The following is a 43,685-nucleotide window of genomic DNA, read 5'->3' on the forward strand; positions in this document are numbered from 1 at the left end:
CGGGAAGCCCCCTCATCTGCCCTTCGGGCATCTTCTCCCCGATGGGGAGAAGATGGAGGCCGCCGCAGCGCCGCAACATCCATCACTATCAATACCAGCCCTGGCTTTTCGCCGTCTTCTCTACCAGGTCAGCATAGTCCTTGCCGATCTCGTTCAAGCTCTTGACCAAAGCCGAGTCCTTGCCGCCGAGGCGGGAAACATAGTCCTCGCCGGCTTTCGACTTGTCCCAGTCATTGCCGACGAAACGGGCGCTGGCCTTGCCGGTGTCGACAATCTCGGGTTTCGGATCGCCGAAGGCAGCAGCAGTGCGCGTCAGCCCGTCGAGAAACGCTCCATCGTCCAGGCCGCTATAGGGCTTGCCGCTGGAATCGGTGACGTTGAGGAAGATCTGCTCGTCGCCGAAGGCGGTATAGCCACCGCCCAGTCCCTTCTGCGCGGCATCGGCCTGTTCGAAGAATTTTTGCGCGACGGCAGCGTCGAGACGGTCTTTCGGAAAGCGCACGACCACGAACCCGGTCTGGCCGGCCTTGTCGTCGAGACGCGAGACAAGCACGCTCCACTGATGGAAGATATAGCCGAACGAGGCAGCAAGACGGTCCGCCGCGGCATCGTCGATCTCGCCCTGGCTTTGCAGTGACGCATTGGTCTTCAACAGATAGCCGCCGGGCGTCACCTCCGAGGTCAACACTTTCGGATCGATCCCATTTGCCGTCACGATCCTGGGAACGATCTCCTGTAACACCTGCGAAGAGAAGGCCGCGCGGTCGTCATAGCTCGCCTTGGTAAGGCCGGGTAGTGCGAAGCCGACCGACGGCGTCGCCTCGTAGGACAGAAGCACACGCTCGCTGCCAAAGGCCGTGCTGCCGATCGCCAACGGCAGAAGGGCGGCAAGGAAGGCCGAGCGCGCCCTGGTGAAAAACGGACGGGGTTTCCCGGTGGGATTTGTATGGCTCATGGCAGTGGTTTCCTTTCGGATTCGACGTTGATTTTTCGGGTTTCGACGTGATCCGGACTTTGCCGGACGGGCGATCGCCCGCGCCGGGTCTGGCGGCTGAGGGAATCAGGCGTGCGCCAGTTCCGAGGCGGCGACCAGTTTGCGAGTGAACGGATCCTGCGGGTTGGCAAACACCTCTTCCACCGGGCCGCGCTCGACGACGCGGCCATCGCGCATGACAAGCACCTCGTCGCTGATATGGCGGATGACGCCCAGATCGTGCGAGATGAACAGGTAGGAAATGCCGAGTTCGTCCTGCAGGTCGGTCAGCAGATCGAGCACCTGCGCCTGCACCGAGACGTCCAGCGCCGAGACCGGCTCGTCGCAGRTGACGATCTTCGGACTGGACGCCAGCGCCCGGGCGATTGCCACACGCTGGCGCTGGCCGCCGGACAATTTCAGCGGCCAGCGCCCGACCGTCTCGGGAGGGAGACGAACTTTTGCCAGGAGATCGACGATGCGCCTCGGATGATCCTTGCGATCGACGCCCGCGGCATCCAGCGCATCGGAGAGGATATGGCCGACATTCCAGCGCGGATCGAAGGACGACAACGGATCCTGGTAGATGACGCCGATCTCGCGCCGCCGGGCGCGGCGCGCGGCTTCGGTGACGCGATTTTTGCTGTCGCTCGACGTTACCCATGGCCGGCCGGCGAAATCGACCTGGCCATCGTCGGGGCTGACTAGGCCGAGCGCAATGCGGGCGACGGTGGTCTTGCCCGAGCCGGATTCGCCGACAATGCCAAGCGTGCGGCCGCGTGCAACGGCGAAGCTGACCGTATCGACGGCGAGCCGCGCCGTGCCGGCGGGACCGGCATAGGTCTTGCGGATATGGCGCACATCGAGCACCGTCTCGTCGTTCCAGCCCGGCCGCGGACGTGCCGCCGGCCGCTCGCCGGAGAGCCGCGTGCCGCGCGGATGCCGGCCGGGCACGGCGTTCAACAGCGACCGCGTATAGGGGTGCCGCGGATTGCCGAGCACGTCTTCGACAGGCCCCTGCTCAACGACGTCGCCGTGGTTCATCACCACGACTTCATCGGCGAGTTTCGACACGATATTGAGGTCGTGGCTGATGATCAGCAGGCCGTCGCCGCGCGCCTTGATCGAGGCGAGCAGCGCGATGATCTGCGCCTGCACGGTGGAATCGAGCGCCGTCGTCGGCTCGTCGGCGATGACGATCGCCGGATCGAGCGCCAGTGCGGTGGCGATCAGCGCCCGCTGGCGCAGGCCGCCGGAGAGTTCGTCGGGCCGCTGCAGCGCCCGGATTTCCGGTTCCGGCACGCCGACGGACTGCAAGAGTTCTATGATCCGCACCTTGCGGCTGTTGCGGTCGCCCCAGCCATGCGCCGTCAGCGCCTCGTTGATCTCGGCGCCGACCGGGCGCAGCGGATCGAGCGACACCAGCGCGTCCTGCAGCACGAAACCGATGTCGCGACCGCGGATGTTCCGCCATTGCCGCTCCGTCAGCCGCGTCAGGTCGAGATCGCCGTAGGAGAGCCGGCCGGCGGTGATGCCGGCGCCATCGCCCGCAAGGCCGACGAGGGTTCGGGCGGTGACGCTCTTGCCCGAACCGGATTCGCCCACCAAAGCCACGGCGCGGCCGGGCGCGACGCGGAAGGAGATATTGCGCACCACCGTGCGGCGTGCTTCGCCCGTGCCGAGCGCGACCGAGAGGTTTTCGACGATCAGCGGCGCCTTGGTCATCGGCCACACCCTTCCAGCAATTGTTGCAGATAGCGGCCGAACACCGTGGTCGACAGCGTCGTCAGCACGATGAACAGGCCGGGGAAGAAGGTCAGCCACCAGGCACGGCTGACGAAATCGCGGCCCATGGCCAGCATCGTGCCCCATTCCGCCGCCGGCGGCTGCGCGCCGAGCCCGAGGAAAGAGAGTGCCGACGACCAGACGATCGCCTGGCCGACGCCCATGGTCACCATGACGATCAACGGCCGCATGACATTGGGCAGGATCTGGCGCCAGATGATCCGGGCCGGCGAATGACCAAGCGCACGGGCCGCCTCGATATAGCCGGCGCGGCGGACCGAAAGCGTCTGGCCAAAAATCATGCGTCCATAGCCCGGCGCATTGCCGACGCCGGTGGCGATCACCAGCGGCCCGAGGCCGCCGCCGAGATGGGCGGCAAACAGGAGAGCCAGGATCAGCGTCGGGAAGGAGAACAGCACTTCGAGAATCCAGCCGATCACCCGCTCCGTCGTCTTGCCGCCGAGCCCGCCGATCATGCCAAGCGTAATCGCAAGCGCCATGGAGACGGCGACCGCGCCGATGCCGAGCAGCAGCGATTGCCGCGCGCCATGGATGAGGCGGGAGAAGACATCGCGGCCGGATTGGTCGGTGCCGAAGACATGGCCCCATTCCGGCCCGTGGAAGGCAAAACGCGGCGCGATCTTCAACGGATTGAGCGTCGAAAACAGTTCCGGCGCAATCGCCGCCGCCGTGAGCAACAGCAGGAACAAGATCGCCAGACTGGCGCCAAGTGGCGGAAGAATGAGCCTGCTGAACGTCCAGCGGCTTTCATAAAGCGGAGATGTCGAAACGGGTGCGCTCATGCCGGTTTCACCTTCAGACGGGGATCAACGATGATGTAGAGGATGTCGACGATCAGGCTGGCGAGGATGTAGACGACCGTGACCACCAGCGTCACACCGATGGTGAGCGGCATGTCCTGCACCGTCACCGCCTGGTAGAGCACCCGCCCAAGGCCCGGCCGCGAAAAGATCACCTCGATCAGCACGGCATTGCCGATCAGCGAGCCGACCGCCCAGGCCGACAGGCTGATGCCGGGCAGCATGGCGTGGCGCAGCGCATGCCGCCAGCGCACCGACCAGTCGCCCAGGCCGCGGGTGCGCGCCGAGAGGATGAACGGCTGGTCGAGCGCCAGTTCCAGCGATTCCCGCGTCACCTGGCCGAGAAAGCCGGCGAGCGGAATGGCTAGCGCCAATGTCGGCAGCACCAGGCCGAGCAGGCTGCCGTCGCTCTGCGGCGGAAACCAGCGCAGGCCGAAGGCGAACACCGCCAGCAAGACCAGGCCGAGCCAGAACTGTGGCAGCGCCGCGATCACCGTTTCCACTGCCGAGCCGAGGCCACTGACGAAGCGGGGGCGCCTTGTGGTCGCCAGCGCCGATCCGGCCGAGATCAGCCATGCGACGGCGACGGCCGAACCCGTCAGCCAGATGGTCGGGCCGGCCTGCTCGGCGATCACGTCGATCACCGGCTGGTGCTGCGAGAAGGATGTGCCGAGATTGCCATGCAGCAGCCGGCCGATATGCAGCAGATATTGGATGTAGAGCGGCTTATCGAGGCCGAATTCCTGGATCGCCAGCGCGATCGTCTCCGGTGTCGGATTGGCGGTCGGGCCGCCGAGCACGGCCCTGACCGGATCGCCCGGCGTCAGCCGCAGCGCGAAGAACGTGACGCTGGCGGATGCCAGGAGCACCAGCGCCCCCGATAAAAGGCGCTCCAGCACCCGCCAGCCGATCCGGCCCAGCCGGCCGGATGCGTTCAACCGACCGGCCGCGACACTCATTTTTTCACCCAGGCGTCATAGAGTTCGGTGACTGTGAGCGACGGCTCCAGCCGCACGCCATGGGCGGTCTTATAGACGCCGAGCCGGGTGCTCTGCGGGAAGGTCAGCACCTGGATAAAGTTCGAGGCGATGATCTTCTGCGCCTGATAGTAGAGTTCACGCCGTTTGGCTTCGTCAGTGGTTTCGAGCGCTTTGTTGACGACGTCGTCGAATTCCTTGTTGTCGAAGCCGGTGGCATTCTGGTGATAGCCGCCCGAACCGGCAGCGCCGATGAATTCGGAAGAGAAGACGATGCGCAGCACGTCGGCGGTATTGGTGTTCCAGTATTCGCCGATGGCGTCGTAATCCCACTTGCCGTCGCGGTCGAGCCATTCGGAGAAGCCGACATTCTGCAGCTGGACGTCGAAGCCGATTTCCGCCGCCGTGGCTTGGATCTGCTCCCAGAGCGACCGTTCCGCCGGCCCCTGGAAGTCGCCGATCGGCACGTTGACGGTCAGCTTCTTGCCGTCCTTGACACGGAAACCGTTGACGTCCCTGTCCTTCCAGCCGGCTTCGTCGAGCAGCTTGTTGGCCTTGTCGGCATCGTAGTCGTAATAGCTTTTGAAATCCGGCGAGGCGAATGGCGTCACGGCGCTCAGCGGCCCGGGCGCGCGCTTGTAGCGGCCGAAGAACACGCTGTCGAGCGCACCCTGGATATCGGCCGAGCGGACGAAGGCCTCACGGACGCGGATGTCGTTGAACGGCGCCCGCTTGGTGTTGAGCGCCGCATTGGTGGGATTGCCCGGCCGATCCTTGACGATCAGCGTCAGATTGGGGTCCTTCGATGCCGCCTCTTCCGATTCCGGCGGCATGGATTCGATGACATCGACATCGCCAGAGGTCAGCGATGCGAAGCGCACCGACGGCTCGGGGACGAATTTCCACACCACCTTGTCGAGATAGGCCGGCCCCTGATGCTGCGCGGTCGGCGGCGCCCAGTTGTAGTCGGGATTGCGCTCGAGCACGATCTGGCTCTTGCGATCCCACTGCACGACCTTGAACGGGCCGCTGCCGATCGGGCTCTGGCAGTTCTCGTCGCGGCTGCGGGCCAGCGCTGCCGGCGCCTCGATGCCGAGGAAGCCCTGCGCCAGCACTTCGAGGAAAGCCGCGTACGGTTTCTTCAAAGTGACGACGGCGGTGAATTYGTCCGGCGTTTCGGTCTTCACATATTGCTGGATATAGCCGCCGGCAGTGGAGGACTGGGTCTTCGGGTTGACGATATGGTCGAGATTGGCCTTCAGTGCCGCAGCGTTGAATTTTTCGCCATTGGTGAACTTCACGTCCTCGCGCAGCTTGAACGTATAGACCTTGCCATCATCGGAGATCGTCCAGCTCTTGGCGAGCCAGGGGCCGATATGGCCGTCCTTGTCCTGCGAGACCAGCGAATCCGTATATTGCTGTGCCACGAACACTTGCGGCATGTCGCCGTCGACATGCGGGTCGAGGCAGGTGGGTTCGCGATCGGTGGCATAGATCAGCGTGCCGCCCTTGACCGGCGTTTCGTCCGCCCGAGCCGACAAAACCGTGCTGCCGAGACCGGCCGCCGCTAAAAGCGACAATGCCGATGCGGTGCCGGCCAGACGTTTGACAATGGAAGTCATCTCTCAATTCCCTCTTTGAAGATACGATGTGATTGAATGCGATGCGGCAGTGTCACTCGCCGGCCGCAAGTACTGCGGAACTTTCCAGCCGCTTGACGGCTTCGATGTCGCGATAGCGGGCGCCGGGATGAGTGTCGGGAAGATAGGGTCCGTCGCCGAACAGTTTTTCGCGCAGGGTGCCGTCGCGATAGGCCGTCGGATAGCGGCCGCGCTTCTGCAATTCGGGCACCAGCAGGTCGACAATGTCCTCGAATGTGCCGGGCTGGATCGCATAGCAAAGATTGAAGCCGTCGACGCCCGTCTCTTCGGCCCATTCCTCCAGCGCATCGGCCACGGTCGACGGCGAGCCGACGATCACCGGCCCGCCGCCGCCGATCGCGCCCCAGCGCGCCAATTCCTCGATGGTCCAGGAGCGGCCAGATTTTTCCAGCGCATCGAGCATCGAGCGAAGTTCGGTTCCCGCCGCGGTGCGCACCGGATCGGTGGGCTTGTAGCGGCCGAAATCGACGCCGGTCCAGCCGGACATGAACACCAGCGCCCCGTCATAGGAGGCGTAGCTCAGCAGCTCCTGGAATTTCGCCTCCGCCTTGGCATCGGTCTCGTCGACGATGACCGTGGTCAGGTTGTAGACCAGCAGCTTCTTCGGGTCGCGGCCGAGTGCCGCCCCGCGCGCCCTGATATCGTCGACATAGGCTTTGAGCGCCGGCTTGGCGAGCGCGCCGACGAAGACGCATTCGGCGTTGCGCGCCGCGAACCGCCGCCCCGCCTCCGACTGGCCCGCCTGGAACAGTAGGGGCGTGCGCTGTGGGGAAGGTTCGGAAAGATGATAGCCCGGCACCTGGAAATATTTGCCGGAATGGCCGATCTCGTGCACCTTGTCCGGGTCGATGAAGATGCGGCGCGCCTTGTCGCGCAGCACCGCCCCCTCCTCCCAGCTGCCTTCGAACAGCTTGTAGAGGATTTCCAGATATTCCTCCGCCACCTCGTAGCGATTGTCATGCTGTCGAAGGCCGGTCTCGCCGACATTCCTGGCGCCGCTTTCGAGATAGGAGGTGACGATGTTCCAGGCGACCCGGCCATCGGTCAGGTGGTCGGCCGTCGCCAGACGCCGGGCGAAGGTATAGGGATGCTCGAACGAGGTCGAGGCGGTGATGCCGACGCCGATATGCTTGGTGTTGATGGTGATCGGCACGGCCAGTTGCAGCGGATCGTTGACCGGAATCTGCGCCGCCTGCCGGAAAGCATGTTCCATACTGCCCTGGTAGACGTCGTAATAGCCGATGACGTCGGCAATGAAGATGCTATCGAAAATGCCACGTTCCAGCGTCTCAGCCAATTCCGACCAATAGCGGACATCCTTGTAGCGCCAGGATTGATCTCTCGGATGCGCCCACAGCCCGGGCGACTGGTGGCCGACGCAGTTCATTTCGAACGCATTGAATCGAATCGGCTTGATCATCATTTGCCTCATACATATAATCTATAGATATAGTGTATTTATAGATCGAGTCAGGAGCCGTGTTCCAAATCAAAAGGCTTTGAGAGAAAAATATTCCGACCGAAACTGGACCGGCGCGATCCCGGGACCGCGCCGTGTTATTCGCGTCAGGCCGGCGCGCTGCCGATGCGCCACTGGAAGGGCGGCGGCGTGCCGTTGACGGCATAGTCGCCGACGATGCGGTCCTTGTAGATGCGCGGATTGTGCGAGGAGAGCGTGCGCGCATTGCGCCAATGCCGATCCAGGCCATTGGGCTTGCGGGTGGCCGAGGCGCTGAGCGCATCGAAGGCGATGGTCGCGGCCTGCAGGATCAGGTCGCTGACCACGGTCTGCGCCTGGGCGACTTCGAGTTCGGCCTGGATATTGGCGCGTTCCTCCGCCTCGGCGTCGTCGACGAAATGCGCCTCGAATGCCCGCTGCACGGCGCCAGCCGCCTGCAGCACGATGGCGCCGGCGCTGTAGGCGGCACCCCGCACCCGCCCGACCACCTGCAGCACCTGCGGGTCCTGGCTCGAAAGCGGGCCGTTGGCATGGGTAAAGGTGCGCTTGCGTGCCGCCACCGCCTTGGCGAGATCATTGGTCAGCGCCCGGCCGATGCCGGCCAGCGTCGCCAGGTGATAGATCTGGTAGAAGGCCGCACCATATTTGAAGCGTTCCTCCTCGACCCTGATATCCTCGGCGGCGACAGAGACATTGGTGAAGGTCGTGGTGCCGCTCGCCGTCAGCACCTGGCCGAAACCGTCCCAATCGTCGATGACGTCGACGCCCTGAGCATGCCGGGGCACGGCGACGCCGATCGCGTTGCCCTCGCTGTCGGAGGCACCTGTGTCGATCCAGTCGGCGAACAATGACCCTGTCGTGTAATATTTCGCGCCGTTGAGGATTAGCCCATCGGCATTGGCGGAAACATGGGTGGAAAAGCGCTCGATATTGGCGCCGCCGCCGATCTCCGTCCAGGCATTGCCGGCGACTTCGCCGCCGCCGATGCGGGCGAACCAGCGCTTGCGCCGCTCCTCGATCTTGGAGTTCAGCAGGTCCTCGGTGAAGCCAAAATGGCCGCGCAGGATCTGGGTAATGTTGGAATCGGCCTCCGACAGTTCAATCAGCAGGTTCGCCAGTTCGGGCAGCGTCGCACCCTTGCCGCCGGCGTCGACCGGCAGCCGCACCGCGCCGAAGCCGGCGGCTTTCAGCTTGTTGACCGCGTCGAACGGCAGGTCGCGTTCAAGATCGCGGCGAACCGCTTCGCTCTCGATCTCCGCGAAGATGGGACGGAACGGCGCGGCGATCTGCTCATAGTTCTGTGTCGGCCCGCTGCCCCAGCCGCGTTCAGCCTGGGCGACCCCACTCTGCAGCTGTTTCTCGTTGATCTGTAACATCGTTTCTTCCTTCCAAGTGAATGAATTATCGAGCGGATCGCCTCGCGGAAATCCGCTTCCGCGGCGGCAAGGATCAGGCAAGTCCGGCTGCACGTGTCGGCTGTTCGGACCATCGGAACGAGGCACCCGTATGCCGCGCCGGCAGGCGGTCACCCTCGCCGAACAGGCGGCTGCGCAGCGTGCCCTCGGCATAGGCGGTCTTGTAGAGGCCGCGATCCTGCAGAGCCGGCACGACCACGTCGACGAAGTCCTCGTAACTCTCCGGCATCACGGTGCGGGTCATGTTGAAGCCGTCGATCTCGCCCTCTTCGATCCAGGAGGCGAGCTCGTCGGCCACATGCGAGGCATCGCCGACGATCACCGGATAGCGCCCGCCGATCGCGACTTCCTTCAGCAGCTGGCGCTTGGTCCAACCGCGCTGCTGCGCCAGCTGGGTGACGGATTGGATGGAGTTCGACGTGCCGTAGGCGATCGGATCATCGAGGCCGTAACGGGAGAAATCCACGCCGGTGCCGGCGGCAAAATGCGCCAATCCCGCCTCCGGGCTGGCATAGGGCCGGTATTCCGCCAGCTTCTCCTCGGCTGCCTTCTGCGACAGGTCGGCAACCACGGTGATGCCGACGAAGATCTTGATGTCGTCGGGCCGGCGGCCGGCGGCGACTGCGGCCTGCCGCAGCGCCCGCGACGTCTTCTGCGCCGCGGCCTTGTCGCCGGCGCTGATGAACACGCATTCCGCATGCTTGGCGGCAAATTCCCGGCCGCGGCCGGACGTGCCGGCCTGGTAGAGCACCGGCGTGCGCTGCGGCGACGGCTCCGACAGATGATAGCCGTGCGACTTGTAGAACGGGCCATCATGCGCGATCGGCCGCACCTTGGACGGGTCAGCGAAGATGCGGCGCGCTCGATCAACGATCACGGCATCGTCGTCCCAGCTTCCCTCCCAGAGCTTGTAGAGCACGTCGAGATAATCGTCGGCGCGGTCGTAGCGAGAATCGTGCTCCGCCTGCTTGTYGAGGCCGAGCGCGCGGGCCGCACTATCGAGATAGCCGGTGACGATGTTCCAGCCCATGCGGCCACCGGTCAGGTGGTCGAGCGTCGACATGCGTCGGGCAAATGTATAGGGCGCTTCGGAGCTGACATTGACGGTGACGCCGAAGCCCAGATGTTTCGTCACCGCCGCCATGCCGGACACCAGCATCATCGGATCGTTGACCGGCAATTGCACGGACTCGCGCAGCGTCAGGTCGACCGAGCCTTGATAGACATCGTAGACCCCGACGATATCGGCGAGGAAGATGCCGTCGAACAGGCCGCGCTCCAGCGTCTGCGCCAGCGAGGTCCAGTAGGACAGGTTCTTATATTCCGACGAACGGTCGCGCGGATGCGTCCAGAAGCCATGATTGATATGGCCGACGCAGTTCATGTTGAAGGCGTTGAGCAGGATCTGTTTCTTCTTGGTCATCGTCTCATCCCCAAAACCGCACGATGGCGGCCCGCAGGGCTCCGTTGAGAAAAAGCGGCCAACCGCCCCACATCACAGCGTGAGCACTGAGATGCGAGGCGGCGGCCCTCGTCATTCGACCTGGCTAGTCTTTTGCTTTGTCGCAGGTTCTTGTCGGAAAACAGTGCGACACTTTTCCGGAACCTGCTCAGCTCCAGGGATGGCGCGGCGGGTTGATGCCGTTGAGATAGAAATTGCCGACATGGAAGAATTTCCACCGCACCGGATCGTGCAGCGTGTGCGCCCGGGCATTGCGCCAATGCCGGTCGAGATTGTGCTGGGCGAGCGTCGAGCGCGTTCCGGCCAGTTCGAACAGCTTGTTGGTGGCGAGGATGGCGATTTCGGTGGTCAGCACCTTGGCTTCCGCCGTCTTCACCGTCGCCTGGGCGACGTTTTCCTCGGTCGCCTCGACCTGCGCCTTGTCGATCGCAAGCCCGGCGATGTGCAGCAGCGCCTCGGCTGCGTGCAGCCGGATTTCCAGATCGCCGATCGCCGAGACCGTGAACGGGTCCTCGCCCGCCGTTTCCTTGCCGCTGTCGATCCAGGGCCGCGACTGGGTCTTGATGAAGGCGATCGTGTCTTCGATCGCACCCTTGGCAATGCCGGCATCGATCGCCGCCTGGATGATCTGCGACACCGGGCCGGCAACGGTCGGCCGATCGAAGGCAGCCACCGGCAGCAACCGGCTGAGCGGCACGCGGACATTGTCGATCCGCACACTGCCCGACGCCGTGGTGCGCTGGCCGAAGCTCGACCAATTGTTGGTCACGGTGATCCCCGGCGCATCGCGCTCGGTGAAGACGAGGAAGCCCTGGCCGGTCTCGTCGACGGCAACGATCGGGATGATGTGCGACAGCAGCGCGCCGGTTGTGTAGAATTTTTCGCCGTTGACCACCGCCTCGGCGCCGTCATAGCTGACCTTCGTCTCGAAGGCGGCGACGGTTTTGCTGTGCAGTTCCGAGAAGGCGTTGCCGAAGCGCAGGCCCTTCAGCACCCAGCCGAAGAATTCCTTCTTCTGCGCTTCCGTGCCGTCGAGGTCGATATGGCCTGATATCGCCAGATGGTTCTGGGTGATCTGCGCAATCGAGGAATCGGCCGACGCAATGATCTTGATCACCTCGGCCAGCGTCGCATAGGACACGCCCGGCCCGCCATATTGCTTCGGCACGTTGATGCTCCAGAGGCCGCTCTGCGAATAAAGGTCCAGTTCTTCGAGCGGCAGCAGGCCCTCGCGATCGCGGAAAGCCGCTCCCTCGGAAAACGTCTCGGCAAGCTTCTTCGCCACCTCGATCGCTTCGGCATCCGATTTGATGATGTGAGCGGGCTTGGCCGGATGCGGCCGTGGCGGCACCGGATCGGCCGAGTTGACGCGCGGATGTTGCGAATAGTCGATCTTGCTTTCTGCCTGGGAACCCATGGCTGTGCTTCCTTTCGAAATGCCCGCCGGCCAGGAGCCAGGCGGTTCGGTTGCTGTTGAACCGGTGGCGCGGACCGCCACTCTCTTGTTATCCGCCATATTCAATGATGCTGAGCCCGGCATTGTAGTCGGTGGCGTAGATCAGCCCGGCGGGGTCGACGAACACATCGGCAGACTGGATCACCTTCGGGCGCGGGCGGCGGTCGATCATCCGCTCAGGTGCGGCCGGCACCAGGGCGCCGGTTTCTTTCGGCCGGTAGGGATCGGAAATGTCGAAGGCACGGATGCCGGCATTCTGCCAGGTGGCGAAGATCAGGCTGGAAGACCGGAACGTTCCGGGGCGGTTTTCATGCAGGTTGTGCGGACCGAAATGACCGCCCTTGGCCGAATAATCCGCCTCGTCGGGAATGGGAAAGGTCGCAATCGACACCGGATTTACAGGCGCGCGCATGTCGAACACCCAAGTGTGTTTGCGGCCATCCGCCTCGTTGTCGGCCACCGCCTCATCGGCGACAACAAGCAGGTCGCGGTCGATCAGCGGGAGCGCCGAATGCGTGCCGCCGCCATAGGGTGGCGACCAGTTGCGATGCACGATCAGCCGCGGCCTAGTCCTGTCGGAAACATCGATCAGCGTCAGCCCGCCGTCGCGCCAGCAGGCATAGGCGATATCGCCTTCGACCACGGCATGATGCAGCGCATAGCGCCGCCCCTCGCTCCATGTCGGCGTCTCGCCGGCGGCCTTGTTCATGCCCGGCAGCCAGAAGCGTCCGGCCTCGACGGGCTTCGTCGGATCGGCGAGGTCGACGATCAAGAGGATATAGTCGGTGAAGCCGTCGATCAGCGCCGAGACATAGGCCCAGCGGCCGCCGACATACCAGATGCGGTGAATGCCGACACCATCGACCGGGAAGAAGCCTATCCGCGACGGCCGGGCAGGCACGGAAATGTCATAGATCGCCATGCCCGCAGACCACGGCCTCGTCTTCATGGCGCCACCGGCCGTGCCGAGCGTATCGCCAATCGAAGTGGTGTAATAATCCTTCTCATCGGCAAAGGCAGCTTCTGCGAACAGGTCGAGCGCATGCACGACCAGCAAAAGGTCGTCATGGGTCTGTAGATGGATCGTCCAGGTCTTCGGCGGCGCCGGCACGAAAGTCGACTCGCCAGGCCTTTTGGGATCACGCACATCGATGATCGAAAACCCGCCGGACCAGGGGTGGGCGATATAGGCATGGCCGCGATGCACCATCAGTTGCAGCCCGTCGCCGCGTCCACCCTGATCCGAATGGCCGAGCAGGCGCATATTGCGGGCATAATCCGGCTGCGGAAATGCCATCTCAGCGCGCCTGGCCGACTCGGAACGAGCGCATGGCCACGGCAGCCAGCAGCAGCCCGCCGGCGCTCCAGAAGGCTTCAGCAGAGTAGCGGCGGATGCCGAGGAAATGGTCCTGCCGGCAGAGCGATTCTGCCAGCGAGCAGATATCGGTGTTGCGCGCCAGGCAGGGGACGACCTCGGAAAAGGTCATCGTATTGGTCTTCAAGAGTTCGTCGAAGACCACCCACCACCAGAGAATGGCAAGCGTGGTGAGCACGCCGCCGACGATCAGCAAGGCGTTGGAAAGCGAGATCCTAGTCATGGACGATGCCCAGTTTGGAGAGCAGTTCCTGGCGCAGATGCACGAGGGCGTCATCGTCGCGCTTGCGCGGATAGGGCTTGTCGACACTCACTTCGTGAATGATGCGCGCCGGCCGGTCGCTGAAGACGATGACGCGATTGGCGAGCAGCAGCGCCTCCTCGACGTCATGGGTGACGAGGATCGCGGTGAAGCCGGCATCCTGCCAGAGTTTTGTCAATTCCTGCTGCAGGCCGAGACGGGTAAGCGAATCGAGCTTGCCGAAGGGCTCGTCGAGCAGCAGCAGATGCGGATCGTTGACCAGCGCCCGGGCAATGGCGACGCGCTGCGCCATGCCGCCCGAAAGCTGGTTGGGATAGGCATCGGCGAATTTCTCCAGCTTGACGATCCTCAGCGCCTCGTCGACGCGCGATGCATGCGTCTTGAGCAGGCCGCGCGCTTCGAGCCCGGTGGCGACATTGTTGCGCACCGTGCGCCAGGGAAACAGCGTCGGATCCTGGAACACCAGGATGCGCGACGGATCGGGCGCAGTGATCGGCGCCCCTTCTTCCAGCAACCGGCCCTGGCGCGGCGTATCGAGGCCGGCGGCGAGGCGCAGCAGCGTGGACTTGCCGCAGCCGGACGGCCCGAGCAGCGCGATGAACTCGCCCGGCTTGACCGAAAGGTCGACATTGTCGAGCACGGCCAGCCTCTCGCCATTGATGACGAAGTGATGCGAGACATTCTCGACATCGAGCGCGATGGCGCGGCGTTCGACGGCAGATGGATTGACGGTGACGTTCATCAGATGAGCCCTCTTTCCTGGCCGGTCAGCAGGCGGTCGCGGGCGACGAACAGCAGCTTGACGATTCCCGAGCAGAGCAGCGCCATGATGACGATCGTGGCGTAGACATTGGCATAGCCGGAATAGGCCGTCTGGAACTGGATATACCAGCCGAGCCCGTATCGTGCGCCGAGCATTTCGGCGACGACCAGCACTGCGAAGGAATAATAGAGGCCCATGAACAGGCCGACGAAAGTGTGCGGCAGCGACGCAGGAATGGCGATCTTGGTGATCAGGTAGCGCGAATCCGCCCCCAGCGTCCGGGCGACGTCATAAAACGCCTTGTTGACCGAGGCGACGCCGGAAGCGGTGAGGATCGCCACCGGAATGCCGCAGGAGAGCGCCACAATGAAGATCGAAGCGTCGAACGTGGTCGGGAAGAAATAGAAGGTCGCGGGAATCCACGCCGTCGCCGGCACCGGCCCGATCAGCTTCAGCACCGGCATGGCCCAATAATTGAACCGCACCGACGAGCCGAGCGCCACACCAAGCACGAAGCCCACGGCAATGCCGGAAAAGAAGCCGAGCCCCCAGAGCCTGAGCGAATAGGCGATGCAGATCAGCAGCCGCTGCCATTCGACCACATAGACGTTGACCAGGCCATGCGGCGGCGAGAAGAACGGTTTCGGCAGCCAGCCGGTCTTGGCGGTCGCATATTCCCAGAGCAGGAACCAGACGCCGAGCGCGATCAGCCACGGGCCGTAATAAGTGAATTTGGCGCCGGCCRCACCCATGCGCGGCACGGCAAAGCCAAGTGCTGCAAGCACGATCGCCCCTGTCCCCATGATGGCGGCGAACAGCGGACCGCTGCCCCAGGCGATCACATCCGGCAGGGCGACCGTGACGATCGCCGTCAGCGCCCAGAACAGGGCGGCAATGAAACCGGAGGTCCAGACACCCTGCCGCAAGGACAGGGTGCCGATCCGGTCGTCGACAAAGGTCGGCGCGGCGTCCGTCATGGTTTTGGTCCTTATGCCAGGAGGTTGACCGTGATGCGCTCGGCGAACTCCTTCGGGTCCGTCGACGGGTCGAGAACCTTGACGAGCTTCAGGTCTTCCGAGGTGATGCGAATCTGCTCCACCAGTTCCGGGCCGATCGGATGATTGTGGGTCCTGAGATTGCCGATCACCGCGACAAGGTCCTCGAGGCTGAGGCCGGCCGGCTTCAGCGCTTCGAGATACCATTGCGCCACTTCTTCGACATGGCCGGAGACATATTCGTGGATCTCGATATTGGTCTCGGCGAGCCGGCGCAGCGCATCCTTGTTGGCCTGCAGGAACGGGCCATTGGCGCCGAGCACGCAGCAGGTATGGTTCTCGTAGACGCCGGTCTGGGTGTCGGCGATCAGCTTGAAGTCGAACTTCTTTTCGATCGAATAGGCCCAAGGGTCGAGATGGGCGGCGAGATCCGCATCGCCGCGCTTGACCGTTTCGCCGACGAGATCGAAGGGCACGGCCTTCCAGGTCACGTCGTTTTCCGGATCGATGCCCGCCTTCTTCAGCGTCACCTGGAAAGCGACCTGCGGCGGCGCGCCAATGCCATAGGTGGCGATGGTCTTGCCCTTGACGCCGGCGAGATCGGTAATGCCGGATTCCTTTGACGCCATAAGCCGCTGGCAGCCGCCATGCGAGCCGACGAACAGCTTGACGTCAAAGCCCTGCTCCAGCGGCTTCAGCCAGTCGCCGATCAGGCCGGCGCCGGCATCGGCCTTGTTGGTGGCCAGCGCCTGGATCAGCGTCTGGCCGCTGGCGCCCTGGTAGRACAATTCGACGTCGAGATTGTGCTTGTTGTAAAAACCCTTGGCGACGCCGAAGCCGAGCGGCGAATGGCAGGCCGCCACTTCCGTCCAGGCGAGCCGGATATGCGGCGCTGGGCCGGCGATGGCCGGGGTGAACAGGCTGTTGCCGGCAATTGCACCCGCGGCGACCACGCCCGTGCCAAGCGCCGCACCCTTGAGCACCGTGCGCCGCGAAACGCCGGCCTGGCTGGCGCTGGACGACTTGCTGTCCTGATCCGTCATATCATTCCCTCCGGATATGAGCGCTGCCCCTGCAGGCTCCGATTGCCTAAGCATAGGCGGCATTTTCGCTTAATCAATACAGTTTATAGATTTTATGTTCTAACTTTTCGATCACGAGTGAAACGAGTTTGCGCCAGCGCTGCAATCAACGAAAAATCCGTACGAAGCGATTTGCTAATATAGTATTTTTATCGTTATTTTTCATATTTTTATATCTTTTTTATAGACAATATTGCTTTATCGCATCGCACAGCCTATCGTCGCACCATCACCGCGCCGGAGACAACCGGCAGGAAAAAGACGAAAGAAAGGGAGTGCGCTGTGGCCGCTGAACAATCCTTGCCCATCCTCAATCTCGAGCGCTTCGCACCGGACCATCCGGAACGCGATGCGGCGCTCGCGGAATTGCGCAATATCGCCCATACGCTCGGCTTCTTCTATCTCTCCGGCCACGGCATCCCGCAGGAGCGCATCGACGGCGTGCTGGCTTTGTCGCGGAAATTCTTCGCCTTATCGGATGAGGACAAAGTCGAAATCCAGATGAAGAACTCGCCGCATTTCCGCGGCTATAACGGTCCCGGCCTCGAATATACCCGCGGCCAGAAGGACTGGCGCGAGCAGGTCGATTTCGGCGCCAGCCGCGACAGGCTCACCGTCAATGCCGGCGATCCGCCCTGGAAGCGGCTGGTCGGCCCCAACCAGTACCCCTCCGCGCTGCCCGAATTGAAACCGGCAATCGAGCAATGGATCGCCGACGTCACCTCGGTCGGCATCCGCGTGCTGAAGGCCTATGCCGAGGCGCTCGGCCAATCGCCCGATGTGTTCGCGCCGATCTATGCCGGCGGTCCCAACCAGTTGCTGAAGATCATCCGCTATCCCGGCCGCGACAAAACCGAGACCGACCAGGGTGTCGGCGCCCATAAGGATTCGGGCTTCGTGACGCTGCTACTGCAGGATACCGGCGCCGGCCTGCAGGTCGATGACGGCCATGGCGGCTGGATCGAGGCCAAGCCGGTGCGCGGCACCTTCGTCATCAACACCGGCGAGATCCTGGAAATGGCCTCGAACGGCTTCCTGCGCGCCAATATTCACCGAGTGGTGACACCCAAGGCCGGTACGGACCGCATGTCCGTCGCCTTCTTCCTCGGCGCCAATCTCTCCGCCACCGTACCAGTCCTGACCTTGCCGGAGGACCTGCAAAAACAGGTGCGCGGCGTCACCCAAGATCCACTCAACCCGCTGTTCAGCGAAGTCGGCCGCAATTTCCTCAAGTCGCGGCTACGCTCGCATCCCGACGTCGCCCAGGCGCATCACGCCGACCTGATCACCGAACAGCAAAAGGTCGCCGAGACCGCCTGATCCATCAACGCCGAGCCAAAGGAGCCGGATATGAACCTCCATCTCAACCCCGACGAGGCCGCCCCGACCACGCCCGCCCCGCCCGCGGGAACTGCGCTGTTCAAGAGCAGGCATCCGGAAACGATCGCGCTGCATGGCGGCAGCTATCGCTTCGACCCGACCACCGGCGCGGTCGCCGTGCCGATCTACCAGTCGACCTCGTTCCAATTGCCGGGCACCGAGGGCGCCGACAAGCTCTTTGCGCTCGAAGCACCGGGCCATCTCTATACCCGCGTCTCCAACCCCACACAGGATGCCTTCGAGCAGCGGCTGGCCGAAATCGAAGGCGGCGTCGCGGCACTGGCGCTGAGCTCCGGCCAGGCGGCCTCGGCCTTCGCCATACTCAATCTCGCCCGCGCCGGCGACAACATCGTCTCCGCCATCGGCATCTATGGCGGCACCTGGGCGCTGTTTGCCGCAACGCTGAAGAGTTTTGGCATCGAGACCCGCTTCGTCGATCCGACCGACCCGGAAGCCTTCGCCCGCGCCACCGACGACAATACCCGCGCTTACTATGCAGAATCCCTGCCCAATCCGAAGCTGGAAGTCTTCCCGATCGCCGAGGTCGCCGGCATCGGCCGCCGCTTCGGCATCCCGCTGATCGTCGACAACACCGCAGCACCGCTGATCATCCGCCCGTTCGAGCACGGGGCGGCCGTCGTGGTCTATTCGACCACCAAATATATCGGCGGTCATGGCACCTCGATCGGAGGTGCGATCATCGAAAGCGGCACTTTCCCCTTCGCCAATTATCCGAAGCGCCTGCCGACCCTGCACGAGCCCGATCCGAGCTACCAGGGCGCCACCTGGCTGCAAAAGGCTGAAAAGATCGGCTTCTTCGCCTATATCCTGCGTGCCCGCGCCGTGCTGTTGCGCGACCTCGGCGCCGCAATCAGCCCGCAGAATGCCTTTCAGTTCCTGCAAGGCCTGGAAACCCTGCCGCTGCGCCTCACCCAGCACAATCGCAATGCCGAGATCGTCGCCGACTATCTCAAGACCCATCCGAAAGTGTCGAACGTCATCTTCCCGAAATTCCAGACCGGCACGGCCAAGGCCAATGCCGACAAATATCTGAAACCCGGCAATTTCGGCGCGCTTGTCGGCTTCGAACTCAAGGATGGTCGCGATGCCGGCCGGCGTTTCATCGACGCTCTGCAGCTCTTCTACCACGTCGCCAATATCGGCGATGCGCGGTCGCTGGCGATCCATCCCTCGACCACCACCCATTCGCAGCTCTCCGCCGAGGATCAGCTGTCGACGGGCGTCACACCGGGCTATGTCAGACTGTCTATCGGCCTCGAGCATCCCGAGGATATCCTCGCCGATCTCGAGCAGGCGATTGCGGCAGCCTGAACAGGCGGGGTGGCGTTCTTCCCTGCTGCGCCACCCCGTCCGGATTCCATCATGACCCGCTACATCAAAACCGACAAAGCCGCTCCACCGCCAAAAACCGCCCGCTATTCCCACGCGGTGGAGGCCAACGGCTTCCTGCTCGTCACCGGCCAACTGCCGATCGATCCCACCCATCCGGACGCAGCGCTGCCGGCATCGATCGAGCAACAGACGGAGCTCGTCTTCCGCAATCTTGCGCTGATCGTCGAGGCATCCGGCTATCGCCTCTCGGACACTGTCTTCGCCCGCATCTATCTCAGCCATTTCGAGCGAGACTATGCGGGCTTGAACTCCGTTTATCACCGCTATTTCAACGACGAGGCTGCCTTCCCCGCCCGCACGACGGTCGGCGTCGCCAGGTTGGGCCGGGATGCGCTGGTGGAAATCGATCTCACCCTAGCCCGCCGTGGCGATAGATAACAGCGCGGTCAGACCGCTCGCGCCTTGGCGGCAAGGGCGAGCCCGTGCGCGGCACCGAGCAGCGGATAGTGTTCGGCGTCGACAAACTTCGTCACGATCTCGTCCTTGCCATCGAACTGCGATGTCACGAGATAGAGGCTCCCAGTCGGCACGCTGGCGCCCAGTTCCACCAAGAGCGGCCGCAATGTGTGGTTCGGCGCCAGCGAGTGATCGGGCGCGCCGCCGGTGAAGACGGGGATTGCCACGGTGCCCTTGAGTCCGCCGGTGTCGTAGCGGTCGAGAAAAGCCTTGAGCAGGCCGGTATAGCTCGCCTTGTAGGTCGGCGTGGCGAAAACCACGAGACCGGGCTCGGCGACGCTCTTCGTCAGCGCCTTGACGCTCTCCGAATTCCAGTCGAACAGGCCCGCGGCATGGTGTGAGAGCTCGATCACCTCGACCTCATCCGACGTGCCGACCAGACCGGCAATCGCCTTGCCAACGGCCACGGCCAGTTCCGTCGTTCGACCGCCCGCCGAAGGATTGCCGATAACCACTTTGATTTTCATGTCGATTTTCCTCATCGATGAACTGGTAATAGGGTCGCTCATATAACACTTTCTCTATAGAATTAGTCTGTAGAATATTTTTCGTCCAGTGGCCACCAAGTTAGATCATGCGCCTCTCACCTTCATCCAGGCCCCGGTGTAACTTCCTACCCACGCAAGCGAGGCGTCCATGAGCCAAATCCCGCAAATCGACTACGACACCGCCGCCGAGGATATCCGCCGAGCGCATGACGACGAAATCGCCGCCCGCGGGCGCATGACCAATATGAAGCGCACGCTGCTGCATTCGCCGCAGGCGCATCGCATCTATGCCGAATGGTTCACCCTGCGTACCGAGCTGCTGCCGGTCATCGACGACCGCGCCATCTGGATATTTTCGCATGCGATCTCCAAGGCATTGAACTCGAAGATCGCGGTGACGTTCTTCCGCAGGGCACTGATCAACGCCGGCTTCGACCCCGACGCGCTCGTGCTCTCCGAAGAAGAAGCCCTGCTTGCCCGCTTCGGCCGCGCCATCGTTGCCAACTCCAATGCCGTGCCGGCCGATATCTGGGCGGCGCTGAAACTGCGCTACCAGCCGAAAACCCTGGTCGATCTCACAGCCTTCGCCGGCGTCATGATCGCCACCGCCGTGTTCAACAACGTCGTCGAGGTCGATTTCGACCCCGAACTCGCAGCCTTCGCCGAAAAACAAGACTGATCTTACCGCCATCCGATCAAAGGGAGTCCACCATGACCATCACCATCAGGCAAAAACTGCTCGGCGGCGTCTTCGGCGCCGTTCTCGCACTCGGCGCTCCGTTCGCGCATGCCGAAACGCCGAGCGACACGCTCGTCGTGGCGCAGTCGATCGACGATGCCGTCAGCTTCGACCCGGCCGAAGGTTTCGAGCTGACCACGGTCCAGTCGTTCAACAATGTCTACCAGCGGCTGGTACAGTCCAACCGCCAGGACGGGACCAAGATCGAGCCGGCGCTCGCCGCTTCCTGGGAAGCCGGCAAGGACGGCAAGAGCCTGGTCTTCGCGCTCACTGATGCCAAGTTCGCCTCCGGCAATCCGGTGCGCCCCGAGGACGTGATCTTCTCGCTGACGCGCGCGGTCAAACTCAACAAGGCGCCGGCCTTCATCCTCAATGAGCTCGGCTGGAAGGCCGACAGCGTCGATGCCGCCGTCACCAAGGTCGACGACAAGCATGTCAAGCTTTCCTGGAGCGCCGATGTCGGTCCGGGCTTTGCCCTCGCCTTGCTCACCGCGCCGATCGCTTCGATCGTCGACGAAAAGACGGTCACCGCCCAGGTCAAGGACAATGATTTCGGCAATGGCTGGCTGAAGACCAATTCCGCCGGCAGCGGCGCCTATGTCATCGCCAATTACACGCCGCATGAGGCTCTGGTGTTGCAGGCCAACGCCAATTCGTCCGACAAGGCAGCCCTGCCCAACCTGATCATCCGCAACGTGCCGGATGTCGGCGCCCGGCGGCTGCTCGTCGAACAGGGTGACGCCGATATCGCCCGCGGCCTGTCGGCCGACCAGATCGATGCGCTGAAGAGCAAGTCCGGCGTCAAGGTCCTCTCCGTCCCCTCGGCCCGCACGGACTATGTGCTGATCAATTCCAAGGCCAATCCGACGCTCGGCAATCCGGCCTTCTGGGACGCGGCACGTTATCTCGTCGATTACGACGGCATCGCCAAGAACCTGCTGCGCGGCCAGAGCACGGTGCATCAGGCCTTCCTGCCGGTCGGCTTCCCCGGCGCGCTGACCGACACGCCGTTCAAGCTCGATGTCGAGAAGGCCAAGAAGATCCTTGCCGACGGCGGCATCAAGACACCGTTCAAGATCGAATTCATCGTCTTCAACGACCAGCCCTTCCTGTCGATCGCGCAATCGCTGCAATCGACCTTCGCGCAGGCCGGCATMACGCTCGACATCCAGCCGGGTGTCGCCAGCGAGATCTATGCCCGCGGCCGCGCCGGCAAATACGAGATGACGCTGCGCTACTGGATCCCGGACTATTTCGACCCGCATTCCAATGCCAGCGCCTTTGCCATCAACAAGGACAATTCCGCCAACACGGTCGCCAAGCAGGCGGGCTGGGTGATCCCGGAACTGACCGACGAGACGCTCGCCGCCGTCAAGCAACAGGACCCGGCCAAGCGCGTCGAGCTCTATCAGGACCTGCAGAAGAAGATCCAGAAAAGCTCGCCCTACGTTTTCACCCTTCAGGGTAATGATGAGGTCGTGCTAAGCGACAAGGTGAAGAACTATGCCCAGGGCCTGAACGCTGACCAGGTCTATTACGACAAGGTGGAAAAATAAGTGCCAGAGACGGCAAACCCGTCGCAAACCGAGATCGATGACTCCCGCCCGCGGCGACGCTGGCGGGAGTTGTCTTTCGCCTGGACGCTCGCCAAATGGCTCTGGTCCTTCGCACTCACCCTGCTCGGCCTGGCGCTGGTGACCTTCGCCATGACCCGCGCGGCCCCCGTCGACCCGGCGCTGCAGCTCGTCGGCGAGCATGCCAGCCAGTCCACCTATCTCGCCGCCCGCGCCGAACTGGGCCTCGACCAACCGCTGCCGCTGCAATTCGTCCGCTATGTCGAGACGGCGCTGACCGGCAATCTCGGCCTGTCGACCTCGACCGGCCAGCCAGTGGCGAGCGATATCGCCCGCACATTACCGGCAACCATCGAACTCGCCACCGTCGCCATTGTCTTTGCCACCCTGATCGGGCTGACGCTCGGCATTCTCGCCGCCATGCGGCCGGGAAGCTGGCTCGATGCGCTGGCGCGCCTCATCTCGCTGATCGGCTATTCGATCCCGATCTTCTGGCTCGGCCTGTTGATGCTGCAGCTCTTCTATGCCCGGCTGCATTGGGCGCCGGGACCCGGCCGCACCGATATCGTCTTCCAGTACACGGTCAAACCGGTCACAGGCTTTGCGCTGATCGACACCTGGCTCTCCGGCAAGGCCGGCGCCTTTCGCGATGCGCTGTCGCATCTCGCCCTGCCGGCGACGGCGCTCGCAATCTATGCGCTCGCCTCGATCGCCCGGCTGACGCGCTCGACGGTGCTGACCGAACTCGGCCAGGAATATGTCACCACCGCCAGAGCCAAGGGCGCCGGCATGCGCCGCGTCGTGCTCGTCCATGTCCTGCCGAACGTCGCCGGCACGCTGTTGACCGTGGTGGCGCTCGCCTATGCCAGCCTGCTCGAAGGCGCCGTGCTGACCGAAACCGTCTTCGCTTGGCCCGGGATCGGCCGCTACCTGACCACTGCCATGTTCGCCGGCGACATGGCAGCCGTGCTCGGCGCGACGCTTGTGGTCGGCACGTCCTTCGTGCTGCTCAACACGCTGACCGATCTCGGCGCCCTGCAGCTCCAGGCGGGGGGTCRCCGATGAGCGCGATCGTCGAGCACCCGGTTGCCGAACCGTCCTTCGCCACGCGTTTCCTGCGCTCGCCATCCGCCACGATCGGCGGAGCAGTCGTCGCGCTGATCTTGCTCGTGGCACTGCTGGCGCCGCTGATCGCGCCCTATGATCCAATCCTCCAGGACACCGCCAACCGGCTGATGCCGCCCACATCGGCCCATTGGCTGGGCACGGATGCCTTCGGCCGCGATATCCTCTCACGCCTCATCTATGGCGCGCGGCCCACCCTGTTGCTCGTCCTCGTCGTGGTTCTGCTGATGGCGCCGCTCGGCATTCTCGTCGGTATCCTGGCCGGCTTTTTCGGCGGCATGACCGAGCGCATCCTGATGCGCTTCACCGACATCGTCATGTCCTTCCCGCGGCTGCTGCTCGCCTTCGCCTTCGTCGCCATCATGGGGCCGGGCCTGATCAACGGCGCCTTGGCGCTGGCGCTGACGAGCTGGCCGGCCTATGCGCGGCAGGCGCGCGTCGAAACGGCGGCCTTGCGCCGCAGCGACTATCTCGCCGCCGCCGAAATGGTCGGCATTCGCGGTATCCGCCTGCTCTGGGGCCATATCCTGCCGCTTGTCCTGCCCTCGGCCGTCATCCGCCTGGCGCTCGATCTATCCGGCATCATCCTCGCCGCCGCCGGCCTCGGCTTCCTCGGGCTGGGCGTGCGGCCGCCGACGGCGGAATGGGGTTCCATGGTCGCCGATGGCACGCAGGTGATCTTCGACCAGTGGTGGGTCGCGGCTGTCCCCGGCTTTGCCATCCTGGCGATTTCGCTGGCCTTCAACCTGATCGCCGACGGCCTGCGCGACATATTGGATCCCCGCCATGGCTGAACCGCTGCTCGACATAGACGGCCTGTTGATCACCTTCCCCTCCGAAACCGGACCGGTGCGCGTGGTCGACAATATCTCTTTTACGGTCGGCCGCGAGATCGTAGCGCTGGTCGGTGAATCCGGCTCGGGCAAATCGATGACCGGCCGGGCCGTAATGCGCCTGTTGCCAGGCAGCGCCGAGATGCGCGCCCGCACGCTCAACTTCGACGGCCGCGACCTCAAGGCGCTAACGCCATCCGGCTGGAATGCTCTGCGCGGCAACGATATCGGCCTCATCCTGCAGGACCCGAAATATTCGCTCAACCCGGCCCATAAGGTCGGCCGGCAGGTCGAGGAAGCGCTCCTGCTCCACACCCGCCTCGGTGCCACGGAGCGGCGCGAAAAGGCGCTCGACATGCTCGCCAAGGTCGGGTTGCCTGACCCGAAACGCGTCTATGCCAGCTACCCCGCAGCACTATCCGGCGGCATGGGCCAGCGCGTCATGATCGCCGCGATGATCATCAACCAGCCGAAACTGTTGATCGCCGACGAGCCGACCTCGGCACTCGACCGTGCACTGCAGGACCAGATTCTGACGCTGCTGCGCTCGCTGACCACCGAATTCGGCATGGGCCTGCTGCTGATCAGCCACGACCTCAGGCAGGTGTCGCGCTATGCCGATCGTGTCGTGGTGATGCGCCGGGGCAAGATCGAGGAGCAAATGGCATCGGCCGATCTCGCCCAGGCGCAGTCCGCCTATACGCGGGCGCTTTGGGCTGCGCAGCCATCGGCCAGGACCTATGGCACACGGCTGCCCGTCTACGGAGACGCGCCATGAATGCGATCTCGGTAGACAACCTGGTGATCGGCTTCGAGACATCAGGCAGCCGCTTCGTCGCGGTAAAGGGCGTCGGCTTCGAGGTCGGTGAAGGCGAGACATTCGGCCTCGTCGGCCCGTCCGGCTGCGGCAAGACCACGGTTCTCAGGGCGATTGCCGGCTTGAACACCCATTGGCAGGGTTCGATCCGCGTCTTCGGGGACATGCTGCAGCCCGGCCGCAAGATAACCGGCCGGCTGCGCGACAATATCCAGATGGTGTTCCAGGACCCCTATTCGTCACTGCACCCGCGCCACCGTATCAGCCGCACGCTCGGCGAGCCGCTGGCGATCCGCGGCGGGCGCGACATCGCGCGGCAGGTCACCGACGTGCTCGGGAAGGTCGGCCTATCGCCTGACATCGCGGCGCGCTATCCGCACCAGCTTTCCGGCGGCCAGCGGCAGCGCGTGGCCATCGCCCGGGCGCTGCTGCTGAAACCGTCCCTGCTGCTGCTCGACGAGCCGACCTCGGCGCTCGACATCTCGGTGCAAGCCGAAATCCTCAACCTACTCAACGATCTCAAGCGCTTGCAGGGCATGACGCTGATCCTCGTCAGCCACGACCCCGGCGTGATCGCCCATATGTGCGACCGGGCTGTGATGATGAAATCCGGTCTGATCGACCGGTCGCTCGACCGCAACGCGCTGGCATCGGATGATTGGCTGGCAGCGCTCGCCTGAACAGGGCCTCAGGCCACCGTCGTGACGAATTCCGGATTGCCGCGAATCGTGTTGCTGACGGTGCAGATTTCGTCCTCCGCCGCCGAGATGATCGCCGAGCGCGTTTCCCCGTCGATATCGCCTTCGACCTTGAAAACGATATTGAACTTTTCCACCCGCGAAAGGCCGTCATGCGCCTTCTCGCCGGTGACATCGGCGGTGATCCGCTCGATCTTGTCGAGCACGCCCATGCGGCTCGCGGCGATCCGGGCGCTGAGCACCAGGCAGGCGGAAAGCGAGGCATAAAGCAGGTCGAGCGGATTGAAGCCCGGCTGCGAGGCGCCGGTGACGATATCGATTTCGCCGCCGGTGACCGAGGTAATGTGCGGAAAACCGTTACGGCCAAGCACTGCATTGGCGCCGGTAGGGCGGGTCTTGACTTTCACTTCTTGCATTTTGACGATCCGGATTTTGGCGTGATGGATATGTAGTGCGGGACGATCGGAATTGAAGCGAGCTTGTCCACTCCGTTCGACGCAGCCAGGGATTAATTGCCATCCGCTGTCGCCTCGATGGCGTCAAGACACTGTCTCCCACGGCAGATCGGTGCCGAGCATCAATTGCCGTATTGGCGCGCGGCGATCCCGCAAGCCCCATACAGCCACGTCATATCATCGACACTTGGTATCAGATGACGTAATCCGGCTCATCCAGCGCCTGTTTCATCGTCACGCCGGGCATGCCCTTGTCGGGCGAGGAGCGGCCGACCGGGCGGGCCGGGATACCAACCACCGATGTATAGGCTGCCACGGGCGAGACGACGACGCTGCCGGCGCCGATCTTGGCGCCCTCGCCGATCTCGATATTGCCGAGGATCTTTGCGCCGCAGCCGATCAGCACCCCGCGGCGCACCTTCGGATGCCGGTCGCCGCTTTCCTTGCCGGTACCGCCCAGCGTGACGTTCTGCAGGATCGAGACATCGTCTTCGACGACTGCGGTTTCGCCGATGACCAGCCCGCTGCCATGGTCGAGCATGATGCCGCGGCCCATGCGCGCCGCCGGATGGATGTCGACGCCGAAGACTTCGGAAATCCGGCTCTGCAGATGCCGCGCCATGTGGGTGCGGCTATGGTGCCAGAGCCAATGGCCGACCCGCTGGCCTTGCAGCGCCAAAAACCCCTTGAAATAGAGAAACGGCGTCAGAATCTCGGCATTGCTCGGATCGCGCTCCTTGACGGCGACGAGATCGGCTGCCGCAGCGGTGATGATTGCGGGATCACTGAGAAACGCCTGGTTGATCACCATCATCATCTCTTCGCCGTCGAGATCGTGATTGGCGATTTTCTGGGCGAGCCGGTGCGCAAGTGCCGCCGCAAAGCTAGGGTGATAGAGAATGGCCGAATTCATCGTCCGGCTGAGTGCCCCGTCGCTGCGCGAGGCAAAGATCGCCTCCTCCCCCAGCCGCTGCCAGATCCACTCGACCTGGGCGCTGACGGATGGCTCTACCGGATAGACGGTGCCGAACCGGACCTGTACGAATTCGTTCATAGGGCACGCTCCAGAAGCGGATGGCGTCGACGACAATCCGCGGAATTGTCGGTCGGAAGCCTAAGCAAATTTTTGGTATTCACACAATAAATATATAATCCATGGAATAAGTTCCGACAGGAATCGACCGACAAGTGAAGCAAGCGCACAAATTCCATCTTAGCCCCCATCGGCATAGGCGGCCGTGACAGCCTCCGCGGCACGTCCGAGATCGACGGCATGGCCGAAGGTGCGGAGTGCCGCGCCATAGGCGACGACATTGGCCAGCACGGGCGTGAAGGCGGCACGCGCGCCGGTATGATCGAGCCGCACCAGCCGGTCGGCAATGTCGCCGAAACCGCGCCCGAGCGCGACGCCAAAGCGGGCGGCAGCGGTGATCAGCGCCTCGGCCCCGATGCCTTCGGGCACGGGCGCGGTGGTGACCAGAGCAGAGGCAGAGGCGTCACTTGCGATCCACGGCGCGATGCCGAGCGCCCGCAGGCCGGCGCGGGTGGCGCTGGCGGCCTGCTGATGGCGGGCCACCAGATGTTCGATTCCTTCAGCCTCGACCCGGTCGAGCGTGGCCTCCAGCGCCCAGAATTCCATGGCCGAGGGCGTGCCGGGCAAGACGCCACGGCCGCTATCGATCCAGTTTTGCTTGAGGTCATGGAGCGACAGCAGCGAGGGTGCGGCTTGCGCGATGGCTGCAATATGCGCCCATGCCCYGTCGCTGACGGAAAGCGCCGAAAGCCCGGTCGGGCCGCCGAGCGCCTTTTGCGGGCCGATGGCGACGATATCGACCCCCAGCGCATCAACGGCGAATGGATGGGCGCCGAACGAGGCGACGGCATCGACCACGGTCAGCGCGCCCTGCGCCCTGGCGAGCGTGACGATCTCGGCAATCGGATTGAGGGCGCCATTGGCCGCTTCGCCATGCACGACCGACAGGAGATCGAGCCTCGGCAGCGCCTCCACCGCCCGCCGTACGGCCGCGAGCGCGATCGGCTGGCCGGGCTCTGCCGTCACATCGATGACATCCGCCCCGCCGCGGCGCAGCCAGGCGCCGAAATAGCTGCCATAGGGGCTGGTGACGATATTGACGGCGGAGAGCCCCGGCCTTGCAACGCTGGTGGCGGCGGCTTCGAGCGCCAGCAGCGCTTCGGCCTGGATCAGCAGAACGTCGGAACGGGTGGAAAGCAGTGCCTTCAGCCGGTCGGCGGTGACGGCGTAGCGGTCGGCGGGATAGGCCGGCAGATTGAGCAATGCGCTGGGCGGGAGAGCGGACATGTGGGAGACCTTGCCAAAACAACCCTAGCTGAGCAGCCGCACCGCGCCGGCCCTGCGCGCCAGGCCGAACAGAAGCGCCGCGATTGCCAGCATCAGGAGGGTGAACAGGAACACCACGGCCGCCGCCGCATAGACTGCCGGCGACGGGCCATATTGCAGGCTACCATAGAGATAGACCGGCAGCGTATTGATCTGCGGCGTGGTGAGGAACGCCGACACGACCAGATTGTCGAAGGAAAACGTATAGGCCATGACCCCGCCGGCCGCGATCGCAGGCAGAACCTGCGGCAGGACGATGAAGCGCAGGGTCTTGAGCCGCGTACTGCCGAGATCGGCCGCCGCCTCCTCGATGCGCCGATCGAGCGTCAGCACCCGGGCGCGCACGATCAGCGCCACGACGGCGATCGAAATCGGCGTGATGCCGGCGACCAGCGTCGCGGTCGAAAGCCGGATGCCGGTCACCGCATAGGTCAGCAGCAGCGACACCCCGATCACCGTCTCCGGCACGATCAGCAGCATATAGGTAAGCCCGGCGAGGAATTTGCGCACGAAAGCGCTCGGATGGCGCACCAGGGCATAGCCCAGCGATGCGCCGATCAGCACCGAGATCACCGCCGACCAGAGGGCCACGACCAGGCTCGATTGCACCGCGCGCCTGAGCGACAGGTCCTCCCAAGCAGCGGGAAACCATTGCAATGTCCAGCCGGTGATCGTCGCCGTCTGCTTGTTGACCACGCCGAGATTGAAGGCATAGACCAGTGCGGCAATGATCGGCGCGAACAGGAACACCAGCGCAGCGCTATACCAGACGAGCAGGCCGGCATCGATGAGCGACGTCCGGCGGCGAGCGGGAGACACAATCGCGCTCATCGCCCCACCTCCGCAAAGCCGCGCGTCAGCCGCGCCAGCACGGCGACGATGATCGCAATAACGATCAGGATCAGCACCGCCATGGCCGAGCCGAGCGGATAGTTCTGCGACTGCAGATATTGCGAGGACAGCGCCTGGCCCATCAGCACGCCGCGGCTRCCGCCGAGCAGTTTGGGGATCACCATCTCGCCCAGCATCGGCACGGCGGTGAGCAGCACGGCGGTGGCAAGGCCGGGCCGGCTGAGCGGCAGGGTGATATTGAGGAAGGTTTTGAAGCGCGAGGCGCCGAGATCGCGGCTGGCTTCCAGAAGCGGCCTTGGAATGCGGTCGAGCACGACATAGAGCGGCACGATGGCGATCGGCAGATAGGCATAGACCATGCCGATGAACACCGCCGTCTGCGTATCGAGCACGTCAAGCGGCCCCGAGTGCAGCCAGAGCGCATTGAGCACGATCTCGGCCAGGCCCTGGCGCGACATCAGCATGTAGAGCGCCATGATGCGGATGAGGAAGCTGGAAAAGTAGGGAATGAGGATCAGCGTGATGGCAAGCGCCCGCCGCCGCTCCGTTCGCCGCGCGATGAAATAGGCGACGGGATAGGCGACCGCGATCGACAGCGCCGAAGCGCTGGCCGCAAAGACGATGGTGCGGACAAGTGTGGCGCCATAAAAGCCGGTGAGCGCCTCGCCATAATTCTCCAGCGTGAAGCCGGGCTCCACCCCGCCGAAGGTGGAGTGGCCAAACGAGTAGACCACGGTGAAGCCGAGCGGCGCCAGGAAGAACAGCGCGAGCCATACAGTCGGCACCGCCGCCAGCAGATGATCGAGGAGCCGCGGCGACACCGAGCGCACACGGCCATTGCCGGCGAAGGCTTCGCCGGCAATGGCGCGGTTGCGCAAGACGGGTGCGGCCGGGGCTCCGGTCACGATCAGCCGGCCGCCGCCTGGATTTCCTGCTGCACTTGGCTATAGGTGCCGATCGTCTCGGGATTGACGACGAAGGAGGTCAGCTTCTTGAAGTCCAGGTCCTTGCCGCCGAAAATCAGGTCGGCATTGGGCACATCGGCGCCGATCTTCTGCCTCAGCCCGGCCACCGCTTCCGGAAAGCCGATATAATTGGTCTCCGCCAGCTGGATATCCGGCTGCAGCACGAAAGACAGGAAATCATAGGCCTGGTCGAGATTGGGCGCGCCCTTGACCACGGCGTAATTGTCGACCCAAAGCTCGCTGAACGGCCCCGGCACGGCCCATTTCAGCTTCGGATTGAGGCCGATAATAGCGCGGGCCTTGCCCTGATTTGTCTGGGCCATGACGATCGCGCCATTGGCGACCGAATTCGGATCGAGCCCGGAGAACGACTTCACATGCTTGGCGAAGGCCTTCAGCTTCTCGCCGGCCGCCTTGATCTCGTCGATAGTGGCCTTGTTCCAGTCCTTGCCCTCGATCCAGAGCTGCGGCCCGATGGTTTCCCAGCCGGAATCCGACATGCGGATCTTGCCCGACACTTCAGGCTTCTCGCCGGCCTTGAAGAAATCCTCCCAGGTCTTGATCTCGCCGCCGACCGCTGCGGGATCGTAGACGACGCCGAGCAGGCCCCAATCCTTGGGGATCGAATATTTGTTGCCGGGATCATAGTCGCGGTTGAGCAGGTCCTGGTCGAGCGAGGCGAGATTGAGCCTGGAATGATCGAGCTCTTCCAGCAGCCCCTTGTCGGCCAATTGCTTGATCCAACTCGACGACGGCACGACGATGTCGAAACCCTGCCCTGCCGGGCTGTTTAGCTTGGCGAACATGGTGTCGTTGGAATCATAGGTGGCGATATTGGGGGTGACGCCTGTCTTCTCGGCGTAAGCCGCAAGCGTCTCCTTGGAGAAATAATCCGGCCAGCTGTAGATATTGAGCTGGCCCGCCGTGGCGGCACGGCCAGGCGAAGGGCTGGAAAACACGCCGCCGAGGGCCGCGGCGACCGGGGCTGCGCCCAGCAGCCCGAGCATGGAGCGCCTGCTGACAGGCAGGCTTGGCGAAAAACGATTGTCCGACATCGGCTTGGTCCTCCTTCTATGATCTGGTCTGCGGCGAAATATCGTCCCGATAGGCACGGGCAGCGCCGGCGGAAAACGAGACGAAGACATCGTCCCCGACAGAAAGCGTATCCACCGAAGGCCCATCGGTGAGGCGCTGCACCACCGCCTCGAAGGCGAGCCCGCCCGGCGTCACTGCTCTCAGACGCAAAGACGGCCCGATCGCCACCTTGTCGACCAGCCGCGCTGCAAAGCGGTTCGGCTGCGCCGCCGCCTTGGCGTCGAAGGGCGCGAAATGCGTCGCCTCCGGCCGGACGACAACCAGCAGCGTGTCGCCGATACTGGCCCCATCTTCAAGGTGACCCGCGGCGATGGCGCCGAAATCGGATTGCAGCGCCGCCGGCATGCCCTTGGCCGTCAACCGCGCGCGCAGCCTGTTGGCACTGCCGACGAACAGCGCCACCCAGGCATTGGCCGGCGCATCATAGATCTCTGCCGGGGCGCCGACCTGTTCGAAGCGGCCATCGCGCATCACCGCCAGCCGGTCGGCCATGCCGAAGGCCTCGTCCTGATCATGCGTCACATAGATGAAGGTCGCGCCGAGCTCGCTCTGCACCCGGCGCAATTCCCGCTGCATCTCGTCGCGCAGCTTGCGGTCGAGAGCGCCGAGCGGTTCGTCGAGCAGAAGCACCGCAGGATCATTGGCAAGCGCACGTGCCAGCGCCACCCGCTGCTGCATGCCGCCGGAAAGCTCGTGCGGCCGACGCTCGGCCGCGTCGGACAGGCGCACGAGATCGAGCAGGCCGCGCGCCTTCGCCAGCCGCTCCGCCCGCCCTGCCCCATGCATGCGCGGGCCATAGGCGACATTGTCGATCACGCTCATATGCGGAAAGAGCGCATAGGATTGAAAGACAGTATTGACCTTGCGCCGCTCGGCTGGCTCCGCTGTGACGTCCTCACCGGCAATCCGGATCGTGCCGGCATCCGGCGGTTCGAACCCGCCGATCAGCCGCATGATCGTGGTCTTGCCCGAGCCGCTGGGGCCGACGATCGCCAGAAACTCGCCGGCCGCGACGTCGAGCGAAATATCCTTGAGCACCATGCGCCCCTGATATGACTTGCTGACGCCGGCGAGCGAGATTGCACTCGGCGATGCCGCAACATCCGCCGCCGCGTTCTTGGCGACGTCGAGGGCTGCGATGGGCCGAAGATGCGATGCTTTCACCATGTCACGACCGAAAATGCCGATGCTGTGGGATCGTGCACGTCCAGATGCGACCCCGATTGTCATCGCGAAATCATCTACGCCCGATCGCTGCGCCGCAACGCTTTTAGGAGCATTTCATCAGGCGAAAGTGAAATGATTTTCTATGTTTTGTGAGTGGCGGCGAATTGGGTGAGCAATCGGGGCTGCAGCAGAGAAACTGCTGGGCGAGCCGCGCGCGCAATCACCCGCCATATGTCCTCGACAGCACACGACATCACAACCACACTCCTGTAAAAGCAGCCGTCGCGCGCCCTGCCCCCAAACGGCGCGGCAGCAACGACAGCATCAAGAGGCGTCAGATGAAGAAAATACCGACGGTTTTCGAGCGTGACTGGAACGGCGACAGGAGCCGCGTCGTCGATCAAGTCCATGCCGGCTGCGAATGGGTCGCCGCAGGCGAAGGATGGCCGACGCTGAAGATCGACGGCACGTGTTCGCGGGTGCGCGACGGCAGGCTCTACAAGCGACGGGAACTGCGCAAGGGTGAGGCTGCGCCGAACGGATTCGAGCAGGCCGATTTCGATGYCGAGACCGGCAAGACCATGGGCTGGATGCCGGTCGGCGACGGCCCCGAGGATGCCTACCATCGCGAGGCCCTCGCCGCGGCAGCACCACTTGCCGACGGAACCTATGAGCTCGTCGGGCCAAAAATACAAGACAATCCGGAACACTTGTCCGCCCATCGGCTGATCTCGCACGACACGCTCAGGCTGGACGAGACCGTGCCGCGCGATTTCGCCGGGCTGAAAGCCTGGTTCGCCGACAAGGACATGGAGGGCATCGTCTTCCACCACGCCGACGGCCGCCGCGCGAAAATCAAGCTGAGGGATTTTGGGCTGAACCGGGGGACTGTGCAGCCGGGAAGAATTGGCGGGGGAGTATGACCGAGAGGTGCGGTGACGGCGGCGTAGGAGGCCACGGCCGATCGCTTGGGGACGCATCCTTAAAGGCGCTTCAAAAATCCCGCCAGCCCCCTGCCAGAACCGCCTCAACTGCCGGCAAGGCTGGTTTGCGATAACCGGATGGCCCGGAGCGCAAGATTCTGATATCTGCAGCATGTTCAAAAATGCAGGAATTGGACATCACCACGCATGAAGCCGTCGAGAACAATGGCGATCATTGCCATTTTGGCAATCGTAGCCGGATGCCAGTCGGCCAAGCCGACAGCGCCGAAACCGGGCCCGCGCTTCACCGGTCCCGCCTTTCTGTCCGGAAAGCGCCGAGTGACGGCACCCTTTGCCTCGGTGATGTTTTGCATGCGCTCTCCGGCGGAATGCGTTGGCTCACGCAATGTGGCAGCCGTTAACCCGACATTCGGCAAGATGGCCGATCTGGATGACGTCAACAGCGCGGTCAATCATCAGATCGCGCCGCGCCCCGACCCCACTGCCGATGACAATTGGACTTTGTTTCCGAAAGCCGGCGATTGCGAGGATTATGCCGTGTCGAAGCGGCATGTGCTGATCCGGCACGGCTGGCCGGCCTCGTCGCTGCGGCTGGCGATCGGCAAGACCGAGCGGGGCGAAGGCCACCTCGTCCTGGTGGCGCGGACCAATGATGGCGATGTCGTGCTGGACAATCTCACCGACGAGGTCAAGCCTTGGAACGCGGTAGGCCTTCGCTGGATCAGCATCCAGTCATCCACCGATCCGAAAATGTGGTACGCCCTGATGTGAGAGGGCGGAGGCGATGATCGCCGATCGTCCGGGATTTGGTCTCCGATATTGTCGAGGGTCGAACAACATCTGCACGCCCGGTTCCCTGCCCGCCTCGCGCAAAATTCCGCGTTACTGCCCCGACACGTCGCCTCGCGACAGGAGGAACCAGCAGCGGCTTTGATTGTTAGCTATCAGACACGGGGCACTATATGGGGCGTTGTTGTTGTAGGCGCAGTCCTCGTGGCTGTCGCTGCCCGCACCGGGGCGGTTGAACCTTCAATACCTCCGAGGGGGCTCCACCGAGCCATTATTCCGATAGACTGCAGCCATGGAGCATTCCTTGATACCGACGTTCGGCCCTGTTCTCGGCAATGACAGCGTGACCTTCCGGCTCTGGGCGCCCCTGGTGGACCCGGTCGCCGTCAAGATCGACAATCACGCGCCGCTACGCATGATCCGCGGCGACGACGGATGGCACAGGCTCGAACGGAAGGATGTCGGTGCCGGCCAGCGCTATTCTTTCGTCATGCCGGATGGCCTGGCTGTGCCGGACCCGGCCTCCCGCTTCCAGCCGGACGACGTACACGGCCCGAGCGAGGTGGTGGACCTCGACCGGTACCGATGGGCAGTGCCGCAATGGAAAGGCCGTCCCTGGCATGAAATCGTGATCAGCGAAGTCCATATCGGTGCATTCACCCGGCAGGGCACGTTCGCCGCGGCGATGGAGCGGCTGGATCATCTGAGCGACGTGGGCATCACGGCCATCCAGATCATGCCGATCGGCGATTTTCCCGGCCGTTTCGGCTGGGGTTACGACGGCGTTCTGCCTTACGCGCCGGAGAGCCGCTACGGACGGCCGGAGGACCTGATGGCGCTGATCGATGCGGCACATGCACGCGGCATCTCCGTATTCCTCGATGTCGTCTACAATCATTTCGGCCCCGACGGGAATTATCAGCCGCTCTACGCGCCGCTCTTCACCCATAAGCACAGGACTCCCTGGGGCGAAGGGATAAATTATGACGACAAAAGCGGGCGGCTGGTTCGCGATTTCGTCGTCGAGAACGCGCTTTATTGGCTCGGGACGTTCCGTTTCGACGGCCTGCGGCTCGACGCGGTGCATGCGATCCGGGACGACAGCGGCGAACATCTGCTGCTCGAGCTGGCGAGACGCGCAAGAGAGGCCGCAGGCGACCGCCATATCCACTTGATGGTCGAAAATGAGAACAACGACTCCGCCTTGTTGGAAAGGCGCAAAGACCTCACGCCGCTCCATTACACGGCGCAATGGAATGACGACCTGCACCATGTCCTGCATATCGCGGCGACAGGTGAGAGGTTCGGCTACTATGCCGACTACAAGGGCAGTCCGCACGATATCGGCCGGGCGCTGGCAGAAGGCCTGGTGTTCCAGGGTGAACACATGCCCTATCGCGGCGGCCTTCGCGGAACCTCCTCCGCGCATCTGCCGCCGACCGCCTTCATCTCCTTCATCCAGAACCATGACCAGATCGGCAACCGGGCAGCCGGCGACAGGATCATGGCTTTGCAGGACGCGGCCGTCATCAAGGCGATCGCAGCCGTCTATCTGCTCGCCCCTGAGATACCGATGCTGTTCATGGGCGAGGAATGGAATGCCAGAGAGCCGTTTCCGTATTTCTGCGACTTCGACGAGGATCTGAACGAAAAGGTCCGTGTCGGCCGGCGCAAGGAAATGTCGCGCCTACCCGGTTTCGACGCGGCAGACCTGCCCGATCCGACGGCCGAGGCGACGTTTTTCTCCGCCAAACTGGACTGGCAGATGAGCCGGGAGCAAGGCGACATGCTCGCATATTATCGCGCGCTTCTCTCCCTCCGGCACCGCGCAATCGTGCCCCGGCTCGCCGGCATGCAAGGTCATGGCGGCGTCTTCGATGCGGATGGCGCCGCCACTACAGTCCGCTGGCGTATGGGCGATGGCTCCGTGCTGCAGCTCTACGCAAATCTGTCTGATGCCGCGGTCGATCTGGCCGAAACGATCGGCGGCGATCCACTATTTGCTGTTGGGAATATCACCGGGAAGAGACTTGAAGCATGGGCTGTGGTTTGGACGCTGAAGCGCGGCGAGCAGGTCTAATCCCGTGCAATCGTTTGGTTTGGATCGAAAGGACATTGGTGTCGGACATGTCTTGAGGGATCACGCCTCTTCTGCCGGATCGGGATCTTCCTCATAGGCGTCCCAGCGTTTGGCGCAGATGCTGTCGAGCGCCGTCAGGATTTCCTTCGTGCCGAAGCCGCGCTGGTTGAGGTTGATCTGGATTTTCAGCAGGAGTTGATCGAGCACGGCTTCCAAATGAACGCGGCGGTCGGGATCGTCTATAGCAAGTGTTTCGGTCATCATGTCCTCCTGAACCATAGAACTATTTTTGAGCCTTGTCGTTCCGCGCACAGCCAAGATGCGCTCGGACGCGCCGCACCCATGCAATCCATTGCAACTGTGCTCTCTATCAAGGCGACGTGCCGCAGGCGTGTTTCATGGCCTTTCAGGGACGCGCGAAGGTAAGCGAGATCAGGCCAGACATCCTCTAAGCATATATACGTCAAGGGTTTATTTCCCTTGTCTCACACTCGTCCAGTGCGCTTCAGGCAAACTTAACCGGCGCCGGTCCATCACTTCCGCGCCATGTTGGCACCCAAAGGATTTGGAAATGAAGACCCTGCTTGCCGCAGCCGCGCTGGCTGCTCTGCTCTCCTCCACGGCTCATGCCGCCGATCTCACCTTCCCCAGCGATGCTCCGGTGGCGACGCTGACCATCCCGGATGATTGGGGTCCGAAGGAAACCGACACCGGCATCGATGCCACCTCGCCTGACAATGCCGTCTATCTGTCGGTCGATGTCGCGGACGCCAAGGACACCGATGCCACCGTCAAGGCGGCGATCAAATATCTCGGCGACCAGGGCGTGAATGTCGACGAGAAGTCGGCCAAGCCGACCGAGAGCACGCTCAACGGCATGCCCTTCTATGCCGTGGATTGGACCGGCACCGACAAGGACGGCCCGGCCTCGATCGGCCTCGCCTCGGTCACCGTCGGTGACAAGAACCTGATTTTCACCTATTGGGGAACACAGGGCGATGAAGACAAGGATCAGGCCCTCATCGGCAATATCCTGCATTCGCTCAAACCGGCGCAAAAATAAGGAGACCTGCATATGAAGGCAATTGTTCTCGCATCCATGGCTATCCTGGCGTCCCTGTCGATGACATCCAGCGCCTTTGCCTGGGGCTGCGTGGCCGTGTCGGAAAACGGCACCTATGGCTATAGCTACAAGTACGACGACAAGGACGCCGCCGTCGACCGTGCGCTCAACGAATGTGCCAAGCGCGCAACCACCGACCAGACCTGCGAAATCACCGACTGCAGCGAAGATCAATAACCGGGTACGACACTGCGCCAGGGGGCTGACCGAGTTCCCTGGCGTGTGACTGCCGTGGCGTCCCGGAGCGGACTTTCCCGCATTTTTCGAACAACATTGGCCTTCCCGAGTTTCCGCAGCATGTCGCCTGCAACCGGCCCCGGGGTTTCGGGGTAGCGGCATGCGAAGCCCACGGGCGGGCATTTGCGGCAGATGGAGGCGAAGCCGATGTCTGCCCTTGGAGCAAGTCATCCGTTCCCCGCTCTTGATTGTCCCGCCGAGACCATGTAGCGCCAAAAACATGACCGTCCTGCCGCCGGCWTGTCCGGCGGCCGACCGAGAGATTTGCCATGGAAACCACCATGATCGAGACACGGGCCGATTTTGCGCAATGGGCGATCGAACGCGCACGCGCAATCGTCGCAGAACAGGGCGGCAACCTGGCTCTGGCCGCCCGCGACATGCGCGACGATACCATTGCAGAGACCGGCAATGCTCTCGGACAAGCCATCGTCGACGCACTTCTCGAAGTGTTCGACGGCCTCCTGCCTGAAGCGTGATGCATCGGCGGAACCGCGCCGACCTCTATCCCCGCCTCACCTCGCGCAGGATGCGCATCTCCTCGCGGTCGAGCTCGATCGCTATCTGAATGGTCCTTTCGGACACGGATGGGTGTCAACAGAGAGGTGCTGCCGGGACGACGTCCATGGCGCTCGGCTTCACAGCCGGAGCGCGGCGTGGGAAAGAGGCGGCACCCCACCGAACGCGTCCGGAGCAACCCGGCCCATCCCCTGGCCCGGAGCAGATCGGGCAATTGGCGCGAGTTGCGCGTCGGTGCCCGGATCGTAGATTGACACGCCTGTCGGTGAAATTCAGACGGCTGCCTGCCCGTGGTCCTTCAGATAGGCTTGCACAGTCGGGTGCGAGAGGATGATGTCGGTCTTCTCCTGATCGAGATAGACGCGATCGAAATGCATGCCCGGCTCATCAATCAATATGTTGTCGAAGCTGAGCTCCGTCCCCATGAAGGCATTGATCGCGCTCACGGTTTCGGAAAACCTGAAAACCAGGTCCTCATACTGGATATGCAGCACGTTTTTCCGCGCCGCGATGGCCATGACCGCCAGATAGGCGGCAGACCAAGCCTGCAGCATCTCGTCGAATTTGACAATCGCTTTCCACCAGTCCCGCCCCTCCTCCGCCTCGGCCGTGCGCCGCAACATCGAATTGACGACATCGAGAGGATGCCGGGTGATGTGGATATAACGCGCATGCGGCAGCGCCAGCAGCCCGGCGAGATTTTCATAATATTTCGGGTATTTATCGCCCCACAGCACCAGCTCCGATCCGGGATTGATCCGGTTCGCATGCCATTTGTACAGCGACCGGACCGCCGGCCACACGGCCTCGGTGGTGAAATTGTGCCGATGGATGTTGTCGAGCGTCAACGTTTCCCGGCTGGAAAGCGAACGCATTCCGCTCTTCAGCGAAGCCTTGCGACGTTCCTTTGTATTGATCGCCTTGCCGAGCCGCTCGACCAGGGACAGCAGGTCTTCTTCCGAAGAAACGAAGGCATGCGGACTCGAATTCAACACCTGCAGCAGCGCCGTCGTGCCACTGCGGGGGCAGCCGCCGATCAGAAGTGGAGCTTTGAGCATTTGCGCCTATCGTCCGATGACATCGAGCGCACGATACGGCCACAGTCCGGGCTCTGCAAATGCCGGGAGATGATTTTGTGCGCTTTACCCGGAAACGCAATCCTTGGCGACGGGCGCCAACGCCGCCCGGGACCTCACTTCCCTCCGGCATTTGGCAAAGCCTTGTTTTTTTCAGCCCGGCCTCATACTGTTGACACCCCCCTTCGATATGAAGGGAGTGACCTGGATACGAATCGAGGCAAAGCACAACAACTCTACTGACATATTTACTGGCGCGAGTTTTGCGCTATTCTGCAATCCCGTAGAACAAGGTCGCACCAATGACCGATACCGAAATTGAGCCACAGAAGAATTCAGTCGTCGCCCTTAATTCAAAAAGGCTTCGAAAAGCCGCTTATGACGCTGAAACAAAGAAACTCACCATTTGGTCCGGCCGTTTCAATAAGATTGTGCACCGCGACATCTCGCCTGGCGTCTACAATAACCTCGTCACGGCGCAAGAACCGGACTTTTATTACTTCCACTACATTCACCACCCGCCACCGCCCCGCAAGCCAGCTTTGCGAAGGTGGATCGTGCTTTTGGTTCTGCTGGTGCTGGTCACGGTGTTATGGAGCCTCGGCTGAGCGGCCTTCCGATTTCACAGTGATCGGGACCCAGCAATAGAACGCGAAAGCAAAGGCACCCATCTCACTGAGGGAGCGGACCGGCGTCACGCCATCGATGCTGCTCGCCTGAGCAAGCAACATTCCAACCCAACGGGAGGGCGCGGGTTACGACGCGGCTTTAAGGCTGTAGGACGTAACGGCACCTTGCCGTTATCGCAATGGCGGTCCAGCCTGGACGAACCAAAGGATTGACTGGTGACTCGAACCCCGCCCGACACTTGCGACACATTGGGCCTCAGCCTTGTGCTGCGCGGTCACGGCTGGATCGACATCGTCATCGCCTGCGAAAGCGGGCCCTATATCTGCACTGTCACCGAGATTTTCCGCGATCCGGTTTCGGACCTTCTCGATCTCTGCCGTGGCATCCTGACCAACACATCCACGTCGATCTTTCTCCATGACGAGCCGGGCGGCCATCTGATGTCCGTGACCAGGAACGAAGCGCAGCAGCATACAATGAGGTTTGCGCTGTTCGACCTCGGCGGCACGCTTTACCAGACTGAAATCACCGGCAACGAGACCTTGCTGTTCTCGATCCCAGTCAAGCGCAAGCAATTGCTCGGCCTGATGATGGCGGAGCTGTGGAAGGGCCATCGCTTCATGCTGGAGCCATCATTCCAGAAGAGCCGCRGCAAGGTCTATCCACACGACGAACTCAAGGCGCTGAACCGGGAATGGAATGCCCACCCTTCCCTTGGTCCGTCGTTTCTCAAGTGACCAGTGCGACGGGCAMAGATCAAAACACAAAATCGCCCTTGTGCAGATCACCCGCGCTCACATGCAGCAGCGTAATCGTATCCCCATCCCCATCGCTGATCACGACACCGTCGTGCCCTTCGGTGATGTGGTTCCTGACCAGATCCCTATACGACGCGATGCCATCCACCCCTGACAGGTCGATCTTGTCGCCCTGAGCATGGTGGAAATCGGTGATCCTGTCCTGGCCATCGCCGGTCTTGAACAAAAATGTATCGTCGGCCTTGCCGCCGGTCAGCCGGTCGTCACCGCGCATGCCGTTGATGATGTCATGGCCATCGGTGCCGACAAGTTTATCGGCCGCCTTGGTGCCGGTGAAAGTGTCACTCTCGATCGCGAAGGTCAGCGTGTGCACTGCCGACGTGTCCTTGCCGCCCTCCGCAGTGCCGCCATTGTCGGTCACCGTAAAGCCGATCGTCGCCGACAGCGCATATCTGCCAGCCTGCCAGACGAGGTGGGCGAGATCGCCAGCGGAAATGGTCTCGCCCACCGTCACCGCCTCACCGTTGAGCAGCAGTTTGCCGGCCGAAGGCAAGGCGCTGATGGTCACCGAAGCAAAACGATCGCCGTCCGTGCCGTCGGAAAAGGCGAACGTGGTCTTCGAGAAGGCATAAGCGCCGTTGGTCAGGCTGCCGATCGTCCCGTCCGCCGCTGTCGGCGCGTGGTTGGTGCCGTAGATCTGGCCATCCGCATCATAGCGCTGCTGGTAGACGTCATAATTGTCGTCGGCATTGCTGCCGGAATACCATGTCACCAGCCAGCCGCCATCGGCGAGCGCCGTTGCCTTTGCCTCTGCCTGGTCGGCCGTCGTGGTGGTGTTGACCCGCATGTCGCCGGTCCTGGCCGTGCCATCGGCATTGTAGATCCGCTGGTAGATGCCGGAACCGTCGCCGTCCTCGCCGATCGCGTCCCACACAACCACCCAGCCGCCATCGGCGAGCGCCACGGTGCTGTCGTAATAGTTGGAGTCGGACGTGTAGGTATTGATCTGGGTTTCCCCGCCCAGTGCGGAGCCGTCGGAGGCATAGGCCCGCTGACGGATGTTGGGGCTGCCGCTGTCCTCCCATGTCGACACCCAGCCGCCATTCTCGAGCGCGGTGACCGACCGGAAGTAGTGATAGCCACCCGTGCTGGTATTGACATGCGTTTCCTCGCCCACAGGCTTGCCATTGGCAGCGTAGACCTGCTGGTAGAGGTCGGTGGTCGAGTGGTCCGAACTGGTGATCTGCCATGTCACCACCCAGCCGCCACCGGTCAGGCCGGCAATATCGACGGAGCTCTCATCGCCTGCGGTCGTGGTGTTGACCCGCACCTCGCCGCGCATCTTCGTGCCATCGGCATGATAAGCCTGCTGATAGACGCCATAGCCGTCGCCATCCTCGCCGGCCGAAGTCCAGCTCACCACCCAGCCGCCGCCGGCAAGCGCCGTGGTGTCGCCGCCGCTCGTCTGATGGCCCGTCGTATAGGTATTGACCTGTGTTTCGTCGCCCTTGGCCTTGCCATTGGCTTTATAGATCTGCTGGTAGATGCCGTAGCCGTCGCCATCCTCGCCGTTCGACATCCAGGTCACCACCCAGCCGCCGCCCGCAAGCGCGATCGGCGTCGGGTTGAGCTGACCGCCTGTGGTGTAGGTGTTGACATGCGTCTCCTGGCCCAGGGTGGTGCCGTCTGCGCTATAGGCGTGCTGGAAGGCGCCGTAGCCATCGCCATCCTCGCCGGTGCCGTCACTCCAGGTCACCACCCAGCCGCCATCGGCAAGGCCGGTGACCGCTTCGACATAGTGCATGCCCGTCACGTAGCTGTTGACCAGCGCCTCGCTGCCGCGCGTCGTTCCATCGGCATTGTAGGCCTGCTCGTAGATTTCGTAGGTGCCGCCATTGCGGTCGGTATCGCCCCACACCACCACCCAGCCGCCATCGGAGAGCGCCGCCACCACCGGCTCCATCTGACCGCCGGTCGTATAGGTGTTGACCAGGGTTTCGGGGTAAGGCGTATGGGACATGGCGCATCCTGCTCGGGTCTGTCTGTCGACGATGCGAGCATTCTGCCCAGGCGGCTGTTGCGCCCGGTCCGACGAGGTCGATCATCACTTCCGGCGGCAAAATCTCGTGGAAGCGAGATAGCAGATCGTTGCCACCGGCGTTTGACTATTTTTGGGTGTGTCCTGCGTGGTTGCGTAAGATGCCACAAGCGCCGATCAAAACAGGAAATCGCCCTTGTGGAGATCACCCACGCTCGTATGCAGCAAGGTGATCGTGTCTCCATCCCCATCCGAGATCGTCACCATGTGATCGCCTCCGGACAGATGGTTCTTCACAAGGTCCTTGTACGACGCGACGCCATCCAACCCGGAGAGATCGATCTTATCCCCCTGCTTGTGGTCGAAATCGGTAATCGTATCCTGACCATCGCCGGTCTTGAACACAAACGTATCATTCGCCCTGCCGCCGGTCAGCTTGTCATCGCCGTGCATGCCGTTGAGGATGTCGTGCCCATCGGTGCCGACAAGCTTATCGGCCGCCTTGGTGCCGGTAAACGTGTCGCTCGTGATCGCGAATGTCAGCGTGTGCGCCGCCGACGTGTCCTTGCCGCCCTCCGCAGTGCCGCCA

44 protein-coding genes are annotated in these 43,685 nt (G+C 63.1%); 17 read left to right on the top strand and 27 right to left on the bottom strand.

What is annotated here, in order from left to right; all coding sequences use genetic code 11:
• Positions 1-88 precede the first annotated feature (88 nt).
• The 14 genes from AC1D06_RS28270 to AC1D06_RS28335 all read right to left on the bottom strand — a co-directional run bounded on the left by AC1D06_RS28270 (position 89) and on the right by AC1D06_RS28335 (position 16,447).
• Positions 89-955 carry a hypothetical protein gene (locus tag AC1D06_RS28270; RefSeq protein ID WP_477989173.1) on the bottom strand — a complete coding sequence of 289 codons (867 nt, stop codon included), beginning with the start codon at positions 953-955 and terminating at the stop codon, positions 89-91.
• Positions 956-1,060: 105 nt separating this feature from the next.
• The gene (locus tag AC1D06_RS28275; protein WP_477989175.1) at positions 1,061-2,698 is read right to left on the bottom strand and encodes a dipeptide ABC transporter ATP-binding protein; all 1,638 of its coding nucleotides are present in this window, start codon (positions 2,696-2,698) and stop codon (positions 1,061-1,063) included.
• Entirely contained in the window at positions 2,695-3,561 is an 867-nt protein-coding gene (locus AC1D06_RS28280; protein WP_477989176.1) for an ABC transporter permease, read from the bottom strand. The genes AC1D06_RS28275 and AC1D06_RS28280 overlap by 4 nt, the downstream gene beginning before the upstream one ends.
• Positions 3,558-4,538, bottom strand: coding sequence for an ABC transporter permease (locus AC1D06_RS28285; RefSeq protein WP_477989177.1), 981 nt, complete (start codon positions 4,536-4,538; stop codon positions 3,558-3,560). Before AC1D06_RS28285 ends, AC1D06_RS28280 begins: the two co-directional genes overlap by 4 nt.
• Positions 4,535-6,178, bottom strand: coding sequence for an ABC transporter substrate-binding protein (locus AC1D06_RS28290; protein WP_477989178.1), 1,644 nt, complete (start codon positions 6,176-6,178; stop codon positions 4,535-4,537). The genes AC1D06_RS28285 and AC1D06_RS28290 overlap by 4 nt, the downstream gene beginning before the upstream one ends.
• A 52-nt stretch (positions 6,179-6,230) precedes the next feature.
• Positions 6,231-7,637, bottom strand: coding sequence for an LLM class flavin-dependent oxidoreductase (locus tag AC1D06_RS28295; RefSeq protein ID WP_477989179.1), 1,407 nt, complete (start codon positions 7,635-7,637; stop codon positions 6,231-6,233).
• Positions 7,638-7,783: 146 nt separating this feature from the next.
• Positions 7,784-9,052 (bottom strand): acyl-CoA dehydrogenase family protein, encoded by a 1,269-nt coding sequence (locus AC1D06_RS28300; RefSeq protein ID WP_477989180.1) that lies wholly within the window; start codon positions 9,050-9,052, stop codon positions 7,784-7,786.
• A 73-nt stretch (positions 9,053-9,125) separates the two neighbouring features.
• On the bottom strand, positions 9,126-10,514 hold the full coding sequence (locus tag AC1D06_RS28305; RefSeq protein ID WP_477989182.1) for an LLM class flavin-dependent oxidoreductase: 1,389 nt from the start codon (positions 10,512-10,514) through the stop codon (positions 9,126-9,128).
• Positions 10,515-10,701: 187 nt separating this feature from the next.
• Positions 10,702-11,970 carry an SfnB family sulfur acquisition oxidoreductase gene (locus AC1D06_RS28310; protein WP_477880380.1) on the bottom strand — a complete coding sequence of 423 codons (1,269 nt, stop codon included), beginning with the start codon at positions 11,968-11,970 and terminating at the stop codon, positions 10,702-10,704.
• Between the two features lie 88 nt (positions 11,971-12,058).
• Positions 12,059-13,306, bottom strand: a complete 1,248-nt coding sequence (locus AC1D06_RS28315; protein ID WP_477880382.1) for an LVIVD repeat-containing protein — start codon at positions 13,304-13,306, stop codon at positions 12,059-12,061.
• A 1-nt stretch (position 13,307) separates the two neighbouring features.
• Positions 13,308-13,607, bottom strand: coding sequence for a hypothetical protein (locus AC1D06_RS28320; protein ID WP_477880383.1), 300 nt, complete (start codon positions 13,605-13,607; stop codon positions 13,308-13,310).
• Positions 13,600-14,388, bottom strand: a complete 789-nt coding sequence (locus AC1D06_RS28325; protein ID WP_477880385.1) for an ABC transporter ATP-binding protein — start codon at positions 14,386-14,388, stop codon at positions 13,600-13,602. Before AC1D06_RS28325 ends, AC1D06_RS28320 begins: the two co-directional genes overlap by 8 nt.
• A complete protein-coding gene (locus AC1D06_RS28330) occupies positions 14,388-15,386 on the bottom strand; it encodes an ABC transporter permease (RefSeq protein ID WP_477989184.1) in 999 nt (332 codons plus the stop codon). The genes AC1D06_RS28325 and AC1D06_RS28330 overlap by 1 nt, the downstream gene beginning before the upstream one ends.
• Before the next feature lie 11 nt (positions 15,387-15,397).
• Positions 15,398-16,447 carry an ABC transporter substrate-binding protein gene (locus AC1D06_RS28335; RefSeq protein WP_477989186.1) on the bottom strand — a complete coding sequence of 350 codons (1,050 nt, stop codon included), beginning with the start codon at positions 16,445-16,447 and terminating at the stop codon, positions 15,398-15,400.
• A 321-nt stretch (positions 16,448-16,768) separates the two neighbouring features.
• Between AC1D06_RS28335 and AC1D06_RS28340 the strand changes: the two genes are divergently transcribed.
• From AC1D06_RS28340 to AC1D06_RS28350, 3 genes are read left to right on the top strand one after another with little or no spacing between them, the layout of a single operon-like run.
• A complete protein-coding gene (locus AC1D06_RS28340) occupies positions 16,769-17,806 on the top strand; it encodes an isopenicillin N synthase family dioxygenase (RefSeq protein WP_477880389.1) in 1,038 nt (345 codons plus the stop codon).
• Positions 17,807-17,836: 30 nt separating this feature from the next.
• Positions 17,837-19,198: an O-acetylhomoserine aminocarboxypropyltransferase/cysteine synthase family protein gene (locus tag AC1D06_RS28345; RefSeq protein WP_477989187.1), complete on the top strand. Its 1,362-nt coding sequence runs from the start codon at positions 17,837-17,839 to the stop codon at positions 19,196-19,198.
• 51 nt (positions 19,199-19,249) lie between these two features.
• Entirely contained in the window at positions 19,250-19,657 is a 408-nt protein-coding gene (locus AC1D06_RS28350; protein WP_477989188.1) for a RidA family protein, read from the top strand.
• 8 nt (positions 19,658-19,665) lie between these two features.
• On the opposite strand, the gene AC1D06_RS28355 is transcribed toward AC1D06_RS28350, so the two are convergent.
• The gene (locus AC1D06_RS28355) at positions 19,666-20,202 is read right to left on the bottom strand and encodes an NADPH-dependent FMN reductase (protein ID WP_477989189.1); all 537 of its coding nucleotides are present in this window, start codon (positions 20,200-20,202) and stop codon (positions 19,666-19,668) included.
• Between the two features lie 169 nt (positions 20,203-20,371).
• On the opposite strand from AC1D06_RS28355, the gene AC1D06_RS28360 reads away from it, so the two are divergent.
• Genes AC1D06_RS28360 through AC1D06_RS28385 form a run of 6 tightly spaced genes read left to right on the top strand, consistent with a single transcriptional unit; the run spans position 20,372 to position 25,991 of the window.
• Complete coding sequence (locus AC1D06_RS28360) at positions 20,372-20,902, top strand: carboxymuconolactone decarboxylase family protein (RefSeq protein WP_477989191.1); 531 nt, start codon at positions 20,372-20,374, stop codon at positions 20,900-20,902.
• A gap of 32 nt (positions 20,903-20,934) precedes the next feature.
• Positions 20,935-22,518 carry an ABC transporter substrate-binding protein gene (locus AC1D06_RS28365; protein ID WP_477989195.1) on the top strand — a complete coding sequence of 528 codons (1,584 nt, stop codon included), beginning with the start codon at positions 20,935-20,937 and terminating at the stop codon, positions 22,516-22,518.
• Positions 22,519-23,601: an ABC transporter permease gene (locus AC1D06_RS28370; protein ID WP_477989196.1), complete on the top strand. Its 1,083-nt coding sequence runs from the start codon at positions 22,519-22,521 to the stop codon at positions 23,599-23,601. It abuts the gene before it with no gap.
• Positions 23,598-24,455: an ABC transporter permease gene (locus AC1D06_RS28375; protein ID WP_477880402.1), complete on the top strand. Its 858-nt coding sequence runs from the start codon at positions 23,598-23,600 to the stop codon at positions 24,453-24,455. The genes AC1D06_RS28370 and AC1D06_RS28375 overlap by 4 nt, the downstream gene beginning before the upstream one ends.
• On the top strand, positions 24,448-25,272 hold the full coding sequence (locus AC1D06_RS28380) for an ATP-binding cassette domain-containing protein (protein ID WP_477989197.1): 825 nt from the start codon (positions 24,448-24,450) through the stop codon (positions 25,270-25,272). The genes AC1D06_RS28375 and AC1D06_RS28380 overlap by 8 nt, the downstream gene beginning before the upstream one ends.
• A complete protein-coding gene (locus AC1D06_RS28385) occupies positions 25,269-25,991 on the top strand; it encodes an ABC transporter ATP-binding protein (protein ID WP_477989199.1) in 723 nt (240 codons plus the stop codon). The genes AC1D06_RS28380 and AC1D06_RS28385 overlap by 4 nt, the downstream gene beginning before the upstream one ends.
• An 8-nt stretch (positions 25,992-25,999) precedes the next feature.
• Here AC1D06_RS28385 and AC1D06_RS28390 read toward each other — a convergent pair whose 3' ends face one another.
• From AC1D06_RS28390 to AC1D06_RS28420, 7 genes are all read right to left on the bottom strand, one after another.
• Complete coding sequence (locus tag AC1D06_RS28390; protein WP_477880406.1) at positions 26,000-26,425, bottom strand: OsmC family protein; 426 nt, start codon at positions 26,423-26,425, stop codon at positions 26,000-26,002.
• A gap of 232 nt (positions 26,426-26,657) precedes the next feature.
• Entirely contained in the window at positions 26,658-27,518 is an 861-nt protein-coding gene (gene cysE / locus AC1D06_RS28395; RefSeq protein ID WP_477989200.1) for a serine O-acetyltransferase, read from the bottom strand.
• Positions 27,519-27,677: 159 nt separating this feature from the next.
• Entirely contained in the window at positions 27,678-28,784 is a 1,107-nt protein-coding gene (locus AC1D06_RS28400) for a pyridoxal-phosphate-dependent aminotransferase family protein (protein ID WP_477989202.1), read from the bottom strand.
• A gap of 24 nt (positions 28,785-28,808) precedes the next feature.
• The gene (locus AC1D06_RS28405; protein ID WP_477989204.1) at positions 28,809-29,654 is read right to left on the bottom strand and encodes an ABC transporter permease; all 846 of its coding nucleotides are present in this window, start codon (positions 29,652-29,654) and stop codon (positions 28,809-28,811) included.
• Positions 29,651-30,580, bottom strand: a complete 930-nt coding sequence (locus tag AC1D06_RS28410) for an ABC transporter permease (RefSeq protein WP_477989206.1) — start codon at positions 30,578-30,580, stop codon at positions 29,651-29,653. Before AC1D06_RS28410 ends, AC1D06_RS28405 begins: the two co-directional genes overlap by 4 nt.
• Positions 30,581-30,582: 2 nt before the next feature.
• Positions 30,583-31,695, bottom strand: coding sequence for an ABC transporter substrate-binding protein (locus AC1D06_RS28415; RefSeq protein ID WP_477989208.1), 1,113 nt, complete (start codon positions 31,693-31,695; stop codon positions 30,583-30,585).
• Between the two features lie 16 nt (positions 31,696-31,711).
• Positions 31,712-32,902: an ABC transporter ATP-binding protein gene (locus tag AC1D06_RS28420; protein ID WP_477989210.1), complete on the bottom strand. Its 1,191-nt coding sequence runs from the start codon at positions 32,900-32,902 to the stop codon at positions 31,712-31,714.
• A 338-nt stretch (positions 32,903-33,240) separates the two neighbouring features.
• On the opposite strand from AC1D06_RS28420, the gene AC1D06_RS28425 reads away from it, so the two are divergent.
• The gene (locus AC1D06_RS28425) at positions 33,241-33,825 is read left to right on the top strand and encodes an RNA ligase 1 family protein (RefSeq protein ID WP_477989212.1); all 585 of its coding nucleotides are present in this window, start codon (positions 33,241-33,243) and stop codon (positions 33,823-33,825) included.
• A gap of 176 nt (positions 33,826-34,001) precedes the next feature.
• Here the strand turns inward: AC1D06_RS28425 and AC1D06_RS28430 are convergent, their stop codons facing one another.
• Positions 34,002-34,199, bottom strand: coding sequence for a hypothetical protein (locus AC1D06_RS28430; RefSeq protein ID WP_477880420.1), 198 nt, complete (start codon positions 34,197-34,199; stop codon positions 34,002-34,004).
• On the opposite strand from AC1D06_RS28430, the gene AC1D06_RS28435 reads away from it, so the two are divergent.
• Positions 34,198-34,617, top strand: coding sequence for a transglutaminase-like cysteine peptidase (locus AC1D06_RS28435; protein ID WP_477880422.1), 420 nt, complete (start codon positions 34,198-34,200; stop codon positions 34,615-34,617). The two genes, AC1D06_RS28430 and AC1D06_RS28435, sit on opposite strands and share 2 nt — an antisense overlap.
• A gap of 322 nt (positions 34,618-34,939) precedes the next feature.
• Positions 34,940-36,715: a malto-oligosyltrehalose trehalohydrolase gene (gene treZ / locus AC1D06_RS28440; protein ID WP_477989214.1), complete on the top strand. Its 1,776-nt coding sequence runs from the start codon at positions 34,940-34,942 to the stop codon at positions 36,713-36,715.
• Between the two features lie 60 nt (positions 36,716-36,775).
• Here treZ and AC1D06_RS28445 read toward each other — a convergent pair whose 3' ends face one another.
• A complete protein-coding gene (locus AC1D06_RS28445) occupies positions 36,776-36,976 on the bottom strand; it encodes a hypothetical protein (protein WP_477989216.1) in 201 nt (66 codons plus the stop codon).
• 310 nt (positions 36,977-37,286) lie between these two features.
• Between AC1D06_RS28445 and AC1D06_RS28450 the strand changes: the two genes are divergently transcribed.
• The 3 genes from AC1D06_RS28450 (at position 37,287) to AC1D06_RS28460 (ending at position 38,554) form a co-directional block, all read left to right on the top strand.
• Positions 37,287-37,778, top strand: a complete 492-nt coding sequence (locus AC1D06_RS28450; RefSeq protein ID WP_477880426.1) for a histidine kinase — start codon at positions 37,287-37,289, stop codon at positions 37,776-37,778.
• Between the two features lie 12 nt (positions 37,779-37,790).
• Positions 37,791-38,015, top strand: a complete 225-nt coding sequence (locus AC1D06_RS28455; RefSeq protein WP_477880427.1) for a DUF4189 domain-containing protein — start codon at positions 37,791-37,793, stop codon at positions 38,013-38,015.
• 329 nt (positions 38,016-38,344) lie between these two features.
• Complete coding sequence (locus tag AC1D06_RS28460; protein WP_477880429.1) at positions 38,345-38,554, top strand: hypothetical protein; 210 nt, start codon at positions 38,345-38,347, stop codon at positions 38,552-38,554.
• Positions 38,555-38,866: 312 nt separating this feature from the next.
• Here the strand turns inward: AC1D06_RS28460 and AC1D06_RS28465 are convergent, their stop codons facing one another.
• Positions 38,867-39,652: a sulfotransferase family protein gene (locus tag AC1D06_RS28465; RefSeq protein WP_477989217.1), complete on the bottom strand. Its 786-nt coding sequence runs from the start codon at positions 39,650-39,652 to the stop codon at positions 38,867-38,869.
• A gap of 320 nt (positions 39,653-39,972) precedes the next feature.
• On the opposite strand from AC1D06_RS28465, the gene AC1D06_RS28470 reads away from it, so the two are divergent.
• Positions 39,973-40,278, top strand: coding sequence for a KTSC domain-containing protein (locus AC1D06_RS28470; protein WP_477880433.1), 306 nt, complete (start codon positions 39,973-39,975; stop codon positions 40,276-40,278).
• 237 nt (positions 40,279-40,515) lie between these two features.
• Positions 40,516-41,037, top strand: a complete 522-nt coding sequence (locus tag AC1D06_RS28475) for a hypothetical protein (RefSeq protein ID WP_477989218.1) — start codon at positions 40,516-40,518, stop codon at positions 41,035-41,037.
• Between the two features lie 19 nt (positions 41,038-41,056).
• Here AC1D06_RS28475 and AC1D06_RS28480 read toward each other — a convergent pair whose 3' ends face one another.
• Both AC1D06_RS28480 and AC1D06_RS28485 read right to left on the bottom strand, forming a co-directional pair.
• Entirely contained in the window at positions 41,057-43,078 is a 2,022-nt protein-coding gene (locus AC1D06_RS28480; RefSeq protein ID WP_477880436.1) for a hypothetical protein, read from the bottom strand.
• A 195-nt stretch (positions 43,079-43,273) separates the two neighbouring features.
• Positions 43,274-43,685 (bottom strand): type I secretion C-terminal target domain-containing protein (locus AC1D06_RS28485; RefSeq protein WP_477989219.1); only part of this gene is annotated, 412 nt, incomplete at its 5' end.

This window comes from Rhizobium sp. P2_G2 (genome assembly GCF_056403555.1).

Bases quoted from the DNA above. Each gene is read 5' to 3' on its own strand.
- AC1D06_RS28415 (WP_477989208.1), bottom strand. From the start codon at position 31,695: ATGTCGGACAATCGTTTTTCGCCAAGCCTGCCTGTCAGCAGGCGCTCC.
- AC1D06_RS28295 (WP_477989179.1), bottom strand. From the start codon at position 7,637: ATGATCAAGCCGATTCGATTCAATGCGTTCGAAATGAACTGCGTCGGC.
- AC1D06_RS28405 (WP_477989204.1), bottom strand. From the start codon at position 29,654: ATGAGCGCGATTGTGTCTCCCGCTCGCCGCCGGACGTCGCTCATCGAT.
- AC1D06_RS28350 (WP_477989188.1), top strand. From the start codon at position 19,250: ATGACCCGCTACATCAAAACCGACAAAGCCGCTCCACCGCCAAAAACC.
- AC1D06_RS28270 (WP_477989173.1), bottom strand. From the start codon at position 955: ATGAGCCATACAAATCCCACCGGGAAACCCCGTCCGTTTTTCACCAGG.
- AC1D06_RS28300 (WP_477989180.1), bottom strand. From the start codon at position 9,052: ATGTTACAGATCAACGAGAAACAGCTGCAGAGTGGGGTCGCCCAGGCT.
- cysE (WP_477989200.1), bottom strand. From the start codon at position 27,518: ATGAACGAATTCGTACAGGTCCGGTTCGGCACCGTCTATCCGGTAGAG.
- AC1D06_RS28360 (WP_477989191.1), top strand. From the start codon at position 20,372: ATGAGCCAAATCCCGCAAATCGACTACGACACCGCCGCCGAGGATATC.
- AC1D06_RS28470 (WP_477880433.1), top strand. From the start codon at position 39,973: ATGACCGATACCGAAATTGAGCCACAGAAGAATTCAGTCGTCGCCCTT.
- AC1D06_RS28460 (WP_477880429.1), top strand. From the start codon at position 38,345: ATGGAAACCACCATGATCGAGACACGGGCCGATTTTGCGCAATGGGCG.
- AC1D06_RS28390 (WP_477880406.1), bottom strand. From the start codon at position 26,425: ATGCAAGAAGTGAAAGTCAAGACCCGCCCTACCGGCGCCAATGCAGTG.
- AC1D06_RS28445 (WP_477989216.1), bottom strand. From the start codon at position 36,976: ATGACCGAAACACTTGCTATAGACGATCCCGACCGCCGCGTTCATTTG.
- AC1D06_RS28280 (WP_477989176.1), bottom strand. From the start codon at position 3,561: ATGAGCGCACCCGTTTCGACATCTCCGCTTTATGAAAGCCGCTGGACG.
- AC1D06_RS28380 (WP_477989197.1), top strand. From the start codon at position 24,448: ATGGCTGAACCGCTGCTCGACATAGACGGCCTGTTGATCACCTTCCCC.
- AC1D06_RS28465 (WP_477989217.1), bottom strand. From the start codon at position 39,652: ATGCTCAAAGCTCCACTTCTGATCGGCGGCTGCCCCCGCAGTGGCACG.
- AC1D06_RS28355 (WP_477989189.1), bottom strand. From the start codon at position 20,202: ATGAAAATCAAAGTGGTTATCGGCAATCCTTCGGCGGGCGGTCGAACG.
- AC1D06_RS28345 (WP_477989187.1), top strand. From the start codon at position 17,837: ATGAACCTCCATCTCAACCCCGACGAGGCCGCCCCGACCACGCCCGCC.
- AC1D06_RS28320 (WP_477880383.1), bottom strand. From the start codon at position 13,607: ATGACTAGGATCTCGCTTTCCAACGCCTTGCTGATCGTCGGCGGCGTG.
- AC1D06_RS28375 (WP_477880402.1), top strand. From the start codon at position 23,598: ATGAGCGCGATCGTCGAGCACCCGGTTGCCGAACCGTCCTTCGCCACG.
- AC1D06_RS28310 (WP_477880380.1), bottom strand. From the start codon at position 11,970: ATGGGTTCCCAGGCAGAAAGCAAGATCGACTATTCGCAACATCCGCGC.
- AC1D06_RS28420 (WP_477989210.1), bottom strand. From the start codon at position 32,902: ATGGTGAAAGCATCGCATCTTCGGCCCATCGCAGCCCTCGACGTCGCC.
- AC1D06_RS28480 (WP_477880436.1), bottom strand. From the start codon at position 43,078: ATGTCCCATACGCCTTACCCCGAAACCCTGGTCAACACCTATACGACC.
- AC1D06_RS28325 (WP_477880385.1), bottom strand. From the start codon at position 14,388: ATGAACGTCACCGTCAATCCATCTGCCGTCGAACGCCGCGCCATCGCG.
- AC1D06_RS28435 (WP_477880422.1), top strand. From the start codon at position 34,198: ATGCGCTCTCCGGCGGAATGCGTTGGCTCACGCAATGTGGCAGCCGTT.
- AC1D06_RS28455 (WP_477880427.1), top strand. From the start codon at position 37,791: ATGAAGGCAATTGTTCTCGCATCCATGGCTATCCTGGCGTCCCTGTCG.
- AC1D06_RS28430 (WP_477880420.1), bottom strand. From the start codon at position 34,199: ATGCAAAACATCACCGAGGCAAAGGGTGCCGTCACTCGGCGCTTTCCG.
- AC1D06_RS28285 (WP_477989177.1), bottom strand. From the start codon at position 4,538: ATGAGTGTCGCGGCCGGTCGGTTGAACGCATCCGGCCGGCTGGGCCGG.
- AC1D06_RS28315 (WP_477880382.1), bottom strand. From the start codon at position 13,306: ATGGCATTTCCGCAGCCGGATTATGCCCGCAATATGCGCCTGCTCGGC.
- AC1D06_RS28385 (WP_477989199.1), top strand. From the start codon at position 25,269: ATGAATGCGATCTCGGTAGACAACCTGGTGATCGGCTTCGAGACATCA.
- AC1D06_RS28450 (WP_477880426.1), top strand. From the start codon at position 37,287: ATGAAGACCCTGCTTGCCGCAGCCGCGCTGGCTGCTCTGCTCTCCTCC.